Source organism: Sphingobacterium sp. UT-1RO-CII-1, assembly GCF_026711005.1.
Lineage (GTDB): Bacteria > Bacteroidota > Bacteroidia > Sphingobacteriales > Sphingobacteriaceae > Sphingobacterium.
The window spans coordinates 1-57,671 of record NZ_JAPPVJ010000007.1 but is presented as its reverse complement, the minus strand read 5'-3'; the positions used below and the strand labels follow the sequence as shown (position 1 = coordinate 57,671).

Below are 57,671 nucleotides of genomic sequence, written 5' to 3'. Positions count from 1 at the left end.
AAATGATGATGATGAAGGAGGAAAGAATTTATATGAAAACACTTTTTTAACAGATCAAATCTCGCGGTTATGCCGGAGACCTATTAAACACTCCTATAACAAAATACTTACGCTAGAGCAAGGAAAAGACATTGTAGACTCATTAAACAATCTCATGCAAAATGATCTAAATGTATTAGTATACAACTTTGTCGACATGCTATCACATGCTAGAACAGAAATGCAAATGTTAAGAGAGCTAGCAAATGACGAGCGTGCATATCGCTCGTTAACCTTATCATGGTTTGAACACTCTCCTTTACTTGACGCACTTAAATGGCTTGCTCAAAAAAAGGCTCGAATTATTATTACCACAGACCATGGAACTATCCGTGTAAAGAAACCAAGTAAAATAATAGGCGATAGACATACAAACACTAATCTTCGTTATAAACAAGGTAAAAACTTAAACTATAACACAAAAGAGGTTTTCGTAATCAAAAATCCACATGACGCACAATTACCAAGACTACATGTAAGTTCAGTATTTGCATTTTCTAAAGATGATTATTACTTTGTTTACCCAAATAACTATAATCAGTTCGTCAATTATTACCACGGCACATTTCAACATGGAGGAATCTCACTAGAAGAAATGATTATCCCATACGCTGTTTATACGCCAAAGGGCTAAAGAGTCAGGAGTAGCAAGTATATTTAAATATAATAATTTGCATTAAAAATCAAACTTATCTAAGTTTGAAGATGGAATTTGATTTAAAAAATATTGATCAATTACAGGCTTTTGCTAAAGAGATCATAGATAACTTTCCTTCTGATCGTATTTTTTTATTTTACGGCAGTATGGGAGCAGGAAAAACAACAATAATAAATGCATTGTGCAAGTATCTGCAAGTAAAAGATAACACATCAAGCCCTACCTTTTCTATAGTAAATGAATATAAGTCACCAATTGGACCCATTTATCATTTTGATTTCTATAGATTAAAAAGCGAAGAAGAAGCTCTGGATTTAGGCTACGAGGATTATTTTTATTCCAATAACTACTGTTTTATTGAATGGCCTGAAAACATCCCCAATTTACTTCCCTTGGAAGCTAAAGAAATACATATTAGAGTCATATCACCAGAGCATAGAAAAATTTTTGTCAAATAAATTTATCGCACGACGCAACCTTTTCTTTCTTTTTCACATCTTATATACTAAAGACTGATCAAAATTGGAAAAAGATAGCTTAGATAAAATATGGGGTGCTTGCTTACGAAGAAGCAGAAAAGCTCAATTCGAACTTTATCAATTGTTTTCAAAAAAAATGTTCGCCATATGTATCAGATATACAGAAAGTGAGCAAGAAGCAGAAGATGTTTTACAAATCGGTTTTTTAAAAGTGTTCACCAATTGTCATGATTATAAAGGCAATGGATCATTAGAAGGTTGGATAAGACGTATTATTATTAATACGGCATTAGAATTTCATAGAAAAAACAAATACACTTTTACAAACAATGCTGATGAACATCTTCAAAGCATCATTTCTTCACAAGAAACACATCACCCCATCTACTATAAAGACCTCTTATCATTAGTCAAAACGCTGCCACTCGGCTATCGAACAGTATTCAATCTCGCTATTATAGAGGGATATTCACATAAAGAAATAGCTATTATGCTTTCTATAAGTGAAGGAAATTCTAAATCTCAATTATCAAGAGCAAGACTCTGGCTAAAAGAGAAATTGATTAGTATAGAAAATATAAACTCATGAAAAACGAAGAACTTGACCAGCTATTTAAAGAACAACTGGCAGACAAAGAGATATCCCCACCAAGCTTTATTTGGGATAAAATAGAAAAAGAGCTTGCACCAAAACATAAAATAAACTGGATAAGATATGCAGCTATCTTAGCTATTATTTTCAGTTCGGCTCTAACTATATTCTTCGTAAAGAATACCAAGACATTATCTAGCCCAGAAAAAAACATGGATGATAAGATATCTAACTTAGCTATGCTAGATAATAAAATAACTAAGGAAACAACAAGCGCCGAAGCACCCCTAAAAAAAACAGAACATCTTCCAGAAAACATCATAAAAAACAGTGATGTTTCCCAAGACAAAACTCAAAATAAGGTGTCATCTTCCGCTTACAAGGTAAAAGCACGTGAAACCTTTTCAACGAGACAAACTATACACATAGAGGAGCCACTTGTTGAGAACAACCTAAAAGAGCTAACAAAAAACACTGGTCACCAACCACTTATCACATATCACATGGTAGAAGCAGGACCAATACAGTCACTGATTAGTTTTCCCGAACAAGAAGACAATATGCTAGCAAGTCTCGCAACAAGTGAAGACGAAGCCTTGCCTCCTCTGATTAATAAAATTATTGATAAAATACGTCCAACAGATCGTGAAACACCAATAAAAGTCAGCAAAGACAATGAAGGTTCTATACAAATTGATTTCAAAAATATTTTTGCAAAAAACAAAAACAAAAACAAAAGAAATAAATAAATAAAGAAAAAACACAAATCATTAAACATTTTTAAACCATAGATACAAATGAAAAAAACATTACTTCAACAGCTCATACCAACAATAGCACTCTTATTAGTTACTTCACTTCAACTATTCAGTCAAGAAGAAATTGAAGCTGACAGTTCAAGAAACAAAAGAAATGAATTAACTGATTTGGTCCATAAAAAAGACTATGATGACCGCGGAAAAAAAATCACCTTTCCTCGTACTTTTGGCGGCTTAACGTTCACACGAATTGATTGGGGGTTTTCTAGGCCCATTGATGATGGTAGCTTTACCTTTTCTGAAGACAACAGTTTCTTAAGTTATAGTAAAGCATCAAATTTCGGCTTTGATATTGCACAATTTGGTGTACGATTCAATGATGTCGTAAAAGTATATTTATCATCAGGCTTTGAGTGGAATTACCTACGTCTGAAAAAAGATATCTTTCTCAATACAGACGCTACCCCACTAGACTACACTGTATCAAATGTAGAATTTAAAAAAAACATCCTCACCTCAACTTATTTGAGACTTCCGTTATCAGTGGAATTTAGAGGCAAACCAAACCGTAATGGCGACCGTCTTAAACTTGCCGTTGGCGCTATGACAGGAATACTTTTAAAAGGATCACAGCGCATAAAAGATAATAAGGGAAAACATCGCTACAAGGATAATTTCAATCTAGCCAGCTTTCAATATGGTGCTTTTGCCCGCATTGGTTTCGGTAGTATGGCAATTTTCACGAAATATTACATGAATGATATGTTCGAAAACAGCCCTGCACAAAAAGGTCTTCATAACTTTACTTTCGGAGCTACACTTGGATTTTAAAATTTTAACGGAAACCAAACATTGGGAATTAAAAAGTAGCTTATTATTATGTATTTTTGTGCCGAACTTCAAATTCGGCACAATTTCATGGTAAACAACTTGTCTTCCTGCTCATATTCTCATTCATCAACTCAGACCCAACAAGGACTTGCTATGATAGATGGTAAACAAGTTTCACTATTTTTTCAAGCTAAAGATCAAATTATTGCTGTTGATAATGTGAGCTTTGAAATTCAGCAAGGTAAAACAACCGCTATTATAGGGGAGTCCGGTAGTGGCAAAAGCACATTATTAAAGCTTATTTACGGACTCCTTGAGCCAAATAAAGGAGAAATTCGCTATAAAGGGAGTATAGTACCGACCCGGAAAGACAAGCTAATCCCAGGTCATGATGCAATGAAATTAGTATCGCAGGGATTCGATGACCTCAATCTATACGCAAATGTATGGGACAACGTTTCTTCACAACTCCCAAACACAAACATCAATTTAAAACATACTAAAACACAGGAAACTTTAGAGCGTTTGAAAATCGCTCATCTCGCTAAACAACGCATTGCAGACCTCAGTGGAGGAGAAAAACAACGGGTTGCAATCGCAAGAGCATTGATTAATAAGCCAGAGGTCCTATTAATGGACGAACCCTTTAATCAGGTTGACGCTGCATTTAGAGACGCTCTTCAACAGGATATTAGTCAAATTGTTGAAGAAACCGGACTAACAATTATTTTAGTATCACATGATCCCACAGAAGTATTAGCGATGTCAGATGAACTGATCGTCATGAAAGATGCAAAAATAATTGAACAAGGCAAACCTAATACTTTATATCACCAGCCTAAAAATGCCTACACAGCACTTCTTTTAGCTAAAAGCAACATTATCAATGCAAAGCAAGCAAAATCAATATCAATTACGACACAGCAAAGAATAGCTATACACCAAGAAAACATACAATTTCAAATTGATCCACAGGGTGAATTCACCCTAAAAAACATACGTTTTAGAGGCTTTTATAATGAGCTTATTATCAGCAACAACATAATAGATTTACACCTTATACAGTTTCCTCCCTTTTCTACAACCCTAGGCATAAAAGGACATATTCAGATAAGCAAATACATCGAAGTCCAAGTGTAATAGTCCTTTATTCATCCAATAACTTTCCAATAAGAGCTATAAGTTCTGTAAATTCATCATCCGTATAACCTAAAGACAAATAAGCAATCTGCCCATCCTTTCCCACCAAAACATTCCTCGGGATACCTGAATCAGCAAATAAACTGAATACACTTCTGTTTAAATCAGAATAAAACGGAAATGTATACTTAAATTTTTCAGCAAAGGGATCAAGCTTTTCCCAGCCTTCCTCACGGGCCAGAACTAAAACATCAAAATCAACTCTTTTTCCCCACTTATCCCAAATCTCTTTTTGTAGCCTGGGTAACTCTTGCCTACAGGGAGGGCACCAGGTAGCAAAAAAATTCAACAAGACAACCTTCCCTTGAAAATTATCAGAATTCACCTTTTCTCCTTCTTTACTCTCCACAATAAACTGGGGCACTGTATCACCTAATTCTACTTTCCAATCTTGTGCATTTATATTGACAAATATCAATATAAATGAAATTAACAATAAATTCCTCTTTATATTCACTCTATACTTTAATTTTAATTTTCCACTACATTAATCGTCTAGCGTCTTTAACCACTTGAAAAGAGCATCTGCCCAACTGCGCGGATCACTTTTATTGATGAGGCCAAAGCCATGCCCCCCCTTTTCATATTGAAAAAACTCATAATTTATTCCAGCTTCCTTTAAAGCATCAATATACACTGTCGTGTTACTAATTAAAACAGCCTTATCATCAACTGCATGTACTAAAAAGGTCGGAGGCGTACGCCTGTCTACTTGCTGTTCTAACGAAAAATAAACAACATCAACAAGATCTGCTTCACGCCCTATAAGATTATCCTTAGAGCCCAAATGTGTAATTTCCCCATCCATTGAGATAACAGGGTATATTAAAGCTGAAAAATCAGGTCTTAGCGATACCTCTGAAAGGTTTTCAATTTTTAAATCATCGAAGTGATTTGACAAAGTTGCGGCCAAATGTCCTCCAGCAGAAAACCCAATAACCCCAATCTTTGAGAAATCATGGTTTTCACGAATATACTGCATACTTCGTTGCGCATCTTGGAGAGGGCCAATCTTACGATCTATCATCGTTGCTTCTTTAGGTAAACGATAATACAGTACAAAAGCACTATAACCTTCTTTATTAAAAGCTTTTGCTATATCATGACCTTCATGATTAATTGCGACCATACCGTAGCCACCTCCAGGTATTATTAACACAGCTTTTTTCGCTCCTTTTAACTCATACTTATATAAAAGAGGCGTATCTTCCTTTCCTATAACCTCCATCTTTGCGTTAGGAATATCATTATTATACAGGATAATTTCTTCTTGCGCTTGAGCACTATACATGAATATCATTAAAATTACTGTTAACATCTTATGCTGCACTAGCAGCAAATTAGTGTGTCTAGAAAGACTATTTATTAACCAACTCATATTATTTTTATTGATTAGCAACTATAATAAGGTTCAAATCTTTGACAGGTAGGCCAAAAAACTCTCCCATATCTTTATTCGTTAACATTCCTTGATACAAGTAAATAGCATTTCGAATTCCTTTATCAGACCATATCATACTATTTATTCCTCCATGCTCACCAATTTGTAAGAGCAAAGGTGTTAAAATATTCGTCAATGCATAAGTCGCGGTTCGAGCGACCCTTGATGCCACATTCGGAACACAATAGTGAATCACGTCATATTTTCTAAAAATAGGTTTATCATGTGTTGTTACTTCCGAAGTTTCAAAACACCCCCCCTGATCAATACTGATATCAATTAATACAGAGTTTGGCTTCATATTGGAAACGGTGTTTTCTGAAATAAGACAGGGAGACCTGCCATTCGTAGCCCTTATGGCACCAATAACCACATCGCACGATTTTACAGCTTTATTTAACACCATAGGCTGAATTACAGAAGTAAACACTCTACTCCCAACATTATTCTGCAAACGACGAAGTCTATATATAGAACTATCAAAAACTTTAACCTGAGCACCTAAGGCAATAGCCGCTCGAGCAGCATATTCACCTACTGTCCCTGCGCCTAGTATAACCATTTCTGTTGGCGGCACACCTGTGACGCCCCCCAGCATTAACCCCTTACCTTCAAATACATTACTTAAGTATTCTGCAGCAATTAATACAGAAGTAGCACCAACAATCTCACTCATTGCTCTAACAATAGTAAGATGTCCACCTTCATCTTCCAGATATTCAAATGAAAGCGCAGTTATCTGCTTCCTGATGAGCTCATTTAACACTTTAATATCCATCAACGAAGGTTGTTGGGATGACAATAGACAAAGCTTGTTTTTCATCAGTCCTACTTCTTCTAAAGTTGGTCCTCCTATTTTCACAACAATATCACACTGAAAAACATCAGCTTTGCTGTAGCATATTCTAGCACCTTGTTCACTATAATGTTGATCTAAAAAATTCGAAGCAGTTCCCGCACCTGTCTCTATAAGAACGTCATAACCATACTCTAATAATAAAGCCACTGAAAAAGGAGTTAAAGGCACACGGCGTTCTTGAAAAGCAACTTCCTTTGGCACACCAATACTCAAATTACTTTTACTAGAATCAACTGATTTTAATGATTCCTTAGGTTGAAAAAAGGCTTTTTGTGCAATTTTAGCTATATCATTCATGTATCATAAACTCATATTTTTCAAACACGTGAATTTAACTATTATTATCGAATTATTAACGTTTAAACTACAATTACATTAATTTTGTATAATTTTACAGCGGTGTAATTATTTAGACTCTAATGCGTAACCTTTCGATATTCAATCAAATGGGCATAGTTCCAAGATGGACAATATTTCTCTTCGATCTAGCCATAGCTTTTATAGCCTATATATTTGCCTATGCAGTCTTTTATTCTTTTGACCTAACTGCTTATGCAAGACCAAATTTTGCGATTGAGATTATATATTCCTTAAGCATAACCGCTTTTTCCTTTCTTGTCTTTCGTCTTTATTCAGGCATTGTCAGATATACAAGCGCGGTAGACTCTATACGAATACTTTCAACTCTACTTTTCAATATCATTATCTTATTCACAGTTAAGCTTATTCTTATTGCTATCGGCAAGCCTACATTAGTACCCACCAATATTATTATTATTTATAGCTTATTTGCTTTTGCAGGACTAATCACATACCGGACACTAATAAAAATTTTCTTTCAATATACAAAAACTAAAAGCTCCAACACAAAAAACATTATTGTATACGGTGCTGGGGACCTTGGTATTGCAGTAAAACGCACATACGATCATGATCTCAAATCAAATAAATTTATAGTAGCCTACTTAGACGATAGCGATAGTAAAATTGACAAATATATTGATGGTATAAGAATATATAGTTCTTCTGATTTACAAAAGCTAATTTCTAAATTTGAGATCGAAGAATTAATTTTCGCGTCTAACAATATTGATCCCGAAAACAAAGATCTAGTCACTGACATTTGTTTAGAACATAATATTAATGTCTTAACACTTCCGCCAGTTCATGAAATTATAAATGGCAGTCTTTCTCCTAATCAAATTAAAAAAATTAAAATTGAAGACCTTCTAGAACGACCACAAATAAAACTCTCTAATCATAATATACTAAGTCAATTGGAAGGGAAAAGAATCCTAGTTACCGGCGCGGCAGGATCTATCGGTAGTGAAATCGCAAAACAATTAAGCCGTTTCAACCCACAACTCATTGTTCTTTGTGACCAAGCAGAATCTCCTTTACATAATCTACACCTAGATTTACAAGAAAGGTTTAAAAAACAGATTTATCAATCTTTTATTGCCGATGTTAAAGACGAAACGCGTATGCGTACCCTATTCGAAACTTTCAAACCTCACCATGTCTATCATGCTGCTGCATATAAACACGTGCCTATGATGGAAAACCATCCACTAGAAGGTGTTCAAACCAATATTTTCGGCACATATAATGTAGCCAACCTAGCCGTTGAGTTCGGGGTTTCAAAATTCGTTTTTGTATCGACAGATAAAGCTGTTAATCCAACAAATATAATGGGAGCAACAAAACGAATTGCCGAACTATATATACAATCTTTGGACAGCAATTTATTAGCAAACAGAAAGGATACAAGTTGTACACGCTTTATTACAACCCGATTCGGAAACGTATTAGGTTCCAACGGGTCGGTTATACCTCGTTTCCGAGATCAAATTGAAAAAGGCGGTCCTGTCACTGTCACACACCCTGATATAACACGTTACTTTATGACTATCCCCGAAGCGTGTCAACTCGTCATCGAAGCAGGGTCTATGGGAAATGGAGGCGAAATTTTCGTCTTTGATATGGGTAAATCAGTCAAGATTGTTAATCTTGCTGAAAAAATGATTCGATTATCTGGTCTAACGCCCTACAAAGACATCGAAATCAAATTTACAGGATTACGTCCTGGAGAAAAATTATATGAAGAACTTTTAAATGATCTTGAAAACACTCTTCCAACACATCATCAAAAAATAATGATTGCTAAAGTACGTCATAATCAATTCGACTATATTAATACACAGATTAACGAATTGCGCAAAGCAGCAAACAGCAACAACAATATGACATTAGTCCGCCAAATGAAAGTCATTGTCCCCGAATTTTTAAGCCAAAATTCAATATATGAACAACTAGACAGAGAAATTAGCAACCCTAATTAAAACAAATACATAAGAGAATTTCTATTAATACTTGCAATAAAATTTTAAAAGTGTAATTTTGCGTTCCATATTTATTTTACCTTAGTAAAAATGTCAGACAAAAATGTAAATCCCAATGAACCTAAAAAAGCATCAGGTTCATTTTTTCAGGACAATCAAAAAAGTTTAACCTTCATCATTGGAGGTATAATTGTTTTGGTTTTATTATATTTAGGCTATCAAAACCTTTATTTATCCCCGCGCGCTGAAAAAGCTGCAAATCAGATCTATAAAGCCGAAGAGTATGCACTTATTGATTCTCTACAAGCCAAAGCAATCGAGGGTGACGGTTCTTTTCTCGGCTTTAAAGAGATTGCAGAAGAATATTCCAATACTAAATCTTCAAATATTGCAAACGCTTATTTGGGCGGCCTATATTTACGTCAAGGAAACTTCCAAGACGCAATAAAATATCTTCAAAAATATTCGCCAACAGGCAGTGAAATTTTAGACCCGCTGGTTATAGGTTTGATTGGAGATGCTTATTCAGAGTCTAAAGACTATAAAAAGGCTGCTGACCACTATAAAAAAGCTACGGAAAAAAATAAAAACTCCTATACTACCCCTTTATTCTTAAAAAAATTAGGGCTGGTCTACGAAGCATTAGAAGATTTTAAAAGCGCTGAAAAAATTTATCAATCAATAAAAACAGATTATCCTGAAAGTACGGAAGCCAACATGATAGATGGACCTCTTGCACGTGCTCAGGCGAAACAATAATTATAGATTCATTGCAATATCTAAAAAAGCTGCTTATTTCCTATAAGCAGCTTTTTTATTTATCTTTGTATAATATGTCGAGTAGTTTAAAAAATTTATCCGACTTTTCTCATATAGAGGTTGGTCGTGCAGAAGATTTAAAATTTGCGATTGTTGTCGCACAATGGAACGCTAACGTAACAGGGGCATTACTTGGTGGTGCAATTAATGCCTTATTAAAACACGGAGCGGCAGAGAGTAATATCGAGGTCATCGAAGTCCCAGGAAGCTACGAGTTAATAGCTGGTGCAGATATTGTTTTAAGAAAAAAAGAACTGGATGCAATAATATGCTTAGGATCTGTAATACAGGGAGAGACTCGCCATTTCGACTTTATATGTGACGCAGTAGCCAATGGAATAGCAAATACGGCTCTTAAATATAATAAACCTGTTATATTTGGTGTATTAACGACAGAAAATCTTGAACAAGCATTAGATCGAGCTGGCGGTAAACACGGAAATAAAGGCGAAGAAGCAGCTATTACTGCTATTCAAATGGCACATATTCAAAGAAAGTACTAATTCTCCTTTTTTAATGAATTCATTTCAAGTAAAACGTTATTTTATCCTACTCATCGGATTCTTAATCATCGGGACAGCTTTCATATCATCTTGCTCATCACAAAAAAGCTGCGCTGCATATAGCACGTACCCAAAGAAAAAAATGAGAAGCAAATAAAGCTCTTAATAATTCGCACGAATAAAAGAATAGTGTTAGAGTTTTTCTGAGCACGTATATATGGAACATACTCAAGATTAATCATGAAAAAACTCGTTAGATTATTCGTTTTTCTACTCTTTGTTCTCCCTTTCTTATCTGCTCAAGGGCAAATAAACAAAGAAGCAAGTCAAATGCTATGGAAGGGTATAGGAGGCAAAGAAAAATGGGAGAAAACCAATTATATACTCTTCGTGGCAAATGGAGGCGAATTAGATTATACACAATCGGCTAGAACTTTTTTAGTTAACAGAAAATCAGGACAAGTTCGATTCGAAGGCAAATCACTTAACGGCGACAATCTTGCTGTATTTTTCAACTTTAACTCTGGTAAAGTGACCAAATTTTATATCAATGGCACTCAGCTTAAAGAACTAAACGATACAACCATTAAAAAGTGTGACAAAATAAAAAATCAATTTCAACAAGATATTTCTTTCTTATTTCTATCGGCATTAGTCAATACACCTGAAACAAAGACTGGAACTTTATCTTCAAAAATTATAAATGCTGAAAAGTTACAATCTATAAATATAGAATTGAAAAATGGTGCATTAAGCGGTGAAGTACTATTTAACGCAGAAACTGGATATATTAAACAATTAATAACGAAAGATAAAGGGACTTATTATGTCAACGGCTACAAAGACATAGGGGATGGACTATTTCTCCCTACTTCTTTCAAAAACATTAATAACTCAACAAAAAGTGTTTATTTTTCAACAGTCGCAGCTTTTAGTGATATGGAAGAATCAAAATTTATTCAACTCTAAAAAATGAATTGGCAGCACCTCGTATCAATAAGTCAACTAGAAGAACTTATCTATAAAGAAGAAATTTTTATTATTTTCAAACATAGCACAAGATGTCCAGTAAGTAGTATGGCAAAACGTAATGTAGAATATGATTTCTCTATATTACCGAAGGAGTTTCCAATATACATATTAGATTTAATTGCCTTACGCGACATCTCAGACTTCATCGCTAGCCATTGGGGAGTAAAACATGAATCTCCACAGTTATTAGTTGTAAAGGGAAAATCTTGCTTGTATCACGCATCACATCAAAATATAGAAATAAAAGAAATACTCTCATTTATTTCATAACATAAAGCTTTACTACAAATTGTACTTAAAGCACACGATTTCATCATCGTGTATCTTCAATTAAAAAAATGGACTAAAAGAATTACTTCCAAAAAAAAATAAATAATTTTGGATTATTAAATATACTTTCTATATTTGCACACCGAAAGGCGTTAAGGCCCGTTCGTCTAGGGGTTAGGACGCAAGATTTTCATTCTTGAAACAGGGGTTCGATTCCCCTACGGGCTACAAAAGCAACTCAAAAGAGTTGCTTTTTCGTTTTATCAGGAGAAAAACACATAACTAATACACAGTTTACTTTTGCAAAGGCGTTACTGACCTTCATCAGGAACACTACCACCTCTTAACAGAGAAATTACTATATACTTTTATATTACCCCTCCCTTCCAGACTGTTACCTTATCATAAGATAGACCTACTAGAACTATATTCTCTACTATCTTTGGTATAACAATTTCATTTAACTAAACCTATCATGATTTTTAAAAGTATTTTTAACGTTCTATTTTTTATCTACAAACTATATTTCGGGAAAGAGAAACCCAATATTTTCAATTAAAAGTATGGTACTACCAGACTGCCCCACAAGAAAAACGAGATTCATTTATACCACTTGATATCGAGCTCACAGTAATCGCTAGAGAAACTATACCCTAATTTAAAGAGCCATTATCCTAATTAAGATAATGGCTCCTTTTATTCTATAAATAACATTTATGGATTGGTAGACCACAAACCGACCTCTTTTACAAAGGCTCTTCGTGGCAACTTCAAATGCTGTACAATTAAAAAGGCTAAATCTTCGGGCTGTAAAACTCTTTCAACATCACCATCTGTAAACTCAGCATTTATAGTCATATCTGTAGCGATAGTACTTGGGTTTACCGTAGTAACACGCACATTGGATTTACGCGCCTCTTGCATTAAGCTTTCACTCATATTTATCAAAGCAGCCTTAGATGCTCCATATGCACTCAACTTAGCAGCCCCCTTTAAACCAGCAGTAGAAGCAATATTAATAATATCACCCCTTTGTTTTGTTAGCATATGCGGTAAAATTTCATGCATCATGTAATAACTACCAAATACATTTACTTTAAAAACATCCTCCCATTCTTTAACAGAGAGCTCTAAAAAACCACCAACCTTCAAAATACCTGCATTATTAATTAATATATCTATATTAACACCATTTTCAATTAACTCTTTAACTGCTACAGTTACTGAACTAAAGTCACTTACATCTACTTTCTTATAGTCGACTTTAAGTTCATTATTGATTCTCTTCACTTCATTTGCTAGCGCATTTAAATCTGTTTCAGTTCTTGAAAACAAAATCAGATTTACCCCCTCATTAGCTAATGCCAATGCCATAGCCTTACCTAAACCTTTACCAGCCCCTGTTATCAGGGCAGTTTTACCTTTTAATGATTGCATAAAATATATTATAAATATCGCTTATAAAAATAAAAGTAGTTAAACAATCGTTAAATACTTTTTACGGATAAAAGTTAACAAATATTATATCATTTTTATATTATAAATATTAAAACTATGTTAATTTTCCAGGATTATATATCATTGTTAACAACTCAAATAATTCGGGATGATCCTTTTCTAAAAGCTGAGGCCGTTGAAAAAAATATTCAGACGCCACTGCAAAAAACTCAGCTTCACTTACTCCAGCATAATCCCTAATATTCGATTCATTATTTCTAATCTTGATTATATTGGCATGCATTTCATTAATCCAAGGACGTACTAACTCTTTGGGTATTAAATATTCAGGCACACCATCCACTGCACCATCAGCTTTATCTATCAAATGTACAAATTCATGTATAGCCGTGTGAGAAACTGTCGAATTAAAAAAACCGTTCCGTAGCGCTTCTAAAGAAAGAATCATCTTACGATTCATCACACCTTCTCCAACCATTCCCAAAATAACAGAGCCTTCATTTTTAAGACCATACTGTTCATCAAAGCCCTCAGGATATACGATCACCTCATCTAAGTTCTCATAAGACCAATACTTAAAATGAAACAAAGGAATTGTAGCACTTGTAGCTATCAATATACGGTCTTCATCATTTACCGAGGCTCCCTTCTCTGCCGTTATTTTTGTGGTTGATAAAAAGTAATGCACGCGTTCCGCAAAGGTAAATCTAGCATTTTTATCTAATTCTTTAAAAAAAGACACATTCTTACCTAAAACCTCAATAACTCTAGCCAAATCAGGTATATCTTCAAGAAGAACTTTCTTATTCCCCGTATACTTTATCACATACCAAATTAACAGCCCCCCTATAGTAAATATAAAAACTAGCGTAAGTTGTGTATCAGTTCCCATTATTTTACATCAAATTATAAAAATATTTAAATTCAATATACTACAATACTATCCAAAAAAATATCATTACATCAATTCCGCCAGTTCCTTTAATTTCACTACGCTTGAAACAAATGCCAGTCAATCCCCTGATTCACCTCACCTGCTTACAAGATAACAGATCAAACCCACTTGTATAACTTTACTTAATAGATTTATACGACTATATTGTACTAATCCTTCTGAACATTATTACTATAATATACTAGGCTAACATGGCAAAAAAAATCAGCCAAGCCAATTCACAAGGATTTAATCATAAAAAAAGGCCTCTAAAAATTAGAGACCTCTTTGTACTTATTTATACGTGATGATATCTTACATCATTCCACCCATACCACCACCCATTGGTGGACCAGCTGGGGCTGGATTTTCTTCAGGTTCATCAGCTAATACTGCTTCTGTTGTCAACAACATTGATGCTACTGAAGCAGCATTTTCCAGAGCTACACGTGAAACCTTAGTTGGATCAATAACACCCGCTCCTATCAAGTTCTCAAACACATCTGTACGAGCATTGTAACCAAAATCATCTATACCTTCCTTCACTTTCTGAACAATAACAGCTCCCTCGATGCCTGCGTTATTACAGATCTGACGTAAAGGTTCCTCGATAGCACGTTTAATAATATCAATACCTATATTTTCATCTTCATTAGCACCTTTAAGGTCAGCTAAAGCAGCCGTAGCGCGAATAAATGCAACACCACCTCCAGCAACAATACCTTCTTCAACAGCTGCACGAGTCGCGTGTAAAGCATCGTCAACACGATCCTTTTTCTCTTTCATCTCTACCTCTGTAGTAGCACCTACATAAAGTACAGCAACACCACCTGCTAACTTAGCCAAACGCTCTTGTAGTTTTTCACGATCATACTCAGAAGTAGTTGTTTCGATTTGCGCACGAATTTGACCAACACGTGCCTTAATATCATCAGCAACCCCTGAACCATTGATAATAGTTGTATTATCCTTGTCGATCAATACTTTTTCTGCCTGACCCAAGTACTCTAACTCTGCATTCTCCAACTTATAACCTCTTTCTTCCGAAATAACAGTCCCACCTGTTAAGATTGCAATATCTTCTAACATTGCTTTACGACGGTCGCCAAAGCCTGGAGCCTTAACCGCAGCAACTTTAAGAGAACCACGGATTTTGTTAACTACTAATGTAGCTAATGCTTCACCGTCTAAATCTTCAGCAATTATTAATAATGGTTTACCTGTTTGTACTTGTTTCTCTAAGATAGGTAACAATTCTTTCATGTTACTGATCTTCTTGTCGTAAATTAAAATGTAAGGGTTCTCTAATTCAGCCTCCATCTTATCAGAATTCGTAACAAAATACGGAGATAAGTAACCACGATCAAACTGCATACCTTCAACAGTTTTAACTTCTGTCTCGGTTCCCTTAGCTTCTTCCACAGTAATAACACCATCATTACCTACTTTCTCCATTGCCTGAGCAATTAAAGAACCGATAACATCGTCATTATTAGCTGAAATAGTAGCTACTTGTTTGATTTTATTATTATCAGCACCAACAACCTGTGATTGTGATCTTAAATTAGTCACCACAGTCGCAACAGCTTTATCGATACCACGCTTAATATCCATAGGATTAGCACCCGCAGCAACAGACTTCAAACCCGGAGCAATAATAGCCTGCGCCAGTACTGTAGCGGTTGTAGTACCGTCACCTGCTTGATCTGCAGTTTTAGAAGCCACTTCCTTCACCATCTGTGCTCCCATATTCTCTAAAGCATCTTTCAACTCGATTTCTTTAGCTACAGAAACACCATCTTTTGTAATTAATGGAGATCCAAATTTTTTCTCTATAATTACGTTACGACCTTTAGGACCTAATGTAACTTTAACAACATTAGCTAATGTATCTACACCTTTTTTTAGTGCATCACGAGCCTCAACGTTATATCTTACTTGTTTTGCCATGTTTTCTTTTTAATTTTTTGTTTTTCAGAAATTGATTCTAATAATTGACTAATTAAAGGACTGCGTATATATCAGCTTCACGCATAATTAAATATTCTTTGCCTTCATACGTTATTTCAGTACCTGCATACTTACCGTATAACACTTTGTCACCAACTTTAACAGTTAATGGCTCATCTGGCTTACCTGTCCCTACTGCAACAATAACACCTTGTGATGGTTTTTCTTTCGCAGTATCCGGAATATAAATCCCTGAAGCTGTTCTTTCCTCTGCAGGAGCTGCCTCTACGACAACTCTGTCACCGATAGGTTTAATACTTAATGACATAATTATTTAGTTTTATTTTTATTTACATTGTTTCAGATTAACTCTCATCACCAATTATGCCAAACGTATAAATCGTCTAATTCTTGACATTTTTGCACCATTCCCCCTATCAATTGACAGTTTCTAAAAAATCAATGCCATACTGTCACACAACTATCTCTACTTATCGTTACATAAAAATGAGGATACGAATTGCCATGAAAAAACCCCACATAATTATTATGTGGGGCTTAACGATTTAACTTAAATTTATATCTTTCTATTTTGTCGAATCCGACGGCACAACTACCGGAGTTGTTCCTTGAGCTGGGTTTAGATTCAATGGCGATGCTTGCGCAGGCGCTTCAATTTGATCGCTTAAACCACCTTTACTAGCTGTTCCTGCCGAAGGCCCAATAATATTAATGGCTAAACAAAAAATCATCAATGCAATAGCTAGTCCCCATGTACCTTTCTCTAAAAAATCTCCTGTTCGCTGAACCCCCATCAAGTTTGAACTTCCAGCAAAGCCTGAAGACAAACCGCCACCTTTTGGGTTTTGAATAAGTACCATAAAAGCCAATAATATGCTTACTAAAATGACTAGGACAATTAAAAATGTTTGCATCTCTTTTAATATAATTAATATAGTTTTTCTTCTAATTTCTTAATTCGGCTCGCAAAGTACGATTTTTTTTCGGGAAACTTCAAAATTAATTTTTTATACACTTCAATTGCTTTAACATACATGGTCTGATTAGCATAAATATTAGCTAAAGTTTCCGTCACTAGATTAAATTGTTCTTCTGAACTCTTTCTCGCTTTATTCTCAGTATTTAACTGATCTGCCTGAGGTGGTTGTATCTGTGGTTCCTCTAGAATAAACTTCTCAATAACTTTTGCCGTCTTATCAATACGGGTATACAAAACATCTTTCTGCTTCACTGCGTCACTCAACTTATCCTCTGGCGGTTGTAAATGAATAATATTTTCCCTAATCTGCTGGTCTAGAATTCCTTCGTCCAACCTTTTCCCTTTCGAATCTACACGCTGTCTAATTGGCAAAGTAAAATCTACAAAAGGCTGATACGTATCGGCATAAGCCATACGTGTTTTCTGAAGCCACCACCTAAAACTATAAGGCATCAGCTCATCATTATACAAACTAATATCTTCATCACAAGCCTCTACTTCTGCGACTTCCTCTCCTAATTTCTCCTTATCATGAATCGCAAAAAAATCACCTCCACCAATCCCTACCTGAACAAGATTCTCTAAAGTTTTAGCTTCATCCTTGAGGTCCAACTCTTCTAAAGTAATAGACAAATTAGATACCGGCTCTTCGTAAGTAGTTTCGATAGCAACAATATCTTTCTGAATCAATTCTTCTTTTTCAGTAAAAGAAAAACCTCCTTCCAAAACATCATCCGTACTCTTCTGCACATAATCATAAAGCCAGCTAGAACTTGGGGCTAACAAAACAGCACAATAATCTAAACTATTTAGATTATTGTTCAAGAATTTACGCCGTTCTTTTGCAAAATAAAGGGGTTGAGAATATGGATATTTAGCAAGCAACATATCAAAATCTACATCACTAAGTAGCCTGGGATCTACTAACGCCGCTCTAAACAATGTTGCTATTTTTTTATCTTGATTTTCCATATTCATTTACCAGTTTGCAAATGCTCGGTTATATACGTCTTCTGTCAATAACTTTATAATTTCCACGTTCAATGACTCTTCTTGAGCCTGAACCTGCCCTGCAAATTCTCTATATTGTGTAAAGGTTTCTTCAAAACTACTCTCACCAGTCTCATCCAAATTGTTTGTATATTTAACTTTTACAGTAATTGTCAGACGATTTAAAGCCGCACGATCTGTATTTGCTTCAACAGCAGCAGGGGTAATATCATAACCTGTGATAACTCCTTCAAACATAGCGTCAGCATTTCCACTCACCTGACTTAGACGCGATTGATTTCGAATACGTTCCTTCAAACCTTCCGTGAAATTTTGACCTAAAGTTGCATAAACCATGGGAGCAATATTTTCGAAAAATTGCACATTAACAGTTTTCATATTTTCTGGTATTGATCCTCCAGTAAAACCATATTTCACCCCGCAACTCTGAGCAAAAAACAAAATCAATACAAAAAACAAAGCAGACAAACTATTACGCATATCAATCTAAATTTAAATCCTTTATTTTCCTATACAAAGTACGTTCGGATATACCTAATTCTTGCGCTGCAGCTTTTCGTTTTCCTTTATGCTTCTTTAGCGCTTTTTTAATCAAATCAGATTCTTTCTCAACCAAAGACAATGACTCTTCAACCTCTTCAGCTTCTTGAGTTTCATACGACATATAATCTGCCCCTGGCTTCACGTTCTGCGTTGGATTATGAATGGTAATAGTAGGTTGTCGATGCTCCTCCCCCAACAAATTAGCAGCACCAGGCGTCACTTCATTATATAACTGGCTAATATAAGGTGAATTTTGTTCAAATGTACCGGGATTAACGCCATTCTGAATTAACTCTACAACAAGCTTCTTCAGATCAACCATATCCTTTTTCATATCGAACAAAACCTTGTATAACAGATCTCTTTCAGAAAAATCATCTTTCGTATTTCCTTTCACAAAAACAGGTAAACTAGAAACCGTTTCCGTTGGTAAATATTTGGCTAGGTTATCCACATCAACTATACGCTCCTTTTCTAATACAGCAATCTGCTCAGCTATATTTTTCAATTGCCTAACATTTCCGGGCCAAGTATAATTCATCAACAACTCCTGAGCTTCAGGCGTAAGTTGAACACTAGGACTACGGTATTTATCAGAAAAATCAACTATAAATTTACGAAAAAGCAAGTTAACATCCTCCTTACGTTCCCTCAAAGAAGGCACACGTAAGGGAACCGTATTCAAACGATAATAAAGATCCTCACGAAATTTACCTCGTTTAACAGCCTCATAAACATCAACATTCGTAGCAGCAACTACACGAACATTTGTCTTCTGAACTTTCGACGACCCCACTCGGATATATTCACCTGTTTCCAAAACACGCAACAACCGTGCTTGGGTACCTAGTGGAAGCTCCCCAACCTCATCTAAAAAAATAGTTCCCCCATCAACTACCTCAAAATATCCCTTTCTAGCCTCATGAGCTCCAGTAAATGAACCTTTCTCATGCCCGAACAACTCAGAATCAATAGTCCCCTCCGGTATAGCCCCACAGTTTACAGCTATAAATGGTCCATGTTTTCTAGCACTTAACTGATGTATAATATGCGAAAAAACCTCTTTCCCCGCTCCACTTTCTCCCTGTATTAAAACAGAAATATCTGTCGGAGCCACTTGTCTGGCTACATCTATAGCACGATTCAATAAAGGCGAGTTACCTATAATACCAAATCTATTCTTTATATCTTGATTATCCACTCTTTCCTCTTTTACAATACAACTTTAGTGTACAATGCGACCGATAAGTGTTGCCGAAGTGCAGCGTTCAACTAAAACATTAGTATATTCTCCTGGCTTAAAACGTTCGTCCACCGGAAAAACAACCATAGAATTCTGATCATTCCTTCCACAATAATCAGCATCAGAACGTTTGGAATAACCTTCTATTAGCACTTTATGTATTTTACCGACATAATCCTGCAGACGGTACAAACTATGCTCCTGCTGTTTATTAACAACTTCTGTCAACCTCCTTTTCTTCACATCCTCTGGCACATCATCTTCATAACGTTTAGCAGCCAGAGTTCCAGGACGCTCAGAATAAGCAAACATATATGCAAAATCATATTTCACATAATCCATAATGGATAAAGTTTCTGCATGCTCTTCCTCTGTTTCAGAGCAGAACCCCGTTATAATATCAGTAGATATAGCGCAGTCTGGAATAATACGACGTATAGCGTCTATTCTTTCCATATACCACTCTCTATCATATGTTCTGTTCATCAATTCCAATACACGTGAATTACCAGACTGCACAGGTAAATGAATATATTTACATATGTTTTCATAATTCGCTATCATATGTAACACTTCATCAGTAATGTCTTTCGGATGCGAAGTCGAAAATCTAACACGCATCTCTGGGCTAACCTCAGCAACCAAAGCTAGAAGCTGCGCAAAATTTACGACAGGCAAAGACTCTTCTCCTTCTTTCACAATAGGGCTATACTTATAAGAGTCAACATTCTGGCCTAATAGCGTAACCTCTCTATAACCAGCATCAAAAAGCTCCTGAGCTTCCTTTACAATAGAGTGAGGATCCCTACTCCGCTCACGCCCACGGGTAAAAGGAACAACACAAAACGAACACATATTGTCACAGCCGCGCATGATAGAAATAAAGGCAGAAATACCATTAGAATTTAACCTTACAGGGTTAATGTCTGCATAAGTTTCTTCTCTTGACAGAAGAACATTCACAGCTTTAGCACCATCATCAACCTGATCTATCAAATTCGGAAGATCTCGATAAGCATCCGGCCCTACCACTACATCTACCAACTTCTCTTCTTCTAGGAATTTAGCCTTCAAACGCTCAGCCATACAACCTAAAACGCCTACAATCATGCCTGGATTTTTAGCCTTCGCAGATTCAAATTCTTTCAAACGATTACGCACCCGCTGCTCAGCATTTTCCCGAATCGAACATGTATTAATAAAAACCACATCCGCTTCCTTATAGTCTTTTGTAGTTTCAAACCCATTATCCACCAATATCGACGCGACTATTTCACTGTCAGAAAAATTCATCTGACAACCGTAACTTTCAATATATAGCTTTCTCCCGGTAGACTTTCCGGTAGGTAACAATTCTAATGCTTCCCCTTGACGAGACTCATCATGTGTTTTTGTAGTATGCCCTAATTCAATCATGACTCAATTTAAAAGAGAACAAAGTTAAGAATAAAAACTTAAAATTATGCCACAATGGCAGACTTTAAGGTTTTTTTAACAAAAAACAAAAAATATCTGATAAAAAAATAAGGGAGCTATATTCACAGCCCCCTTACTCCAAAAATATCCTCAAAGAAACTAATAACCCGCCTCTTCTTTAGCCGAATTAATCATTTTATCACCAGCGACTACAACGATCTCGACACGACGATTTTCTGCACGTCCAGACTCTGTATCATTAGATGCCAATGGTTCAGAATAATTCTTCCCCTCCGTTTTAATGCGAGATGAAGCCATGCCTTGAGATATCGCAAATGTACGCACTGCAGCAGCTCTGGATTCTGAGACTTTTTGATTCGCTTCATAGCTCCCCACATTATCAGTATGACCTATAACTAAAATTTCTGTATCTGGTTCTTTATTTAAAGTTGCAATCAAGTTACCAATATTCGTTTTTGCTTCTGCTTTAAGCGTTGAACTGTTAAAATCAAATAAAATACCTTGATCGAATTTAACAATAATACCCTCTTCAGCTTTAATAACTTCAGCTCCAGCTACTGTATTTTCAATTTCCTGTGCTTGCCTATCCATTTTCTTTCCAATCAAGCCACCAGCTACCCCTCCTATTGCTGCTCCAGCAATAGCACCGATAGCTGTATTCCCCGCCTTCCCACCAATCAATGCACCTAAACCGGCACCGGCAGCCGTGCCAATACCCGCACCTTTAGTCGTGTTGCTTGCATTTTGAATAGTACTACAACTCGTCAACAACATAACTGATGTTGCCACAGACAAACCGTAAACGGCTATTTTTTTATTTAATTTCATATTCAATACAAGTTTAATAAAGAAAAACAATCTCAATAATAGAGAACAAAGCAAGTGCCAAAAAACAAACTTAGCTAATTTTTCAATTACCGCTCTTGTGGCGGAATCTCTAATTTTGGTAAACGAACAGACTTTGGTCTTCCGTTTTTATCCCAAGTCTCCAAAGAAGTTTTAACATAATTCATAAAGTCATACTGTCCCCAGTATTGAACCCGGCTATAACTAGGTCGATATAAATCCATAAAGGACTGTAATTCGTCACCTTCTAACCCCGTTAATTCTGAAACAGATGTTTTATTAAAAACACGGTCTACACCACTTTCTTCAATCTCTCTATCCATTAATTTAGAAAAGCGCTTCGCATTCTTTGCATCTCGGCCAAACAGATTATATAGCGCTGTAGCCGGGCTTCCTAAATACGTCCCTAAAGTATTTTTCCCTCCATTGTAAACCCCTTTTTTCGAGTAATCATCAAGCATATCCCTCATTTCTGCTTCCTTACTTAACCTACTAACTACAATCGTTTCGATTGTAAGCCCCTCTTGCATCTCGATCAAAATGTCATCCTGCGTAAAAACAGCAGTCTTAATAGGACCATATCCTGTTTTCGTAAAAGATAAGCTATCCCCAACAGACGCTTCGATAATAAACACTCCAAATGTATTTGTTGTGACACGCTTATTTGTACGTGTATTTACCACATTTACATCCGATAAACGAACACTACTACCCTTCTTCAGAACAATCCCCGATATACCACCACCTTGAGCAGACACTACAAAAGGAATGAAAGACACTACTACTGCTACGAAAGACAGTAAAAAGACATGTTTTATCTGTAAATACATTTATTTAAAAGTAACAAATGTTTAATTGAGAATATGTTAAAAAGTGATAAATCCACAGCGATTTAATGATAAGGATAAAAAACAAAATTAGCCCCTTCGGGAACAACAACAAAAAGACACATAAAATCACCTGCCGCTTTATAACTCTTTATAAAATAGTCTTTCCTATCTTCTTGAACCAAACCTTTATCCAAAAACTCCTCTAGTGAACTTACATGTATACTCCACTGTGTCCCTAGCTCCTCCCTCAAAAGTATAGGCTCACCCACATTGACCTCATGCTGATGAGCAATAAATATTGGATATAACGTATAGCCCTCAGCAATTACTTCTCTAGAAACCTCTTTAATCGATTCGCTATAAAAATCAAGATCACGTTTTAAACTCTTCAGTGGACTTGGTTTCTGTGAATCGTCACCATACGAACGATTTCCTGCCATTAGATCTTCAATATCCATGTTGTTTTTTCTGATTTTTAAATAATTTTATCTTTTCAGATGTAAAAGGACTACGTTTTCAACATGCTGCGTATGAGGGAACATATCCACCGGTTTAATACGAACAACCTCATATTTCTCTTGTAAGACAGCTAAATCTCTTGCTTGCGTAGCCACATTACAGCTTACATAAACCACCTTAGGAGCTTCAATCTCCAAAATACGACTCACCACTTGAGCATGCATCCCTGCTCGCGGTGGGTCTGTGATAATAACCGTTGGTTTTCCATTCTGTAATACAAAATCACTTGTAAGCACATCCTTCATATCTCCCGCATAAAATTTTGTATTTTCAACACCATTTAGCGAAGAGTTAATTTTAGCATCTTCTATTGCCGATGCTACATATTCGACACCCACTACCTCTTTTACTGATCTCGCCACAAAATTTGCTATTGTACCAGCTCCTGTATACAAATCATAGACTAACTCATCCCCTTTAAAATCAGCAAAATCAAGTATTATTTTATACAACTCATGAGCTTGCGCTGAATTCGTTTGGTAAAAAGACTTTGCTCCGACCTTGAACTTCAGGCCATCCATTTCCTCGTATATAAAATTTCTACCAGAATAAATCTCTACTTCCTGATCAAAAATAGTATCATTACGTTTTTGATTTACAATATACAACAAGGAGGCTAATGTAGGGAATTCATTCTTTATAAAGTCCATTAATAATTCGACCTGCCCCTCCTCAGGATATGCAAAAACAACAATTAGCATAACCTCTCCCGTTGATGAAGTCCTTATTATTAAATTACGTAATGCCCCCTCATGTTCTCGAAGGTCATAAAAAGATATCTCATGCGCAATTGCAAAATCACGCACTGCATTGCGGAGCATATTAGAAGGATCTTGCTGTAAATAACAATGGTTGATATCTAATATCTTATCAAAGCGTCCTGGGATATGAAAACCCAAAGCATCTCTTTCATTCGTATCCACCTCTTCATCAATAGAGGTAAGCCAACGTTTGTTAGAAAACGTATACTCTAATTTATTTCTATAATATTCAGTCTCCGCAGATCCTAAAATAGGCTCCATACAAGCAGTATCTACTTTGCCTAGGCGACGCAAAGCATTATCAACGTGCTGTTGCTTGAACAGAAGTTGTGCATCATAATGCATATGTTGCCACTTACAGCCTCCACAGGTTCCAAAATATTCACAAAAAGGTGTTACTCGATGTTTCGACGACTCTTTAATGTGCGTAACCCGGCCTTCCAAAAAGTTTTTTTTCTTACGTAGTAACTCCACATCAACCAAATCACCGGGCACAGCTCGTTCAATAAACATAACTAGCTCATCTTGCTTAGCCACCCCTTTACCCTCTTCTGCGATATCGACTATACGGACATCGGATACAAACTTTTTATCCTGCGGAATTCTTCTTCTCATAATAGCGCAAAAATACATTTTTTGACGAACAATCAGACACAGTAATAGAAACGAAATATGAAAGGCTACTACCCTAATTACATTTTATCTCCAGCTTAAATCAGAAACGACCATCCTCACTAAAGTAAAGAGTAAGCAGGAAAGTTAACTTAGAGAATTATAAGAAAAAAATTATATTAGAGCTGCTTGAACTAAATAAGGTAAAATTTCCTTTTGGAAGGAGATAAAGTTTTTTCGCACATCTGCGTCTGTCACTGCTGTAAAAGCGAAAGAAAAAACAATGTTTTTACTGGACTTAATCAAAAATGTCAACCGATCTTCCGGAACTGTCCCCGCAATGGTTTCATTTTGGATAAATGAGCTTAACAACAAAAACTCTAAGTCATCAGACAAGGTCTTTAAATACTCTTGCGCATTAGCAGATTCACGAATAAATCCCCAACCAACAAACTCGTTACAAACAGTATAAGTAACTCGGCTAACACGCAAAATTGTATTAGCTAAAAATGTAGAAAGATCTCTTTCCCTGACGTTTTTGTCTAAAATATCTTGAACTCCCTCCCGAATATAATCCATCAAGACTTCATGAAGAATCAATTCTTTACTGGCAAAATATTTATAAAAAGTGGCTTTGCTAATATGAGCTTGCTTCGCCAAATGACTAACGCTCGTTTTATTATAGCCATATCGTCGAAACAGCTCACGAGCTGTTTTTTTTATAGACAATACAACTTCTTCACTTTCCATAACTTAATTCTGAATATAATAACGTAGCTCTCCACTTCCACTAACATAATATGGTTTTAAGGGACATTCTGCCACATCAGCTGGCGAGCCATCTTGCAAAAGCCACTTTGCCCCCGACACCTCATCAACAATAAGCGCGCCCTTCACAACAACTCTATTACGTTTTTCAGGATTCACTGTACTACAACGATCGTAGGCTATAAATTTAGGCTGATTCAATGTCCCCATATTATATACAATTAATCCTGCAACCCCTCCTTCAACATAAGCGTAACCTCCAACTCCAAAAGCATCGTTGTGAGTTGCTTTACTAAAACTGGAATTTACTATAACATTAGGCACCACATTACAAGAGCTACCACCACAACTATAAAAAAAAAGTAACACAAAGAGAATCGAGTAACAAATACCTCTGCTTAACATAACTAGACCAGCTCTGTCTCAAACTGAGAAAGGAAACGTACGTCATTTTCTGAAAAAAGACGTAAATCTTTGATTTCATACTTCAGATTTGTTATACGCTCAATACCCATTCCAAATGCAAAACCCGAATATTTTTCACTATCAATACCACAATTTTCCAAAACATTGGGATCAACCATACCACAACCTAATATTTCTACCCAACCAGATTGCTTACAAAGATTACATCCTTTTCCTTTACAGATACTACACGATATATCCATTTCAGCAGATGGCTCTGTAAACGGAAAATATGATGGACGAAAACGCACTTTTGTACCTTCTCCGTAAAGCTCCTGAACAAAATAAAATAAAGTTTGTTTTAAATCCGCAAATGAAACATTTTCATCGACATACAACCCTTCTATCTGATGAAAGAAGCAATGTGCTCGCGCTGAAATAGCCTCATTACGATAGACCCTCCCTGGCATAACAGCTCTAAAAGGAGGCTTCCCCATTTCCATCATACGCACCTGCACAGAAGAAGTATGCGTTCGCAATGCCATATCATTACCTTCTCTCTTTTCAACAAAAAAAGTATCTTGCATATCACGAGCAGGATGCTCAGGGGGAAAATTTAGCGCTGAAAAATTATGCCAGTCATCTTCAATTTCCGGCCCCTCAGAAACTACAAAGCCAAGTTTTCTAAAGATAGCCACGACCTCTTTGCGGACTAAAGATATAGGATGTCTAGAACCAAGTTCTACCCCCTCACCTGGTAAGGTTAAATCTCCCTCCTCACGTTGCAAGCCTACCCCCGAGTTATCAGAAAAAACAGTTTGCCACTCTGCATATTTACTTTCTGCTAACTGTTTAAATTCGTTTAAGACTTTACCTAACGTCTTTTTTTCCTCGCTAGAAACAGTCTTAAACTCCTCAAACAAAGATTTAACAAGTCCCTTAGCCACTAAGTATTTTAAGCGAAACTCCTCAACCTCAACTGAAGACGAAGGAGCTAACCGATTTATTTCTTCGGTATATTGTTGTATCTTATTTTGCAACATAAAAGCAAAGATACAGCAAATATTATAATCTCCGATTACGCTAGCTGTATTTTAACTTGAAAAAACTTCACTTCTAAAAAGGCAAGCCACTTGTGTCATCATTATTTTCTGTAAAATCAACCTCTATATCTTTTTCTTCTTCGAAAGAAGATTCTCGAGCAACTTCGGACTTACCTGTAGGCTCAAAATCTGATGCACGACCTAGCAATTTAAAACTATCACCAACGATTTCTGTTACATATCTACGCGTCCCTTCCCTATCTTCAAAATTACGCGTACGTAAACGACCTTCAATATATACTAACTTCCCCTTTTTCAGAAATTTAGCAGCTAAATCCGCCAAGTTCCGCCACATCACGATATTATGCCATTCAGTATGCTGCATCCTTACACCATCTTTATTATACGTTTCTGAAGTAGCTAAAGGAAAACTGCAAACAGTCACGTTGCCGTCTAAATAACGCACTTCTGGATCCTTGCCCAAATGCCCTACTAAAATCACTTTATTTACACTTGCCATAATTTAAAATTTAGAGTTAATCAGTTGTTTATTCTCCTCAAGAAAAGAAAATATAAGTTTGTGTTTTGCTAAGCTATCTAATTTTTCTAACAAAACGTAATCCCAATTGTTTTTAAGATCTTTCAAAGAACTCTCATTATCAACAAGGTAAAAGCGAGCATAAATATTTTGATGACTTAACACATGTTTTATAGGCTTACCAATAAGCTGTAGTTTAACATCTCTTTTAAAGAGAGAATCAAATAATTGCGCACCTTGAAGCTCATTAGCCGAATAATCTTGATTGGTCTCAATCATAGGGAATTCATACAAATTAGTCCACACATCTCCCTCACCACGTCTCGACATTAACAATTTATTATCGGAAAAAATCAAAAAATAATGAAAATACCTATTTCGACTAGGTTTTCCCTTTAACTTTACAGGAAGTCGAGAAATACTTTCATCACGTAGTGCCACACATGTCAACCGAAAAACACATGTGTTACATAAAGGATTCTTAGGTTTACATTGTAATGCCCCAAAATCCATAATTGCCTGATTATACAAGTCCGCATTATCTTTATCTAATAACTCGTATGCAACCTTAGCAAAAATCTTCTTCCCTTTCGTAGAATTTATAGGCTCCTCTATGCCTAGATAACGCGAAAGAACCCGATAAACATTACCATCCACAACAGCTTTAGCTTCATTGATAGAAAAAGAAGAAACCGCTGCTGCAGTATATTCACCTATACCTGGCAGTTTAATAAGATCCATATATGCGGACGGAAAAACAGACCCTAACTCTTCTACTACAACTTTTGCAGCCTTATGCATATTTCGCGCTCTAGAATAATAGCCTAATCCTTGCCACATTCTTAAAATATCTTCTTCGGGTGCTTCCGCAAACTTTGTTACATTTGGATAAGCTTCAATAAAACTATAAAAATAAGGTAGCCCTTGTTCGACACGGGTTTGCTGAAGAATAATTTCAGAAAGCCATATTACATAAGGGTCTTTACTAGCTCTCCAAGGCAGATCTCGAGCGTTCTCTGCATACCAACTAATTAAATTTTCGGCGAACAACATACGCAAAGGTGGAGATTTTTTCTCTATCAAAGCAAATGTTAAAATTGTTAAAAAAGGTGAAAATTAAAAAATAAGCGACTTGAAAATATACATTTGTAGCCGTATCATTTAAAAACTGTTTTTATTATTGACGATGTTAAAGAAAAAAACTGCTATTCTTTTTATTGAACAAGACGGCACTTCTGCCAAAGAAATACAAGTCCCTACTTTTATATTAAAGCATTGGCAAAAAATAAGTATCACCTTATTAATGTGTATTATAGCAGGAGGAGTATCACTCGCATATTTCGTAAAGCTTAATACAACAGCAGAGTACACTGCAGTTTATGACAAAAAAATACGGGAGCTGACACAGGAAAACCACCAACTTGGTTTGGAGGAGATGAATAATCAAATGACCACCGAGCAAATGAAGAAATCATTTTATGCAATAGACAGTACACTTGAGCGCATAAATGAGAAAATGAAGAAAAGAGGATTGAAAGAAATTAAAATGAAAAATGTGGGAGGCCCCATAGAAAAAGAAGATGACCTTGTAGAACTGTCTAATTTTTATGACAAACAACTCAAAGAGCTAGAGTCTAAACTTGAGGGCATTCCATTTGGCATTCCACATCATGGTAGAATAACCTCCCGTTTTGGTTATAGACGAAACCCATTTACAAATAGAGGTCGTGAAATGCATTCTGGTGTAGACTTAAAGGGAAGAACAGGTGATCCAGTTAAGGCAACTGCTAATGGTACAGTAACCTTCGCCGGCTATAAAGGTGACTATGGATATGTCGTAATGGTACAACATAAAAATGGTTATGAAACAAGGTATGCACATTTAAACAGAACAAAGGTAAGACGAGGCCAGCGAGTCGACGTAGGAGAAACTATTGGACTATTAGGTAGTACTGGAAGAAGTACTGGGCCACATCTGCATTATGAAGTATTACAACATGACCGAAAGTTAAATCCGGAAAGATATTTTCAGTTTTAATCCTTAATGAAATAATCAAAAATAACTAATAAAATCAAAAGAGGTTGTAGTTGAAGTCACTGCAACCTCTTTTATTTTCCTCACCAATCGTCTTCTCGATTTCAAAACTTAACAAGAATCTACACTTAAATAAAATTTTCCATTTGCGTTTAATATTTTTTTACCACTTTTGCCGACTAAAACTTTTCAAATGCGCAAGTTTCTTTTTTCTTTGCTATGTGTTTTCACAATTAGCAACAACTTATTTGCTCAAAGCAAAACTTACAAAATAAGCTATCAGCTTGACTTATCACAACTCATAAGTCAAGTAAAAGATGAGAATAGTTTATCAACAGAAATATTACAAGGCCTATCAGATTCGTTTACAGCAGAAGATTTGTCCCCAGTACAAGCTTGGGTAAATCAAGAGCATATACGAGTAGTAACAAATATACTTAGCGAACATATCCAAATTACAGATAAAGTAAATAAACAATCTTACATACTTTATCCAGAGATAGAAAGTTATAGCCAAACAGAAATAGCTATATCTCCCTTCATAGAGGAACAAGGTTTAGACAGCAACACTGATAATTTTCAAGTTCAATTTTTAAAAGACAGCACAAAAAACATAGCTGGTTATACTTGTAAACTTGCTATGATTAAAATAAATCTAGACGACTACGAAGGTAACATTGACGAAACATCAGAAATAAAAATCTGGTATACGGAAGAAATCCCTACTTTTTATTGGAATGAATACGCCTATTTAAATCAGGTTCCAGGGGCAGCTTTATCCATTAATTCATTTGGTGTTGAATTAAATGCAAGTATTGTGGAGGAAGTAGAATTTAACCAAGCCCTTTTTGAAATACCCGAAAACTATTCATTAACAGAGGATACAGACCACGAGGAAACAGATCTTGGTCATGGCTTATTCACATACACGGATAGCATTAGCTACAATGTGGGTATACGTGATGCTGATTATAACATTATTACAGAAGCTATATATTCGTACATTTCCCCATTCGAAGGAAATTATGCTATTGCAGTTAACCAGGATGCCAAATATGGTGTTATAGATGTTAATACAACAGAAATCATTCCTTTTCAATGGGACTACCTAAGTTTTGATCCAGAAACAAACTACATAATGTTTAGTGAATCAGAACTTATGGGATTAATGACTTTAGAACAAAAAATTATAGTACCTGCCAAATATGAGTTTATAAACTTCTTCATAAACGGTTTCTCTATATTTACAGAAGCAGGAAAACAAGGTGTCTTTGACATGAATGGAAAGGTTATCGTCCCTGCCAAGTTTGAAAGTATATTGGATTACACAAAAGAATCACTAATTTTTTATGAAGGAGATAAATATCAGTTTTTAAATTTAAAGTCCAACAAAATATCGACAGGCAACTATGAATTTATTTGTGATGCTAATGAAAACGGTTTATTATTAGCCATCCAAGATGGAAAATATGGATATATCAATAGTAATGAAAAAGTTATTATTCCATTTAAGTTTATGTATGCGACACCTTTTACCGAAGGAATAGCTACAGTCTATGAAAATGAAGACGAGAACATATTATACATCAATACCAAAGGAGAATATATTAATCCTTCTTCGAATTAAACATTAATAATTAGGATATTTCACAGAAAGAGTGGCTATTTGGCCACTCTTTCTTATTTTTGGCCAAATGACAAGCCAAACATTCCATATTGCAACATTACATCGAGGTCGATATATGATTTTTCTATTGGTAGGCGTATCGCTTGTGACAACTATCATTGCACGTCTACCTATCATTGAAATAGCAAAAATACTAAGCGTTTTATTAACACTGCCTATACTCATATATTTAAGTACACGACTTAGTAGAAACCATTCCGAATGGACCTTAACAGGCAAAAATCTACACATTCGTTTCCCCCAAAAAAAACAAGAAGAAATTATCAAGCTAGCAGACATCAAATACCTTAGGAACGTGCCTCGATCAGGCGGAAACTTAATTATGTTTTTTTTAAGAGAAAAGAAATCTCCACAAAGATATTGGCGCAATAAACTGTTTGAAAGAATGGACGATCTAGACAGTCTTATTCATCAGTTACGACAACATGGCGTGGAATACTATTATATGTAAAATTAAAGTATGACCAATATGAGAAAATTATTGATTTTGTGTCTTTTAACAGCAGGCAACTTCTTATTCGCACAGCGAGCCGGCTATTGGCAACAAACCGTAGACTATAAAATGGATATCAATGTCGACGACAACAATTACCGTTACGACGGAAAAATGTCCTTAGCTTATAGCAACAACTCCAACCAGAATCTATCAAAAGTATACTTCCATCTCTACTTCAATGCTTTTCAACCAGGTAGCATGATGGATTACAGATTATCCAATATCACCGACCCAGATCGTCGCATGATAAAAAATATCGGAACGTCCGATAAACCAAAAACTCAAAGTAAAATAGCTACATTAACACCTGATCAAATAGGATATCAAAACATCCAAAATTTAACGGTAAACGGCGTAGCAGCTAATTTTACAATAGATGGTACAATACTAGAAGTTACTCCTTCAAAACCAATTTTAGCGGGAGAAACAGTAACTTTCAATATGGAGTGGGATGCACAGGTGCCAGAACAGATCCGCCGTAGTGGCCGAAATTCTGCCGAGAACGTCGCATTATCCATGGCTCAGTGGTATCCTAAAATGGCACATTTTGATGAGTTCGGCTGGCACCTGGACGAATACGTCGCCCGTGAGTTTGTGGCTCCTTTCGGAAATTTTGATGTAACAATACATATTAACCCTACTTACGTTATTGGCGCATCTGGCAAACTCCAAAACCCGAATGAAGTTAAAGGCTATCAAAATAATGCTACCATAAAATCAAAAAATGGCAAAGCTAGCTGGAACTTCAAAGCTGAAAACATACACGATTTCGCATGGGCAGCAGATCCAAAACTTGTTATTGACTCCGCAAAAAGCAATGGGGGCGTCACAGTATATACAGCTTATATTCCAACCAACAACGAAGTTAAAGAAAACTGGAATATAGCCCTAAAATTAGCAACCGAGTTTTTTGACTTTTGCGAGGCTCGTTACGGAGCTTATCCTTGGCCAACATACAGCATCGTACAAGGTGGAGATGGTGGCATGGAATATGGAACAGCAACACTAGTTACAGGCGGAAGAAATATTAAAAGTCTTGTCGACGTAATTTTTCATGAAGCTGCACACTCCTGGTATCAACATCTTTTTGGGATTAACGAAACTGTCGATGAATGGTTTGATGAGGGGTTCACAAGTTATATCCAAGACATAGCTTTTCAGCATTTGTTCGAAAGAAAAGGAAGTCTGGATACAAACCCCGTAATTAACGCCTATCGTGCATATTACAAGCTAGCTTTATCAGGAAAAGAAGAACCTATGAGTCTACTAGCAGATTATTACAAAACCAACTATGCCTATAGTAATCAAGCCTATAACAAAGGAGCAGTAATGGCCGAGCAACTAGGCTATATTATTGGAAAAGAAAATTTAGACAAAACTTTCTTAAAATTCTATGAAATCTGGAAATTTAAACACCCAACGCCTAATGATTTTAAACGAGTGGCAGAAGATATCTCTGGTATTAACCTAAAATGGTACTTCAACCTTTTTATCAATACTACACGAACAATAGATTACAGTATAAACAAAATTACTGATAGAGAGATTGAAATAGAAAATAAGTCTGATATTGCAATGCCAATTGACCTATTAGTCGAGTATCAAGACGGTTCTAAAGAACTTTTCTATATCCCACTACGAGAAATGAGAGGCGAAAAACAAAAAGAAACTTACGCGCTATACAATGACGTAAAATGGACAGTACTTACAGATTGGTTTTGGACAAAACCGACATATACAATACATTTAAACAAAAAAGTAAAAAAGGCAGAAATTGATCCCACCAAACGACTAGCAGATATTGACCACACCAACAATATAAAAGAAGTATCAAAGTAAGATCAGTGACCATTATAAAATGATCATCACTTTGAAAATATTCATATCCTACAACGCATGATATGAATATTTTCAAAATCACTAGAAGATAAAGCAAACACAAAAGTATATATATGCGCATTGGTTATAGATGTGCATATATATATTGCTCATTCGTATCTTTGCACTATGATTTACTTTCACATTCCTTTCTGTAAACAAGCTTGTCATTACTGTGATTTTCATTTTACCACCTCTCTAAAGTACAAATCTGAAATCCTACAGGCTTTAAAAGATGAAATCACTCTGCGCAACCATTATTTACAAGATCAGAATATTCATTCGATCTACTTCGGAGGAGGCACCCCCTCACTATTAAGTGCGGATGAAATTAAAGCATTAATAGATTACGTAGCAAAATATTTCGTACTTGCTCATGACGCTGAAATAACATTGGAAGCTAACCCTGATGACCTCAATCTACAAAAGGTACAAAGTCTAAAAAACACACCTATAAATAGATTCAGTATTGGTATTCAGTCATTTTTTGAGGAAGATTTACGCTGGATGAACCGTGCACATAACTCAACTGAAGCCGAAACGGCAATAAAGACTGTCCAGGATGCCGGTTTTCAGAACGTCACAGCAGATCTAATTTATGGTTACCCCTTACTAACCAATGAAAAGTGGCAAAGCAATATAGCCAAATTAGTAGACTTCTCAATACCGCATATCTCGTCTTATGCTATGACTATTGAAGCTAAAACAGCTTTAGCTCATTTTATCAAGCAAGGAAAAACAGCCCCAATCCAAGATTCGCAAAGTGCTGTACAAATGACAATGCTTATTGAAGCACTCTCTTCACAAGGATATGATCATTACGAGATTTCCAACTTTGCAAAAAATCAAAAATATGCAAAACACAACACTAACTATTGGTTAGGAAAACACTATCTTGGTATAGGGCCCTCCTCCCATTCTTTCAATGGATTATCAAGACATTGGAATATCTCAAATAATGCAAAATATATAGAAGGCATAAAAAATGAAAAGCCATTTGCAGAAAGCGAAAACCTATCATTCTACGATCGCATAAACGAGTATCTTATGACTTCATTGCGGACCATGTGGGGGATAAGTTTAAATACAATACAAAACAATTTTGGTCAAGACGTCCTGCAACATATAGCTAAACAGATAACCCCTTTTATAGCGACAAAAGACGTCCAAATGATAGAAAATCACTATACACTTACCAACAAAGGGAAACTTCTAGCAGACCATATAGCATCTGAACTATTTTTAATAGAGGATGATTAAGTTTCTACATAAACTATTATTTAAAACCAGCTTAACCTAATAAATGGATTTTAGTAAAAAACAGTTTACTGAAAACTTAACAAAAACAACTAAAATTTAAAATTACAAAAAAATACCGCTATTTTTTATTAAAAACACATATTTAATATGTAAACAAACCTAAAAATTACTAATTATTCAAAATAAATGGTTTTACATCACTGTAATACCTAAGTTTGTGGCACAATCTTTTATAACTATTAAGATGATACAAACCACACCTTTTGAACAAGAAATAAGCAATTACAAAACCAAACAGAATGCAACAGTTAAACTCATCAAAATCCTTAGCGATCTCTGGTTTAATGATGCTATCGAACTCGTACTATTTCGCAATCAGCTAGTCGATCGTAGAGTCAGCGCCATTCTTAATCTACATCAAAACTCCAAGTCATTAACACAAAGAGCAGTTACTGTATTCGAAACTTTAGAAATTGCTCAAGTCATACAACAACTAGAGCTTTTGCCTTCTAGAATAGATATTGGAACACTAGCGCTAGAAGTCAGACAGGAACAAATAAACAGCGAGGCTCTTTACAGCTTTCTAGCAGAAAAACTCAGCCTAGCAAATCAACATCAGTCTTTCGAGCCTCGCGATGTAGTTCTTTATGGATTTGGTCGTATAGGCAGATTATTAGCAAGGGAGTTAGTAAATAAAGTCGGTGCTGGTATGCAACTCCGCTTACGTGCAATAGTTACAAGAGATGACATAAACCAAAAAACCTTAGCGAAAAGAGCCAGCTTACTACGCAACGATTCTATACACGGAGATTTTGAGGGGCTAGTAGATATTGACCTTGAAAAAGCTGCGCTTGTTTTAAACGGAATAACAATACCTATCATTTCTGCTAAAAATCCAGAAGATATAGACTACACACAGTACGGAATAAAAAATGCTTTGATAATCGATAATACTGGAGCTTTTCGTGATCAAGAAGAACTCTCAAGACATTTAAAAGCTAAAGGAGCAACGCAAGTATTATTAACCGCCCCTGGCAAAGGAGTTCCGAATATTGTATATGGAGTTAATCAAAATGAAATCGACAATAACAAAAGCACATCAATATACTCTGCGGCTTCTTGTACCACAAATGCAATCTCTCCAGTATTAGCTATAATCCAAGACAACTTAAAAATTAAAAAAGGACATATAGAAACTATACACGCTTATACCAACGACCAAAACTTGGTCGATAATATGCATAAAAAATCAAGAAGAGGCCGGGCAGCCGGGTTAAACATGGTTATCACCGAAACTGGTGCAGGTACAGCCGTAGCAAAAGTACTTCCCCTTTTAGAGGGAAAATTAACTTCTAATGCGATCCGTGTTCCTGTTCCAAATGGTTCGTTAGCAATCTTACAGTTAGAAGTCGAAAAGGAAACAAATACTGAACACCTTAATGACATATTGAAAAAGGCAACACTAAATGGTGCTCTTGTCGAACAAATTAAGTTTTCAACAGACATTGAACTCGTCTCATCAGATATTATCAGTAGTTCGGCTGCAGCCATTGTTGATGCTCCCGCAACTATTGTCGCATCCGATGGTACAAGTATCATACTTTATGTGTGGTATGATAATGAATACGGCTATACACATCAAGTTATGCGCCTAGCACGTCATATAGCTGGAGTACGTAGGTTTACCTACTATTAAACGGTATCCAATTTTCATTTTATAGGTCTACTTAAGATCAAAAAACTGCCCTTCTAAATGGAGGGCAGCCTTTTTAATCAACTTACTAGCACATCTTATATCTCAAGTAGCCTTTGAGTGACAATATACTTCATAATAACTTTTGTAGCACCAGCGTTCTGCACTACATACTTACGAGCAATTTCCCCCATCTCTTCTACTTTATTTATATCATCAAAAACTGCCATAATTCTATTAAAATCTCGTTGACTATCAATACTTAGAGCCGCCCCATATTCAATAAGCTCAACTGCCTCTCGAAACTTCGTATATCTCGGTCCAAATAATACTGGTAAGCCATAAGTAGCTGCCTCTAAAGTATTATGAATACCAACACCAAAGCCACCACCTACATAAGTCACATGACCGTAACCATAAAGCGAAGATAATAACCCAAAATTATCTATAACGAGTACTGATGCCTCTTCCAACTCATCACTTGTATAAGTTAATGCTTTTGAATAAAACAAAACACCTCCAAATAACTTCTTAATCTCTAACAGATGAGACTCATGGATTTCATGTGGTGCCAAAATTAATTTCCATTTCCTAGAATTATCGACAAAACTTGCCAATATCTTCTCATCAGGCAACCAAGTGCTCCCAGCTACTAATGTATTCACAGAGTTTTTAAGAAAACACTCTATTATGGGCAGAGACTGACGTTCATTTGGCAGATCAATAACCCGATCAAAACGAGTATCACCCGCCAATCCAGCCCTAGTGATATTTATCGCTTTCAACCAAAGTACAGACTCAGAGTTTTGTGTAAAAAAGAAACTCACCTTCTTTAATACCCCTCTAAAAAAACCTCCGTACCATTTGAAAAAAATTTGGTCCTCCCTAAAAATTGCAGATATAAGAAGCAAAACAGTGCCATTTTTATGCAGTACATTAAAATAATGATACCAATACTCATATTTTGTAAAAACAACAAACTTAGGCTCGACTATAGCTAAAAACCTTTCCGCATTTCTACGAGTATCAATCGGCAAGTAAAATACATAATCGGCTAAATTCGTATTCTTTCGCACTTCATAACCTGAGGGAGAAAAAAAAGTTATTAATATTTTTTGCGCAGGAAACTCTCGCTTTATCGCTTCCATCACTGACCTTCCTTGCTCAAACTCTCCTAATGAAGCGAAATGAAACCAAACAGGTTTACACCCCTTCTCAATCGTTTGCTCTATTTCATCAAACAATCCTCTTCTCCCCTTCACCCAAAGCCTAGCCTTAGTATGAAAAGGAGAAATCAATCGTAAAATCAATGTATATAGACCAATACCTATATCGTATAGCACCCGCATGTTAACAAAATATCCTTATCTTCGTCAAAGATATTAAACTTTATTCATACTAAAAGGTCGTGGACGCACTACATCAAAAACGAGTTCTCATTACTGGAGCAGCCGGTTTTTTAGGCTCACATCTATGTGATCCTATTGTTGCAGCAGGTTTTCAGGTTATAGAAATATATAAATTACTCTTTTCAGACTATCAACTACCGGTAAACATCGGCACCCCTGACGAAATAACTGTTCCCCAACCGGCCAAAGAGATTTTAACGCAAACAAAATCAAAAGCTGAAATAGGCCATTCTAAGCTTCCTATGGATGACCTAGGACAAAGACGTCCGGATATTAGCACAGCAAAAATGATATTAAATTGGTTTCCAGTAATCGACAGAAAGATAGGCCTGCAAAGAACTATTGAATATTACAGAAATTTAAAATAAAATTATTTTATACATCACAATAATAAGCAATGAGCAAAATATTAGTTACCGGCGGCACGGGATACATTGGTTCACACACCGTTGTCGAATTATACAATGCAGGCTATACTCCTGTTATAGTTGACAACTTATCAAACTCAAATATTAAGATATTAGATCAAATTGAAAAAATAATAGGTATTAAGCCCGAATTTCATCAATTTGACCTATGTGACGAAACAAAAGTAATGTCTTTTGTAAAAACAAATCCTAACATCACAGGAGTTATTCACTTTGCAGCATCGAAAGCAGTTGGTGAATCCGTAGAAAAACCACTAAAGTATTACCGCAACAACTTCTTCTCTTTACTAAACCTATTAAATGCTTATAATGAAAAGAAGATAAACTTCGTATTTTCTTCTAGTTGTACAGTGTATGGAGAGCCTGATGTACTTCCAGTAACTGAATCAGCCCCTGTAAAAAAAGCAACTTCACCCTATGGTAACACAAAACAGATAGCAGAGGAAATTTTGCAAGAAACAGCCCAAGCTAATAACAACTACAAAATTATAGCATTACGTTATTTTAATCCTGTCGGCGCACATGAAACGGCTTTGATAGGAGAGTTGCCTATTGGAGTCCCTCAAAATTTACTCCCATTTATTACACAAACTGCTATAGGTAAACGTCAACAACTAACAGTTTTTGGAGGAGATTACGACACCCCTGATGGATCATGTATACGCGACTACATACATGTCGTAGACCTAGCGAAAGCACATGTTGCTGCAATAAAACTACTAGAAAAAGGCAATCCAAACGGCAACTACGATGTCTTCAATATCGGAACTGGTAACGGATACTCTGTCTTAGAAGCTATAACAGCTTTTGAAAAAGCTTCTGGCCAGAAATTAAACTATACAGTAGGTCCACGTCGTGAAGGAGACATTATTAAAGTATGGGGTGATGTAACCAAATCCAGTCAACAATTGGGATGGAATGCCCACTTAGGAATTGATGAAATGATGGCATCCGCATGGGCTTGGGAGAAATACTTAGCAGAAAACCCTATAAGCTAACGATAGCTTTCAGGGTAGGTTATAAATAATCTACCCTGAAAGTTTACACAAAAAAACAAAAATCAAATTACTAATTAGACCGACTTCTGTTCTGCATAAAGATCTGGTCTATACTTAAAAGATGGTGTCATCCAATAAAGCAAAACAACCCTAGAATACCTATAGTTAAACGGCGACATAATAAAAGCCGCAGCTAAAGCTGTTGTCAAATAAACCCACGGAGACTCCAATTGCCCCGTAATAACATAAGTAGCCACGCAAGCCGCAATCAACTCTGCCACAACAAAAGCATAACTAACGTACATTGCCACATAAAAATATCCAGGTTCTTTCTCAAACTTTAAATTACAATGTGGACAGTGCGTCCGCATCTTTCTAGATTTAAACGTAAACAGCGGCCCCTCAAACATGTCGCCAATACGACATCGCGGACACTTACCGTCTACTGCGCTCTTAAACTCTTTTGGTATAATATATTCTGTCTCCATATTGCTTTTTAATCTATTCCTTTTATAACAGTTACACAGGCTAAATACAGCTTTTAAACTTTATCTGCACAATTCTTTACACATGTATTTTACGAAACTCCTCCGGAGTACATCCTTCCATTTTTTTGAAAAACTTTGTAAAATATGAATTATCATTAAAATTAAGCCCATAAGCTATCTCTGATATCGAATAATCTTTAATAACTAACAATCGCTTTGCTTCTAACAATACCCTTCCTCTAATAATATCACCCGCAGACATACCCAAAAACTCTTTACTCAAAGCATTCAAATGATTAGGTGTAATATACAAAAGTCCTGCATAATATTTAGGAAGACGCTCCTCCTTATAATTTAACTCGATCAAATTTAAAAAATTCCTCAACAAAGTATGATTATAAACATCGCCCTCAGGAACATTCGATGGATCTCGCTGCTTCTCCAATTCCTGAAATAAATATAAAAGTGAAATCTGCACATAATCTTTAGAAACCGCTTTCTCTCCTGCTTCAGACAAACTAAAGTGCAAACGGTTCAACACGTCATAAACAATCTCCCTAGCACCCTCCTTAACAACAAAAACTTCATCACGTACCAAGCCTGAAAAAAAAGAAAACTGTGTTAAGTAATCCGGACGCAATAAAAAAGTCGTAAAAAAATCTTTATCAAAATTCACCACATACCCGTCAACACCATCTTCAAAATCCCAGGTATGTATCTGGCCAGGTGACATAAAATATATCTGCCACGGTTCAATAGTAAAACTCTCAAAATCTATAGTATGCCTACCACGTCCTTTTGTAAAAAGAATGAAATGGTAAAAATTATGGCGATGCGGAAAAATTAAGCTTTTATTCCGCTGTAAGTATCCCGACAAATCCTCCAGCATAACCTCACCCTTAAGATTATTGGATACAGCACATTGCTCTATAACAGGGACTTTCAAAACCATAAACAAAGATAAATCGAATAATGTCAATAAGCATGGTGTATTTAAAGTTTTTAATGGTACTTTTTACTGACAATTGATTAATACCACTAATTAACTCCATTATTGGAAGCTAACAGATTAGTTTGTTCCCTATAAAGTAAGTTTGTATTTTTATCTCATGTCACTACATAAAGACCCCAGTTTAAAAAACGCAGTACTCTCTTTACCTCAAAAAGAAAAAGATAAACTCCTCGTACGCCTAATCAATAAAGATAAAATGTTGATAAAACAGCTACACTTTCAGTTACTGGAAGATGAGCATGACCTCGAAAATCGTATCCATAAATTGAAAAACACTTTATACGAGCTATTTGAGGATACAATGTATATATATAAAATTAAAAACCAATCCAGTTTCCAACATTACAAAAGTCTAAACAGTTTAATGCGTGATGCAAGTGGAATCATAAATGAACATGAAAAAGTAACTAAAGATAAATTCAGCGAAGTAGAATGTCGTATTTTTATACTCAAAGAAGCATTTAGACGTTACCCCACCTTATTTAATGAATCCCTATCTACGACAGCATTCAAACTTCACAAGTATACCAATCTGCGTATTAAAGCAACCATGGCAAAATATGAGAAACTACACGAAGACTTACGGTTCGATTTAAAAGAAGACATGGAAGCGGTTCGCTCTTTTGCATCAACTCATCGTCTAAACCCGTAAAGTATCATAAAGAAAAGAACAGCAAACCTCCTTTTCCCCCTCTATTTAATAATTTTCTTAAATTCGCAATAAATTGTTAATAATAGAGATAACGTGGGTATTCAAGAAATTATAGAGCTTTACAAGAAAAGTGAAAATATTAAATCACTTATAGCAGCAATACAAGATAAACAGCCTAAAATACAACTCAAAGGTCTAATAGGCTCTGTAGACACTATATTAGCTGCCGCAACATATCTAACCGATGAAAGAACATTTATCTTCATTCTGCCCACACATGAAGATGCCTCCTATTTTCTAAGCGATCTAGAAAACATCCTGGATAAACAAATTCTGTTTTTTCCTGCTTCATTTCGTAAAGCTTATGAATTTACACAAATAGACTCATCACATGTTCTGCAACGAGCAGAAACATTAAATACATTAAATCAAAAAAGCGAACTCCCCAAAATTGTGGTCTCCTACCCTGAAGCTATTGCCGAAAAAGTTATCAATAGGGCTGACCTCGAAAAAAACACATTAAATATTATAGTAAACACGAAGTTAAGTATTGATTTCATTAATGAGTTTCTATACGAGTATGACTTTGAACGTGTTGATTTCGTATATGAACCAGGACAGTTTGCCATACGAGGAGGAATCGTCGACATCTTTTCTTTCTCAAACGATCTCCCTTATCGTGTTGAGTTTTTTGGAGATGAGATTGAAAACATACGAACTTTTGATATAGAAACACAATTATCTGTCAGTAATTTTCATACAGTAACCATTGTACCTAACGTACAAGCCAAATTCCTCAGCAACAACCATATTTCCTTACTGGAGTATGTAGAAGAAAATGCTGTCGTTTGGATAAAAGACACACAGTTCACATTGGACATTATGAAAGACGGCTATAAAAAGGCCAGTGAGTTTTGGAAAGCATTGCCAGAAAAAGATATTATTGCCAACCAAGAATGGGTTGATCCTAGAGTAACATTCACAACCGACCGAGGTTTTAGTGAGTTACTTTATGAATTTCCAACCATAGAATTTGGCAAACAGTTTTTCTACAAGCCCGATCAAACCATCACTTTTCACATAAAACCTCAGCCATCATTCAATAAAGATTTCAATTTACTCATATACAACCTCAAAGAAAACGAAAAAAACAATATCAACAACCTTATCTTCTCTGACTCTACTAAACAAATAGAACGTATTTATGCAATATTAGAGGACATTGATAAATCGACAAACTTCACGCCTGTACATCGTGCACTAAGAGAAGGCTTTAAAGATGATGAGCTAAAAATAGCATGCTATACAGATCATCAAATATTTGACCGCTATTATAAATATAAACGTAAAAAAGGATACGAACGCTCGCAGGCAATAACATTGAAAGAGTTACGCGAACTTAAACCGGGTGATTACATTACACATATTGATCATGGCATAGGTAAATACGCAGGACTCGAAAAGGTTGAAGTAAATGAAAAAACACAGGAAATGATCCGCCTGGTATATGCGGACAATGATTTATTATATGTAAATATAAACTCATTAAACCGCATATCGAAATATTCGGGTAAAGAAGGAACAATTCCTAAGATGAACAAATTAGGCACCGATGCCTGGGACAAACTAAAGAAAACTACCAAGAGAAAAGTAAAGGATATTGCGCGAGATCTCATCAAACTTTATGCAAAACGTAAAGCTGAAACAGGCAACGCATTTAGCCCTGACACTTACCTGCAAAATGAATTAGAAGCATCTTTTCTTTATGAAGACACACCAGATCAGGAAAAAGCCACAAACGACGTAAAAAAAGATATGGAATCCCCTCACCCCATGGATCGATTAGTTTGTGGCGATGTTGGGTTTGGAAAAACAGAAGTTGCTATTCGTGCAGCATTTAAGGCTGTGGCCGATAGTAAACAAGTAGCCGTGCTCGTGCCAACAACTATTTTAGCTTCCCAACACTACCGAACATTTAGTGAACGTCTAAAAGGTTTTCCCGCAAACATTGACTATATAAATCGCTTTAAATCAGCAAAGCAGGTTAAAGATACCCTGAAAAAATTGGAAGAAGGCGATATAGACATAATCATAGGTACGCACCGATTAGTTAGTAAAGATGTAAAGTTTAAAGAACTAGGGCTAATGATTATCGATGAGGAACAAAAATTTGGTGTATCCGTCAAAGAAAAACTTAAGGTAATGCGCGCCAATGTTGATTCACTAACACTGACAGCAACCCCTATTCCACGAACCCTTCATTTTTCATTAATGGGAGCCCGTGATCTAAGTATCATATCCACACCACCACCAAACAGACAACCTGTACAAACTGAATTACATGTTTTTAACGAGACACTAATACAGGAAGCCGTCAGTTTTGAAATAGAAAGAGGCGGGCAGATCTTTTTCATTCATAACCGAGTGGCAGATCTCAAACAGCTAGGTAGTATGGTGCAAAAACTAGTACCTGGTGCTCGAGTCGGAGTAGCTCACGGTCAACTTGATGGTGACCAACTCGAGGATGTAATGTTAAAATTCATAAACCACGATTTTGATGTACTTTTAGCAACTACAATAATAGAATCAGGCTTAGATATACCAAATGCAAATACGATTATTATCAACCATGCACATATGTTTGGCTTAAGTGACTTACATCAGATGCGAGGGCGCGTTGGGCGATCTAATAAAAAAGCCTTTTGCTACCTTTTAAGCCCTCCCCTATCTACCCTTACAACTGAAGCATATAAACGCTTATCGGCTTTAGAAGAGTTTTCAGATTTGGGGTCTGGTTTCAATATTGCAATGCGCGATTTAGATATTCGGGGCTCAGGAAATCTATTGGGAGCCGAACAATCAGGCTTTATTGCAGAAATAGGTTTTGAAATGTACAACAAAATATTAGATGAAGCCGTCCAGGAATTAAAAGAAGACGAGTTTGAAGAATTATTCCCAGAAGATAAAAACAGAAACTATGTTAACTTTACCCAGGTAGATACCGACCTCGAGGTTATGATTCCTGACGAGTATGTAACCAACATAGGAGAGCGATACAATTTGTACCAAGAAATTGCAAAAATAAATAACGAAGAAGAATTAGCAGACTTCACGAAAAAATTAGAAGATCGATTTGGCCCTGTACCAAAGCCTATATTTGAGCTTTTTAATACATTACGTCTACAATGGTTTGGAAAAGAAATTGGATTTGAAAAAATAACTTTTAAAAAGAATACTTTAAAAGGCTATTTTGTTAATAACAAGCAGTCCAGTTATTTTGAATCAGAAGCTTTTGGAAATGTGCTTAACTTTGTCCAAAAACACACTGCAATTTCTAACCTGAAAGAAGTAAAAGGACAATTGAGAATAGCACTTAGCAACGTTAACAATATTACTTACGCCCTACATTTACTAAAAGAAATGCTTGGTTAATCAAGACTTAACTCATTACACAGTTACTTGGGTTCAAAAAGTAACTGTGTAATAAAAAATCAAAGTAAAACCTCTGTTCCATTAGAAGGCACCACCTTAATGGCTGTCAAACTCAATCCAAACCTTTCTTTATAAACAGGGACTAATCGCTCAATCAATAGGTCTTCAAAAGATTTATGCACAAGATTAATTGTACACCCCCCGAAGCCCCCTCCCATCATCCTTGCTCCCAACACTTCAGGAAACTGCTTAACATATTCTACTAAAAAATCAAGTTCTACACAACTCACCTCATATTCATTACTTAACCCAGTATGAGCTTCATAAAGCAAACTACCCAACATGTCTAAATTTCCGTTTTCCAAAAACTCACAGGCTTTTTCTACCCGCTGATTCTCCTCTAAAACAAATTTACTTTTAATGTAAGCCTCATTGTCTATCCTCTCGACACATTCTTCCAACATAGTTAACGTTACATCACGTAAACTTATCACATCTTGAAACTTACCTTGTACTAAACCTACTGAACGCTCACAAGATTTTCTCCGCTCATTATAGGCCGACGAGGCCAACGAGTGATTTACATTCGTATTCAATAACAAGATAGTATAATCACCAAGCTCTAATGGTTTATAAGAAAAAGATAAATCTCTACAGTCTAACTTAATAACCTGGCCTGCCCTACTCATCGCCGACGCAAATTGATCCATAATACCACATTGTACCCCTGCATATTTATGCTCAGCTTGCTGCCCTATTAAAGCAATAGCAATGCGGTCAATTGCTAAATCGAATAAAACATTAAGAGCAAATCCAGTTGCACATTCAACAGCAGCCGAGGAAGACAATCCGGCACCAACGGGTATATCACCATCTAAATATAAATTAAAGCCTCCCAATTCATATCCTCTTTCACGCAACTCCCCGACCACACCAAGTACATAGTTTTGCCAGCCTTCAGGTAAGGCTTCAACATCGCTTAACTTAACTTCAAACAGTTCTTCAAAACTCTCCGCATACAAGCGCACCAAATCATCATCTCTTTTAGCTACTGCTACATAAACACCTTTATCAATAGCTGTGGGCAAAACAAACCCTTCATTATAATCCGTATGCTCTCCTATGATATTGATACGACCAGGCGACCTCACTATATATGTTGCCTTTTCACCAAAAACTTTTTGGTACCTAAACCCTATCTGATCTTTTGTCATCATTGTTATAAATTCTTTTTATAATGAGTAGTCGATTGTTCTTTCAATAGATCTGCTGCTTGTTCCGCAGTGATATCACGCTGTGGTGTAGCTAACATTTCATAACCAACCATAAATTTTTTCACGGTAGCAGATCGTAAAAGAGGTGGATAAAAATGCATATGCCAATGCCAGCCATCTAACTTTTCCCCATTTACAGGAGCCTGGTGCATACCCGCCGAATAGGGAAAAGAAGTTTTAAAAATATTATCATAACGGATAGTCAACTCCTGAAGCGTTTTCGCTAAATCCATCTTCTCATTTTCCGTAAAATCCAATACCGTTGTTACATGCCTCTTGCTAATAATGAGCGTTTCATATGGCCAAACTGCCCAAAACGGAACTAGTACGACGAAATAATCATTATCAATAATTATACGCTCATTTTTTTTCAACTCCAATGCCAAGTAATCCCCTAACAAACTTCGCTGATGTTTATTGAAATATTTAGACTGCTGTTCTCCCTCTTTTACTACTTCCACAGGCACCAAACCCTGAGCCCAAATCTGTCCATGCGGATGCGGATTACTACACCCCATAACACTTCCTTTATTTTCAAAAATCTGAATATACCTAATCCATTCATGTTTAGCTAAAATTTCAAACTCTCTCTGCCAAATATCAACTACTGACTTTATTTCTCCAACTTCCATTTCTGGTAATGTCAAATCATGTCTAGACGAAAATGCTATAACCTTGCAAATACCACGTTCAGATTCAGCATGTAACAAACCTTCCTCATCATAAACCTCATTAGGTGTATCTGCTAACAATGCGGAAAAGTCGTTAACAAAAACAAAACTATCTGTATATTCGGGATTCTGCGTACCATCAGCGCGCTTATTTCCTGGGCATAAATAACAATCAGGATCATAAAAAGGTCTCTCAGTAGATATAACATCCTCAACCTGTCCTTGCCAAGGTCGTTTACTGCGGTGTGGCGATACCAGAACATACTCGCCGGTTAACAAATTCTTACGTCTATGTGGATGTTCAGAAAAATTCAACATGGTTTTAGTCTTTTATAAATATTAGATTTTTAAAGATAAAAAACAAGCATAAAAAAAGTCTTTAAATGAAATTTTTTTCAAAAAATCGCATTTAAAGACTTTTAAAATAATTGTTCAAATCTATCAAAAAAAGAAATACAGCATACCACTTTAATAACCAGCCTTACACAATAGGTTTATCCCCTTTCACCAATTCAAATAAAGTAATCTCAGGCAAAATTCCAACACGTCCAGGATACCCTAAAAAACCATAACCAACATTCACATAAAGCTGTTGACTATTCTCTTCATACAGACCTGCCCACTCCTTATAAATAAATTTAGCCGGACTCCATTGAAAATGCTCTCCACGAACTCCAAATTGCATACCATGTGTATGTCCAGCAAACATAACATCAATATCCGTATCCAGCACCTGCGCACGCCAGTGCGATGGGTCATGAGACAACAGTAACTTAACAGGCTCATCCTCCGTCCCTTGCAATGCTTTTTCTATATCACCTTTTTTCGGAAAACGACCTGTCCCCCAATTCTGTACACCTACTATTGAAAGACTTTCATTATTAACTTTAATAGAACGATTTTCATCCATTAGTAAATCCCAGCCCATTATCCTTTGCGTTTCTATAAGATCTGCTAAGTTTTTACGCTTAGCAACCGAATCTTCTCTACCAAAATGATAATCACCATAGTCGTGATTACCCAAAACAGAAAAAACTCCCAAATCAGCTTTAAGCTTTGCAAAAATATCTTGATATTGACGCATCTCTGAAGCTACATTATTTACTAAATCTCCCGTAAAAAAAATCATATCAGGACGTTCGTTCAATAACATCTCAACACCTCCCAGTACAGCTTTTTCATTATAAAACGAACCTGAATGCACATCAGAAATCTGCGCAATACGCATTCCATGAAAAGACGCTGGGAGATTCGGCAAATAAAGCTTTTGTCTTCTTATTCTATAATCATATCCACCCGAAATCATACCCCAAGACAATGGAAATATAGGCAAAGACGCTACAACTAGCCCTGATTTAGTTAGAAATTCTGAACGGGTTATCCCATGCACAGGTTCCTCTGGCAATTCCTCAGAAAGAGTTTCTACCCTTTCCTCTAGATTCTTACTTCTTTGCGGAGAAAAAAGTCTACTAATCCAAACACCACCACGTCGTACATCATCAACTAATAGTATTAAAATAAATATAAATTTACTTACAGCTGTCATAAAAAAAGCTACAAGAATAATAGAACGATACGCAAGCGGTATGTTATACTTAGCTGAAATGTATAAACCTACTAATAAACCTATCGTATAACCCCACCATAAAAATGAAAACCATTTAGTTTTCGCTACTTTAATCTTTGTCGCCCGCAGTGCGAAAAAAATATAAAAATCAAATATGATAAGGAGTATTGCGTTAAATATCAACATAATAATTTAATTATTTCTACCCTATCGCAAGACGCTTCAATACATTGATCCACTTAGGATCATCATTTAAGCTTTCTACCATAGCCACTTCCTCCCCCCCTAATGCCTTAAACTCATCTGCATATTCAACTAATATTTCATCAAGCGTCTCTATACAATCTGCAACAAAAGCTGGACTAAAAACAAGCAATTTCTTCACTCCCTTTTCTGCCAAGACGCGCAAAGTATCTGAAGTATATGGTTGAATCCAAGGTGTTTTCCCTAAACGTGATTGAAAACAAAGAGTATACCTTTCTTTTGATAAGTTTAATTTTTTTACAATAGCCCGAGTTGTTGCATAACACTGAGAAAGATAGCAATGTGGTTTTTTCTCTACCTGACAACTCTCACAGCCAAAATCGGGACACTTCAAGTTCCCAGAAGGGTCAACCTTACCCAACTGACGAACTGGCAGACCATGATAGCTGAACAAGATATGATCGTAACTATCAATGTCATGTTTACGACCATGCTCAGCATAGACCCCCACCATCTCATCATCATCACAATAACTACTGACAAAACTTACTTCGGGAAAATATTGCCAAGAACGCATAAGTTCCATCACACGATCAATAACCGATCCTGTAGTAGCTGATGCATATTGGGGAAATAGTGCAATTACACGTATAGACTCAAAAAACATACCCTCCATTTTTTTTAGAGCCGATTCAATAGAGGGGTTTTGATAGCGCATAGCAAGCTCCACATGATAATCTTCTCCAAGCTCCGCTTGCAATAAATCGCGTTGCAACTCACTATAATACATCAGTGGAGATCCTGTTTCCTCATCCCAAATTGTACGATAAGTTGCTGCTGACTGAGGAGCTCTTTTAGGTACAATAACACCCTTTACCAGAAGTGTTCTCCCCAATTTCGAAATGTCCATCACACGTGGATCCATTAAAAACTCAGTCAAATATCTGCGCACGTCACTGGTGGTTGGTGCATCTGGAGTGCCTAGTTGCACTAACAGAACACCTTTGGTTGCTCTCTTACTCATTAAGCCAAAAATAATGTTTTTTTACAGGTTCATCGAATACACTACCATAATATGAAGTTTGCATGACCCTTAGCTAAAGTTCCTCAAGATGCAACTTCACTTCTTTCATTAACCACATAGGTGTAGAAGTAGCACCACATATCCCAATCGTCTCTCCCGTTTCAAAGACTAAATCATTTAGCTCTGATGAGTCAGATACAAAGTAACTATTGGGATTAGCAGATTTACATACTTCATATAAAACACGACCATTTGACGATTTTTTGCCCGAAACAAAAACAATCCGGTCATAACTACGTGCAAACTCTCCAAGCTCCTCATAACGATTAGAAACCTGCCTACAAATAGTATCATTTGCCTTTACATCATAACCACGGTTAATTAATTCATCTCGAATAGCGTAAAATTGATCAACACTTTTCGTCGTTTGACTGTATAAAGTAAAGGAATCTGGTAACAATACATTGTCCAGCTCATCTAAGCTTTGAAACACTAAAGCTTCATTATCAGTTTGACCTTGCAAGCCCACAACTTCCGCATGACCATGTTTACCGAAAATCAGGATTCTCTCTTCTGCATCATAAGATGTTTTTATTCGATTCTGTAATTTTAGTACTACAGGACATGAAGCATCAATCAAAGTAATATTATTTGCTAAGGCAATTTTATATGTATCTGGCGCTTCCCCATGGGCGCGGATTAATACCTTAACATCTCTCAATCCGACTAAATCAGCATGTTCAATAATCTTTAAACCCTTCGACTTCAATCGAGAAACTTCTTCATCATTATGAACAATATCACCCAAACAATATAAAGTACCTTCGTTATCAAGAATTTCTTCAGCCATATCAATAGCATATACAACACCGAAACAAAAACCGGAATCCTTATCAATTGTTACTTGCAGATTTTTTGCCATACACAAAGTTACAAATTAGAACTTAAATTATTTCGCACCTAAATAACTCCAAAGCATCTCCGCCTTTAAACAAACAAGATGGCTCAAAATCTTCTTTTTAAAGCGACTCCCTATAAAACCATAGTAATTTCGTAACTTTACAGAAATTTATTAGTAAATAATGGCAACTAACAAAACTTTTACAATGATTAAGCCAGATGCTGTCGCAAATGGCCATATCGGAGCAATTTTGAATGATATAATTGCAGGTGGTTTCAAAATTGTAGCAATGAAATACATTCATTTAACACAAGAAACTGCAGGAAATTTTTACGCTGTACACAAAGAAAGACCTTTTTACGGAGAATTAGTTCAATTTATGACTTCAGGCCCAATCGTAGCAGCAATTTTAGAAAAAGAAAATGCTGTAGAAGATTTCCGTAAGCTAATCGGTGCTACTGACCCAACGAAAGCGGATGAAGGTACTATACGTCAAAAATACGCCAAGTCGATCGATGCAAATGCAATACACGGATCAGACTCTGATGACAATGCTGACATAGAAGGTAGCTTCTTTTTCTCACAATTTGAAAGATTCTAGTTATAAAAAGAGGCGGTCAGTGACCGCCTCTTTTTATAACTAGAATGACCGTTTTGCCAAATATTCATTTTCTTTAGCGGTCATCTGCTCTTTCTCTTCTCCCTCTTTATCATGATAACCACATAAGTGTAACACACCATGAATAATCACACGATGTAATTCATCTTTTTCTGAAACGTTATATTGCATCGCATTCTCCACTATACGTTCTACCGAAATAAAAACATCTCCTGCTATAATTTCATTATCTTCCGAAGAGTCAAATGTAACAATATCTGTATACGTATCATGATCCAAATATTGTTTATTAATTTCTAACAAGTAGGCATCAGAACAAAAAATAAAATTTAATTCACCGACCCGCTTATATCCTTCTTCCTTTATTGTATCTCTTATCCACAACCGTAATTTTTGCTTGTCTTTAACAAGATACTCGATATCTTCATTGAAGAAAAGAATGTTTCTTAATGCCATATTAAAAAGATTTAGAATTCATATATGTTTGAAGAATAATAGTAGCTGCAACAGTATCAACCAGAGCTTTATCTTGCCGATCCTTTTTTTTCTTACCGCTCTGTGCAATCACTTGAGAAGCTAATTTTGACGTAAACCGTTCATCAACTTCTGCAACATCAATATCGGGATATGTTTTCTTTAATTTCCGTACAAAACCAACAACATGCTGTGCAGATTCAGATGCTTCACCACTCATTTGCAAAGGCATTCCTACCACAAAAACCGATATGCGTTCGCTTTGCATATATGCAGACAAAAAATTCCAGATATCTGCTGGATGTACCGTTGTCAAAGCAGTTGCTATAATCTGCAAGGGATCAGTGACAGCAATACCGATACGTTTTGTCCCATAATCAAAAGCCATTATTCTCATAAGCACTATTTTACTACAAAAATACAATTATCATTACATCGAGTAGCAAAATTATCTATATTTGAATTTAAAAAAACATAAAGACAACAGTACTATTCCCCAATTAATAAAACTGTATATAACATGGATAGTGTTATAGAACGGGGATAAGCAAATTGAGCTTCCTAGCTCACAAAGCAACTACAAAGTAGTTATAAGTTTCATTAAAATAGATTATACACACATGAAAACTATCACACAATTATTTTTCTATATACTATTATCATTCTATGCTACTGCGCAAGAATATTCGGAAAGCATCTTACAACACAGACAAATACAAGCTGCGAGCTTGAAACAAAGTAAAAAAGGCCCCATTCAAGATCAGTATATCGGAGAACTAAACTATTATCCTCCAAACGAAAAATTCCGAGTAAAAGCAGATGTAGAATTCTTAATGAATGAACCAACCTTTAGAATGCCTACCTCAGATGGAACAAGCAAAGAATTTAGGAAATATGCAAAACTCACTTTTCACATCGATGAACATACATACGATTTAACAGTATATGAAAATGCAGATAAATTTCAAACAAAGCTCCAATCTTCCTACCTATTCCTCCCGTTTCTTGACCAAACAACAGGAGAATACACATATGAAAGTGGACGCTATCTAGATCTTAAAAAGCAAGATATAGTTGCAGGCCAAGTCAATATCGATTTTAATAAAGCCTATAACCCTTACTGCGCCTATAGTGATGGATATCGTTGCCCTCAGCCACCTGCAGAGAATTTTTTAGATGTGGCTATTCAGGCTGGCGAAAAAAAATATACAGGACCAAAAAATCATAAAAAACAAGATATCGTAATGGCTAAAAACTTCACACAAAAAGAAATAGATATTATTCAATCGGGCGACTTAGGAGACAAAATGTACGTACTCCAAACAACTGTTAATAGTGATTCGATCATTCTACGTACGATTTCGGAAGATATTAAACCAGACGATCCGTTACTAGAAAAGTTGCTGAACCGTATGCTTGTAACAGTAAAAAATCCAGAACAAAAAGGAGTCGGTATTGCGGCCCCACAGGTTGGTATCAACAAAAATATTATTTGGGTTCAAAGGTTTGATAAAGAAGGACAACCTTTCGAATCTTATATCAATCCAAAAATCACGTGGCGCTCCCAGTTACTACGACAAGGATCAGAAGGTTGTTTATCAATTCCAGAGCAAAAAGAAAACGTTTTAAGGAGTTATACTATAAAATTAAATCACATTGATAAAAAGGGTAATCATATTTCTGAAATTATTGAAGGATTTACAGCCGTTATTTTTCAACATGAAGTGGATCACCTATATGGCATACTGTTTACTGATAGATATACGGAGCATAATCAAAAAATATATAACCCCATTAATGATATTCTTAATTTTTACATTCCCGAAAAAAATACTTTAATACCATAAGAACAGAGTAAAAACAGGGGCATCTATAAAAAAAAGGAGATCAATTTTACTAGAAAACTGATCTCCTTTTTTTATAGATGTAGAACTATCTTTTTTTAATATTCATATAGAATACTCATGAGTATTTACAATTGTTAAACATGGATATTTCATACAATTATATCACAAATAAAAAACTAGCGTTCCACTACTTCAATCTCATACAAAGTATCCCACTGTTTACCTGTCACATAAAGTGTGTTTTTATCTTTATTATAAGCAATACCATTAAGTTCTTTATCATTTTGAGAGGCGTGAGTATGCATTCCCATAAGATTTATTTGCCCTTCAACTACCCCTGTCTCGGGATTAATAATAACAATATAATCTTTACTGTATACATTCGCATATACACGTCCATTAATATACTCTAGTTCATTAAGTTCTGCTACAGGTCCATTATTGTCGTAAACGGCTACAAAACCCTTTTCTTCATATGTCTCAGGATCTAAAAAGTACAACTTATTACTACTATCTGTTTTTAGCAAACGATTACCGTCATAGGTAATACCCCATCCCTGTTTACTATTTTGATAACTAAACTTGCCTATCTGTTCAAAACTATTCTTGTCAAAAACAAAGCCTTCTTCATTTAACCAGAATAACATCACAATCTTATTATTAACAATAGTAAGTCCTTCACCAAAATAATCGTGCTCATTTGGACTTTTGCCGACAATCTCTTTTTTCGTCAAAACTTTCCCCGTCTCTAACTCAACTTTACGCAAGGAGGAAACTAAATCAGTTTGCATCGGTGCTCCAGTAGACTCATAAAGCACACCATTTTCATATTGCAGACCTTGTGTAAAAGCTTTAACATCGTGCGGATAACTCGCTATAGTTTTAAAAGTATATTGCTTTGGAGAATCTGGCAAAATAGTAACGCTACTATATGCAACATGTTCTTCTCCATTTTTATATGCTTTAGCCATTAGGTTTTTTGCGCCAAACCCTAGAGATTCTGTATTCAAATAAACAGTAGCAGTATCATTCTTTCTTTCAATAACCTCCCCATCTATTGAATAAATGATAGAATCCAAGGTAGTATCCGGAAATTGCATACGAAGAGGTACTTTTTGCCCCGACACTAGTGAAGCTCCAGAGTTAGGTGTCAGGAATTCAAATTTTGTTTTTTGTGACTTGCAGCCAGTAACAAATAACATGACCACCACCACAAAGCTAATTACAATATAAAATCTCATACAATAAATTATTTAATAACCTATACATAATCACGTAGACCAGTTTCTTAAAAATACTAAAAAAACAGAATTTATTATCATGTCCAAAACGCATCTTTAATCAATTCGATATGTACTCCCTTATCTAGAGTGACAGCTACAATATCAAATCTAATTTCGCCCTTATACCCTCTATAATGCAAATAAGCTTCTGCAGCTATAATTAATCGCTTTTGCTTCTTCCAGTCTACAAAAAAATCAGCATCTGCCAATGCAAAGGAATGTCTAGTTTTCACCTCTACAAAAGCTAAAACATCCTTATCCTCGGCTATAATATCAATTTCTAAGTTTTTAAACCGCCAATTCTTAGCCACAATACAATAACCAATCTTCTCTAAATAGGTAGCTGCCTCATTTTCCCCTAAACGTCCTATTTCTAAATGACCACTCATCTCCTACTACTTCACCACGGTATTACCAAGATAAACTCCTAATAGTTTTTCTGCCTCTTTCAATTTCTGGTATTTGGCAAGAAGAATTTCTAAATTACTAGCCTCTTGTTCAACTTTAAGTTCTTCTCTAATCTTAAGTATCTCCCGCTCAATTTTTCTCTTTTTAATCCTATAAATAGCTTGGATAGTTAATTCCTTTAAGTGCTCTTTCTCTTCACTGACATAAATCTTTCGCTTATCATCATTCCAATTAGGACTTAACTCATACGGGGAAGAAACACTTGTTATAGCTAGATCCTGTATCTCTTTATCTTCATGCGAGAAGAAAAATTTGGCTTCGGGTATTTCATAATTCTCAGCCTTCTTTTTAAAAACATCGACAATGAGTGCACTAGGACGATCTTCAAAGTCTATATCATCTAAAGCACTCAACATCAAAGGAGCTACAGGAATATCTCCATCACCTTCCCAAGTAGCAAGCTCAGCACCATAATTTAAAAGAATACGAACAACTTCTCTTTCCTGTAAAATTTCTGCTGTGATCACAACGGGCACTTCCGCACTTGTTGATCCTCCCGCATCAATTCGCTCTTCATCAGTCAAAAAGAAATCAGGTGGAGGCATACCATCTGGCATTCCAGGAGGCGTTTGTATGGTGCTTCTCGATGAAAAACTATCTTTACGATCTTGTTCTTTTGCTTTATGAAGTCGCATTTTATTCAACTCCGTCAACAAAACACGTTCTTCAATATCCAACAAGTGTGAACATTGTTGAATAAATACAGATACCTTTATCTCATCTGGGATTAAAGAAATACTCTGTACCACTTCTCGGATAACCTCTGCCCTTTTAACTGGATCTCCCCCCGTATCCTTTAGAAGGATATTTGTTTTATAAAAAATAAAATCTTCCTGATGTTCAGTTATGTACTTCTTAAATTCATGACCTCCATACTTCTGCACATACGAATCCGGATCATTACCATCGGGAAAAAGAAGAACTTTAACATTCAGCCCTTCTTCTAACAACATATCCGTACCCCGTAGCGAAGCTTTAATACCTGCAGCATCACCATCAAATAAGATAATCACATTCTTTGTAAAGCGTGAAATAAGCTTAATCTGACCTACTGTTAAAGATGTCCCGGAAGAAGAAACGACATTCTCTACACCAGCTTGGTGCATGGATAAAACATCGGCGTAGCCCTCAACAAGATAACAGCTATCCTCATCCATTATCGCTTTCTTAGCGAAATTTAGACCATAAAGTACATTCGATTTATGGTAAATATCACTTTCTGGAGAGTTCACATACTTTGGTACTGATTTTTCAGTCCGCAAAGTACGTCCTCCAAATCCAATAATTCTACCTGTTAAATTATGAATAGGAAATAAAACACGTCCTCTAAATCGATCATAGACACTACCATCGTCACGCTGTATCGAAAGACCTATATTCGTTAAATAGTCTTTATGAAAACCTGCCTCTATAGCCGCATCAGACATACTCGTCCATTCATCTGGCGAATAACCTAGATCAAACTTCTTAATTATATCATCTCTGTACCCTCTTTCTTTAAAATAAGATAAGCCAATAGATTGTCCTAACGCTGTAGTCCATAATTGTTCTTTAAAATATTTTCCAGCCCAGCTACTTAAAACATAAAGGCTTTCCCGCTTATCTTGAGCTGCAATCTGTGCAGGCGAACGTTCAACCTCTTCTACAGGAATATTATATCTATCTGCTAAATATCGAATAGCTTCAGGATAAGAGTACTTCTCAAGTTCCATAACGAACTTAAGCGAATCCCCTCCCACCCCACAACCGAAACATTTATAAATTCCTTTTGCGACAGACACATGAAAAGAAGGCGTCTTTTCATTATGAAATGGACAATTTCCTATTAAAGAAGTCCCCCTCTTTTTTAGATCTACAAAGTCACCCACAACCTCTTCAATCCTCGCTGCATCAATTACTTTTTCAATGGTTTCCTTTGTAATCATTATTTCTTAAACAACACTAATAGCAGTACTACAATAATAACAGGTGCAATTTACACAGAGCCTTTCTAAATTACAACTCAATTTTTTAAGGGTTCCTAGGTTTAATAAAAATGCTATAACACAAAAAAGCCCTTGCTGATCTAGCAAAGGCTTTCTGTATAAAATTAGGCACCGACCTACTCTCCCACCTGTTACGGCAATACCATCGGCTCTGGCGGGCTTGAC

57 protein-coding genes and 1 tRNA gene (1 of these 58 running past the window's edge) are annotated in these 57,671 nt (G+C 35.9%); 24 read left to right on the top strand and 34 right to left on the bottom strand.

Annotated features, from left to right (window positions below):
- The 6 genes from porX to ORI89_RS15160 form a co-directional block, all read left to right on the top strand.
- Positions 1-673, top strand: partial view of a PglZ domain-containing protein gene (gene porX, locus ORI89_RS15185; RefSeq protein WP_442800889.1) — the final stretch only. The gene continues 887 nt to the left of window position 1, outside the view; only the last 673 of its 1,560 coding nucleotides appear in the window; its start codon lies beyond the left edge, outside the window; it ends in the stop codon at positions 671-673.
- A gap of 71 nt (positions 674-744) precedes the next feature.
- Positions 745-1,155: a tRNA (adenosine(37)-N6)-threonylcarbamoyltransferase complex ATPase subunit type 1 TsaE gene (gene tsaE, locus ORI89_RS15180; protein WP_268231357.1), complete on the top strand. Its 411-nt coding sequence runs from the start codon at positions 745-747 to the stop codon at positions 1,153-1,155.
- Between the two features lie 64 nt (positions 1,156-1,219).
- Positions 1,220-1,765 carry an RNA polymerase sigma factor gene (locus tag ORI89_RS15175; protein ID WP_268231356.1) on the top strand — a complete coding sequence of 182 codons (546 nt, stop codon included), beginning with the start codon at positions 1,220-1,222 and terminating at the stop codon, positions 1,763-1,765.
- On the top strand, positions 1,762-2,517 hold the full coding sequence (locus tag ORI89_RS15170) for a hypothetical protein (RefSeq protein ID WP_268231355.1): 756 nt from the start codon (positions 1,762-1,764) through the stop codon (positions 2,515-2,517). The genes ORI89_RS15175 and ORI89_RS15170 overlap by 4 nt, the downstream gene beginning before the upstream one ends.
- Positions 2,518-2,565: 48 nt before the next feature.
- Positions 2,566-3,357, top strand: a complete 792-nt coding sequence (locus ORI89_RS15165) for an outer membrane beta-barrel protein (protein ID WP_268231354.1) — start codon at positions 2,566-2,568, stop codon at positions 3,355-3,357.
- A gap of 87 nt (positions 3,358-3,444) precedes the next feature.
- A complete protein-coding gene (locus ORI89_RS15160; RefSeq protein ID WP_268231353.1) occupies positions 3,445-4,497 on the top strand; it encodes an ABC transporter ATP-binding protein in 1,053 nt (350 codons plus the stop codon).
- A 7-nt stretch (positions 4,498-4,504) separates the two neighbouring features.
- On the opposite strand, the gene ORI89_RS15155 is transcribed toward ORI89_RS15160, so the two are convergent.
- The 3 genes from ORI89_RS15155 to ORI89_RS15145 are packed head-to-tail and all read right to left on the bottom strand — an operon-like array spanning position 4,505 to position 7,154.
- Positions 4,505-4,993 carry a TlpA family protein disulfide reductase gene (locus ORI89_RS15155; protein WP_268231352.1) on the bottom strand — a complete coding sequence of 163 codons (489 nt, stop codon included), beginning with the start codon at positions 4,991-4,993 and terminating at the stop codon, positions 4,505-4,507.
- Between the two features lie 51 nt (positions 4,994-5,044).
- Positions 5,045-5,935 (bottom strand): alpha/beta hydrolase, encoded by an 891-nt coding sequence (locus ORI89_RS15150; RefSeq protein WP_268231351.1) that lies wholly within the window; start codon positions 5,933-5,935, stop codon positions 5,045-5,047.
- 7 nt (positions 5,936-5,942) lie between these two features.
- Positions 5,943-7,154, bottom strand: a complete 1,212-nt coding sequence (locus ORI89_RS15145; protein WP_268231350.1) for an alanine dehydrogenase — start codon at positions 7,152-7,154, stop codon at positions 5,943-5,945.
- Between the two features lie 122 nt (positions 7,155-7,276).
- Here ORI89_RS15145 and ORI89_RS15140 point away from each other — a divergent pair, with 122 nt between their 5' ends.
- The 6 genes from ORI89_RS15140 (at position 7,277) to ORI89_RS15115 (ending at position 12,051) form a co-directional block, all read left to right on the top strand.
- Entirely contained in the window at positions 7,277-9,199 is a 1,923-nt protein-coding gene (locus tag ORI89_RS15140) for a polysaccharide biosynthesis protein (RefSeq protein WP_268231349.1), read from the top strand.
- Positions 9,200-9,289: 90 nt separating this feature from the next.
- Complete coding sequence (locus ORI89_RS15135; RefSeq protein WP_268231348.1) at positions 9,290-9,958, top strand: tetratricopeptide repeat protein; 669 nt, start codon at positions 9,290-9,292, stop codon at positions 9,956-9,958.
- Between the two features lie 74 nt (positions 9,959-10,032).
- The gene (gene ribH, locus ORI89_RS15130; RefSeq protein ID WP_268231347.1) at positions 10,033-10,521 is read left to right on the top strand and encodes a 6,7-dimethyl-8-ribityllumazine synthase; all 489 of its coding nucleotides are present in this window, start codon (positions 10,033-10,035) and stop codon (positions 10,519-10,521) included.
- Between the two features lie 240 nt (positions 10,522-10,761).
- On the top strand, positions 10,762-11,490 hold the full coding sequence (locus ORI89_RS15125) for a hypothetical protein (RefSeq protein ID WP_268231346.1): 729 nt from the start codon (positions 10,762-10,764) through the stop codon (positions 11,488-11,490).
- Positions 11,491-11,493: 3 nt separating this feature from the next.
- Complete coding sequence (gene ytxJ / locus ORI89_RS15120; RefSeq protein WP_268231345.1) at positions 11,494-11,823, top strand: bacillithiol system redox-active protein YtxJ; 330 nt, start codon at positions 11,494-11,496, stop codon at positions 11,821-11,823.
- 156 nt (positions 11,824-11,979) lie between these two features.
- Positions 11,980-12,051, top strand: a tRNA-Glu gene (locus tag ORI89_RS15115).
- A gap of 486 nt (positions 12,052-12,537) precedes the next feature.
- Here ORI89_RS15115 and ORI89_RS15110 read toward each other — a convergent pair.
- The 18 genes from ORI89_RS15110 to mutY all read right to left on the bottom strand — a co-directional run bounded on the left by ORI89_RS15110 (position 12,538) and on the right by mutY (position 28,804).
- Positions 12,538-13,260, bottom strand: a complete 723-nt coding sequence (locus ORI89_RS15110) for a 3-ketoacyl-ACP reductase (RefSeq protein WP_268231344.1) — start codon at positions 13,258-13,260, stop codon at positions 12,538-12,540.
- A 115-nt stretch (positions 13,261-13,375) separates the two neighbouring features.
- Positions 13,376-14,173, bottom strand: a complete 798-nt coding sequence (locus tag ORI89_RS15105; protein ID WP_268231343.1) for a zinc-dependent peptidase — start codon at positions 14,171-14,173, stop codon at positions 13,376-13,378.
- Between the two features lie 357 nt (positions 14,174-14,530).
- On the bottom strand, positions 14,531-16,165 hold the full coding sequence (gene groL, locus ORI89_RS15100) for a chaperonin GroEL (RefSeq protein WP_268231342.1): 1,635 nt from the start codon (positions 16,163-16,165) through the stop codon (positions 14,531-14,533).
- Positions 16,166-16,217: 52 nt separating this feature from the next.
- A complete protein-coding gene (locus tag ORI89_RS15095) occupies positions 16,218-16,493 on the bottom strand; it encodes a co-chaperone GroES (RefSeq protein WP_268231341.1) in 276 nt (91 codons plus the stop codon).
- A 259-nt stretch (positions 16,494-16,752) separates the two neighbouring features.
- The gene (gene secG, locus ORI89_RS15090) at positions 16,753-17,100 is read right to left on the bottom strand and encodes a preprotein translocase subunit SecG (RefSeq protein ID WP_268231340.1); all 348 of its coding nucleotides are present in this window, start codon (positions 17,098-17,100) and stop codon (positions 16,753-16,755) included.
- A 14-nt stretch (positions 17,101-17,114) separates the two neighbouring features.
- Complete coding sequence (locus tag ORI89_RS15085) at positions 17,115-18,137, bottom strand: hypothetical protein (protein WP_268231339.1); 1,023 nt, start codon at positions 18,135-18,137, stop codon at positions 17,115-17,117.
- Positions 18,138-18,143: 6 nt separating this feature from the next.
- Positions 18,144-18,656: an LptE family protein gene (locus ORI89_RS15080; RefSeq protein ID WP_268231338.1), complete on the bottom strand. Its 513-nt coding sequence runs from the start codon at positions 18,654-18,656 to the stop codon at positions 18,144-18,146.
- A 1-nt stretch (position 18,657) separates the two neighbouring features.
- Entirely contained in the window at positions 18,658-19,920 is a 1,263-nt protein-coding gene (locus tag ORI89_RS15075) for a sigma 54-interacting transcriptional regulator (RefSeq protein ID WP_268231337.1), read from the bottom strand.
- 24 nt (positions 19,921-19,944) lie between these two features.
- Complete coding sequence (miaB, locus tag ORI89_RS15070; protein ID WP_268231336.1) at positions 19,945-21,378, bottom strand: tRNA (N6-isopentenyl adenosine(37)-C2)-methylthiotransferase MiaB; 1,434 nt, start codon at positions 21,376-21,378, stop codon at positions 19,945-19,947.
- A 159-nt stretch (positions 21,379-21,537) separates the two neighbouring features.
- Entirely contained in the window at positions 21,538-22,227 is a 690-nt protein-coding gene (locus ORI89_RS15065; protein WP_326494319.1) for an OmpA family protein, read from the bottom strand.
- An 86-nt stretch (positions 22,228-22,313) separates the two neighbouring features.
- Entirely contained in the window at positions 22,314-23,075 is a 762-nt protein-coding gene (locus ORI89_RS15060) for a hypothetical protein (RefSeq protein ID WP_268231334.1), read from the bottom strand.
- A gap of 62 nt (positions 23,076-23,137) precedes the next feature.
- Complete coding sequence (locus tag ORI89_RS15055) at positions 23,138-23,533, bottom strand: hypothetical protein (RefSeq protein ID WP_268231333.1); 396 nt, start codon at positions 23,531-23,533, stop codon at positions 23,138-23,140.
- Positions 23,534-23,560: 27 nt separating this feature from the next.
- Positions 23,561-24,970 (bottom strand): 23S rRNA (uracil(1939)-C(5))-methyltransferase RlmD, encoded by a 1,410-nt coding sequence (gene rlmD / locus ORI89_RS15050; protein ID WP_268231332.1) that lies wholly within the window; start codon positions 24,968-24,970, stop codon positions 23,561-23,563.
- Between the two features lie 171 nt (positions 24,971-25,141).
- Positions 25,142-25,717 (bottom strand): TetR/AcrR family transcriptional regulator, encoded by a 576-nt coding sequence (locus ORI89_RS15045; protein ID WP_268231331.1) that lies wholly within the window; start codon positions 25,715-25,717, stop codon positions 25,142-25,144.
- Between the two features lie 3 nt (positions 25,718-25,720).
- Positions 25,721-26,104, bottom strand: coding sequence for a hypothetical protein (locus tag ORI89_RS15040; protein ID WP_268231330.1), 384 nt, complete (start codon positions 26,102-26,104; stop codon positions 25,721-25,723).
- Positions 26,105-26,142: 38 nt separating this feature from the next.
- Complete coding sequence (gene pheS, locus ORI89_RS15035; protein ID WP_268231329.1) at positions 26,143-27,183, bottom strand: phenylalanine--tRNA ligase subunit alpha; 1,041 nt, start codon at positions 27,181-27,183, stop codon at positions 26,143-26,145.
- A 73-nt stretch (positions 27,184-27,256) separates the two neighbouring features.
- The gene (locus ORI89_RS15030; protein WP_268231328.1) at positions 27,257-27,703 is read right to left on the bottom strand and encodes a single-stranded DNA-binding protein; all 447 of its coding nucleotides are present in this window, start codon (positions 27,701-27,703) and stop codon (positions 27,257-27,259) included.
- Between the two features lie 3 nt (positions 27,704-27,706).
- Positions 27,707-28,804: an A/G-specific adenine glycosylase gene (gene mutY, locus ORI89_RS15025; RefSeq protein WP_326494318.1), complete on the bottom strand. Its 1,098-nt coding sequence runs from the start codon at positions 28,802-28,804 to the stop codon at positions 27,707-27,709.
- 103 nt (positions 28,805-28,907) lie between these two features.
- Between mutY and ORI89_RS15020 the strand changes: the two genes are divergently transcribed.
- From ORI89_RS15020 to ORI89_RS14995, 6 genes are all read left to right on the top strand, one after another.
- The gene (locus ORI89_RS15020) at positions 28,908-29,759 is read left to right on the top strand and encodes a M23 family metallopeptidase (RefSeq protein ID WP_268231327.1); all 852 of its coding nucleotides are present in this window, start codon (positions 28,908-28,910) and stop codon (positions 29,757-29,759) included.
- Positions 29,760-29,949: 190 nt separating this feature from the next.
- Positions 29,950-31,383, top strand: coding sequence for a WG repeat-containing protein (locus ORI89_RS15015; protein WP_268231326.1), 1,434 nt, complete (start codon positions 29,950-29,952; stop codon positions 31,381-31,383).
- Between the two features lie 115 nt (positions 31,384-31,498).
- The gene (locus tag ORI89_RS15010) at positions 31,499-31,894 is read left to right on the top strand and encodes a hypothetical protein (RefSeq protein ID WP_268231325.1); all 396 of its coding nucleotides are present in this window, start codon (positions 31,499-31,501) and stop codon (positions 31,892-31,894) included.
- An 18-nt stretch (positions 31,895-31,912) separates the two neighbouring features.
- A complete protein-coding gene (locus ORI89_RS15005) occupies positions 31,913-33,778 on the top strand; it encodes a M1 family metallopeptidase (RefSeq protein ID WP_268231324.1) in 1,866 nt (621 codons plus the stop codon).
- A gap of 168 nt (positions 33,779-33,946) precedes the next feature.
- The gene (gene hemW / locus ORI89_RS15000; RefSeq protein WP_268231323.1) at positions 33,947-35,077 is read left to right on the top strand and encodes a radical SAM family heme chaperone HemW; all 1,131 of its coding nucleotides are present in this window, start codon (positions 33,947-33,949) and stop codon (positions 35,075-35,077) included.
- A gap of 244 nt (positions 35,078-35,321) precedes the next feature.
- The gene (locus ORI89_RS14995) at positions 35,322-36,773 is read left to right on the top strand and encodes a glyceraldehyde-3-phosphate dehydrogenase (RefSeq protein ID WP_268231322.1); all 1,452 of its coding nucleotides are present in this window, start codon (positions 35,322-35,324) and stop codon (positions 36,771-36,773) included.
- A 95-nt stretch (positions 36,774-36,868) separates the two neighbouring features.
- On the opposite strand, the gene ORI89_RS14990 is transcribed toward ORI89_RS14995, so the two are convergent.
- Positions 36,869-38,119, bottom strand: coding sequence for a 3-deoxy-D-manno-octulosonic acid transferase (locus tag ORI89_RS14990; protein ID WP_268231321.1), 1,251 nt, complete (start codon positions 38,117-38,119; stop codon positions 36,869-36,871).
- A gap of 59 nt (positions 38,120-38,178) precedes the next feature.
- Between ORI89_RS14990 and ORI89_RS14985 the strand changes: the two genes are divergently transcribed.
- Together ORI89_RS14985 and galE are read left to right on the top strand one after the other, a co-directional pair.
- Positions 38,179-38,547 (top strand): NAD-dependent epimerase/dehydratase family protein, encoded by a 369-nt coding sequence (locus ORI89_RS14985; RefSeq protein ID WP_268231320.1) that lies wholly within the window; start codon positions 38,179-38,181, stop codon positions 38,545-38,547.
- A gap of 29 nt (positions 38,548-38,576) precedes the next feature.
- Entirely contained in the window at positions 38,577-39,605 is a 1,029-nt protein-coding gene (galE, locus tag ORI89_RS14980; RefSeq protein WP_268231319.1) for a UDP-glucose 4-epimerase GalE, read from the top strand.
- Between the two features lie 74 nt (positions 39,606-39,679).
- Here galE and ORI89_RS14975 read toward each other — a convergent pair whose 3' ends face one another.
- Complete coding sequence (locus ORI89_RS14975) at positions 39,680-40,093, bottom strand: DUF983 domain-containing protein (protein WP_268231318.1); 414 nt, start codon at positions 40,091-40,093, stop codon at positions 39,680-39,682.
- A gap of 76 nt (positions 40,094-40,169) precedes the next feature.
- The gene (locus ORI89_RS14970; RefSeq protein ID WP_268231317.1) at positions 40,170-41,045 is read right to left on the bottom strand and encodes an AraC family transcriptional regulator; all 876 of its coding nucleotides are present in this window, start codon (positions 41,043-41,045) and stop codon (positions 40,170-40,172) included.
- Between the two features lie 157 nt (positions 41,046-41,202).
- On the opposite strand from ORI89_RS14970, the gene ORI89_RS14965 reads away from it, so the two are divergent.
- Together ORI89_RS14965 and mfd are read left to right on the top strand one after the other, a co-directional pair.
- A complete protein-coding gene (locus tag ORI89_RS14965; RefSeq protein ID WP_268231316.1) occupies positions 41,203-41,757 on the top strand; it encodes a hypothetical protein in 555 nt (184 codons plus the stop codon).
- Positions 41,758-41,850: 93 nt separating this feature from the next.
- Positions 41,851-45,189, top strand: coding sequence for a transcription-repair coupling factor (mfd, locus tag ORI89_RS14960; protein WP_268231315.1), 3,339 nt, complete (start codon positions 41,851-41,853; stop codon positions 45,187-45,189).
- Between the two features lie 59 nt (positions 45,190-45,248).
- Here the strand turns inward: mfd and galK are convergent, their stop codons facing one another.
- The 5 genes from galK to ORI89_RS14935 form a co-directional block, all read right to left on the bottom strand.
- On the bottom strand, positions 45,249-46,406 hold the full coding sequence (galK, locus tag ORI89_RS14955; protein ID WP_268231314.1) for a galactokinase: 1,158 nt from the start codon (positions 46,404-46,406) through the stop codon (positions 45,249-45,251).
- Between the two features lie 2 nt (positions 46,407-46,408).
- On the bottom strand, positions 46,409-47,452 hold the full coding sequence (locus ORI89_RS14950) for a UDP-glucose--hexose-1-phosphate uridylyltransferase (protein ID WP_268231313.1): 1,044 nt from the start codon (positions 47,450-47,452) through the stop codon (positions 46,409-46,411).
- A 163-nt stretch (positions 47,453-47,615) separates the two neighbouring features.
- Positions 47,616-48,887 (bottom strand): metallophosphoesterase, encoded by a 1,272-nt coding sequence (locus ORI89_RS14945; RefSeq protein WP_268231312.1) that lies wholly within the window; start codon positions 48,885-48,887, stop codon positions 47,616-47,618.
- Positions 48,888-48,903: 16 nt separating this feature from the next.
- Complete coding sequence (hemH, locus tag ORI89_RS14940) at positions 48,904-49,929, bottom strand: ferrochelatase (protein ID WP_268231311.1); 1,026 nt, start codon at positions 49,927-49,929, stop codon at positions 48,904-48,906.
- A 73-nt stretch (positions 49,930-50,002) separates the two neighbouring features.
- Positions 50,003-50,851, bottom strand: a complete 849-nt coding sequence (locus tag ORI89_RS14935) for a 4-hydroxy-3-methylbut-2-enyl diphosphate reductase (protein ID WP_268231310.1) — start codon at positions 50,849-50,851, stop codon at positions 50,003-50,005.
- Positions 50,852-51,011: 160 nt separating this feature from the next.
- On the opposite strand from ORI89_RS14935, the gene ORI89_RS14930 reads away from it, so the two are divergent.
- Positions 51,012-51,431 carry a nucleoside-diphosphate kinase gene (locus ORI89_RS14930; RefSeq protein WP_268231309.1) on the top strand — a complete coding sequence of 140 codons (420 nt, stop codon included), beginning with the start codon at positions 51,012-51,014 and terminating at the stop codon, positions 51,429-51,431.
- A gap of 39 nt (positions 51,432-51,470) precedes the next feature.
- On the opposite strand, the gene ybeY is transcribed toward ORI89_RS14930, so the two are convergent.
- Positions 51,471-51,905, bottom strand: coding sequence for an rRNA maturation RNase YbeY (gene ybeY / locus ORI89_RS14925; protein WP_268231308.1), 435 nt, complete (start codon positions 51,903-51,905; stop codon positions 51,471-51,473).
- Between the two features lies 1 nt (position 51,906).
- A complete protein-coding gene (gene ruvX, locus ORI89_RS14920; RefSeq protein ID WP_268231307.1) occupies positions 51,907-52,320 on the bottom strand; it encodes a Holliday junction resolvase RuvX in 414 nt (137 codons plus the stop codon).
- 223 nt (positions 52,321-52,543) lie between these two features.
- On the opposite strand from ruvX, the gene def reads away from it, so the two are divergent.
- Positions 52,544-53,770 carry a peptide deformylase gene (gene def / locus ORI89_RS14915; protein WP_268231306.1) on the top strand — a complete coding sequence of 409 codons (1,227 nt, stop codon included), beginning with the start codon at positions 52,544-52,546 and terminating at the stop codon, positions 53,768-53,770.
- Positions 53,771-53,946: 176 nt separating this feature from the next.
- Here def and ORI89_RS14910 read toward each other — a convergent pair whose 3' ends face one another.
- The 3 genes from ORI89_RS14910 to dnaG form a co-directional block, all read right to left on the bottom strand.
- A complete protein-coding gene (locus tag ORI89_RS14910) occupies positions 53,947-55,011 on the bottom strand; it encodes a glutaminyl-peptide cyclotransferase (protein WP_268231305.1) in 1,065 nt (354 codons plus the stop codon).
- A 77-nt stretch (positions 55,012-55,088) separates the two neighbouring features.
- Entirely contained in the window at positions 55,089-55,442 is a 354-nt protein-coding gene (locus ORI89_RS14905) for a YraN family protein (protein ID WP_268231304.1), read from the bottom strand.
- Positions 55,443-55,448: 6 nt separating this feature from the next.
- Positions 55,449-57,446: a DNA primase gene (dnaG, locus tag ORI89_RS14900; RefSeq protein ID WP_268231303.1), complete on the bottom strand. Its 1,998-nt coding sequence runs from the start codon at positions 57,444-57,446 to the stop codon at positions 55,449-55,451.
- Positions 57,447-57,671: the final 225 nt, after the last annotated feature.

Excerpts from the sequence above, each read along its gene's own strand:
- ORI89_RS15160 (WP_268231353.1), top strand. The coding sequence starts at position 3,445 with ATGGTAAACAACTTGTCTTCCTGCTCATATTCTCATTCATCAACTCAG.
- rlmD (WP_268231332.1), bottom strand. The coding sequence starts at position 24,970 with ATGAGAAGAAGAATTCCGCAGGATAAAAAGTTTGTATCCGATGTCCGT.
- ORI89_RS15110 (WP_268231344.1), bottom strand. The coding sequence starts at position 13,260 with ATGCAATCATTAAAAGGTAAAACTGCCCTGATAACAGGGGCTGGTAAA.
- ORI89_RS15135 (WP_268231348.1), top strand. The coding sequence starts at position 9,290 with ATGTCAGACAAAAATGTAAATCCCAATGAACCTAAAAAAGCATCAGGT.
- ORI89_RS15095 (WP_268231341.1), bottom strand. The coding sequence starts at position 16,493 with ATGTCATTAAGTATTAAACCTATCGGTGACAGAGTTGTCGTAGAGGCA.
- ORI89_RS14970 (WP_268231317.1), bottom strand. The coding sequence starts at position 41,045 with ATGGTTTTGAAAGTCCCTGTTATAGAGCAATGTGCTGTATCCAATAAT.
- ORI89_RS14945 (WP_268231312.1), bottom strand. The coding sequence starts at position 48,887 with ATGTTGATATTTAACGCAATACTCCTTATCATATTTGATTTTTATATT.
- ORI89_RS15005 (WP_268231324.1), top strand. The coding sequence starts at position 31,913 with ATGAGAAAATTATTGATTTTGTGTCTTTTAACAGCAGGCAACTTCTTA.
- ruvX (WP_268231307.1), bottom strand. The coding sequence starts at position 52,320 with ATGAGAATAATGGCTTTTGATTATGGGACAAAACGTATCGGTATTGCT.
- ORI89_RS14990 (WP_268231321.1), bottom strand. The coding sequence starts at position 38,119 with ATGCGGGTGCTATACGATATAGGTATTGGTCTATATACATTGATTTTA.
- ORI89_RS15030 (WP_268231328.1), bottom strand. The coding sequence starts at position 27,703 with ATGGCAAGTGTAAATAAAGTGATTTTAGTAGGGCATTTGGGCAAGGAT.
- ORI89_RS15085 (WP_268231339.1), bottom strand. The coding sequence starts at position 18,137 with ATGGAAAATCAAGATAAAAAAATAGCAACATTGTTTAGAGCGGCGTTA.
- miaB (WP_268231336.1), bottom strand. The coding sequence starts at position 21,378 with ATGATTGAATTAGGGCATACTACAAAAACACATGATGAGTCTCGTCAA.
- ORI89_RS14995 (WP_268231322.1), top strand. The coding sequence starts at position 35,322 with ATGATACAAACCACACCTTTTGAACAAGAAATAAGCAATTACAAAACC.
- ORI89_RS15080 (WP_268231338.1), bottom strand. The coding sequence starts at position 18,656 with ATGCGTAATAGTTTGTCTGCTTTGTTTTTTGTATTGATTTTGTTTTTT.
- ORI89_RS14950 (WP_268231313.1), bottom strand. The coding sequence starts at position 47,452 with ATGTTGAATTTTTCTGAACATCCACATAGACGTAAGAATTTGTTAACC.
- galK (WP_268231314.1), bottom strand. The coding sequence starts at position 46,406 with ATGATGACAAAAGATCAGATAGGGTTTAGGTACCAAAAAGTTTTTGGT.
- ORI89_RS15150 (WP_268231351.1), bottom strand. The coding sequence starts at position 5,935 with ATGAGTTGGTTAATAAATAGTCTTTCTAGACACACTAATTTGCTGCTA.
- ribH (WP_268231347.1), top strand. The coding sequence starts at position 10,033 with ATGTCGAGTAGTTTAAAAAATTTATCCGACTTTTCTCATATAGAGGTT.
- ORI89_RS14905 (WP_268231304.1), bottom strand. The coding sequence starts at position 55,442 with ATGAGTGGTCATTTAGAAATAGGACGTTTAGGGGAAAATGAGGCAGCT.
- ORI89_RS15170 (WP_268231355.1), top strand. The coding sequence starts at position 1,762 with ATGAAAAACGAAGAACTTGACCAGCTATTTAAAGAACAACTGGCAGAC.
- ybeY (WP_268231308.1), bottom strand. The coding sequence starts at position 51,905 with ATGGCATTAAGAAACATTCTTTTCTTCAATGAAGATATCGAGTATCTT.
- ORI89_RS15065 (WP_326494319.1), bottom strand. The coding sequence starts at position 22,227 with ATGAAATTAAATAAAAAAATAGCCGTTTACGGTTTGTCTGTGGCAACA.
- galE (WP_268231319.1), top strand. The coding sequence starts at position 38,577 with ATGAGCAAAATATTAGTTACCGGCGGCACGGGATACATTGGTTCACAC.
- ORI89_RS15055 (WP_268231333.1), bottom strand. The coding sequence starts at position 23,533 with ATGGATATTGAAGATCTAATGGCAGGAAATCGTTCGTATGGTGACGAT.
- ORI89_RS15125 (WP_268231346.1), top strand. The coding sequence starts at position 10,762 with ATGAAAAAACTCGTTAGATTATTCGTTTTTCTACTCTTTGTTCTCCCT.
- hemH (WP_268231311.1), bottom strand. The coding sequence starts at position 49,929 with ATGAGTAAGAGAGCAACCAAAGGTGTTCTGTTAGTGCAACTAGGCACT.
- groL (WP_268231342.1), bottom strand. The coding sequence starts at position 16,165 with ATGGCAAAACAAGTAAGATATAACGTTGAGGCTCGTGATGCACTAAAA.
- secG (WP_268231340.1), bottom strand. The coding sequence starts at position 17,100 with ATGCAAACATTTTTAATTGTCCTAGTCATTTTAGTAAGCATATTATTG.
- tsaE (WP_268231357.1), top strand. The coding sequence starts at position 745 with ATGGAATTTGATTTAAAAAATATTGATCAATTACAGGCTTTTGCTAAA.
- ORI89_RS14910 (WP_268231305.1), bottom strand. The coding sequence starts at position 55,011 with ATGAGATTTTATATTGTAATTAGCTTTGTGGTGGTGGTCATGTTATTT.
- ORI89_RS15165 (WP_268231354.1), top strand. The coding sequence starts at position 2,566 with ATGAAAAAAACATTACTTCAACAGCTCATACCAACAATAGCACTCTTA.
- ytxJ (WP_268231345.1), top strand. The coding sequence starts at position 11,494 with ATGAATTGGCAGCACCTCGTATCAATAAGTCAACTAGAAGAACTTATC.
- hemW (WP_268231323.1), top strand. The coding sequence starts at position 33,947 with ATGATTTACTTTCACATTCCTTTCTGTAAACAAGCTTGTCATTACTGT.
- dnaG (WP_268231303.1), bottom strand. The coding sequence starts at position 57,446 with ATGATTACAAAGGAAACCATTGAAAAAGTAATTGATGCAGCGAGGATT.
- ORI89_RS15105 (WP_268231343.1), bottom strand. The coding sequence starts at position 14,173 with ATGGGAACTGATACACAACTTACGCTAGTTTTTATATTTACTATAGGG.
- ORI89_RS14930 (WP_268231309.1), top strand. The coding sequence starts at position 51,012 with ATGGCAACTAACAAAACTTTTACAATGATTAAGCCAGATGCTGTCGCA.
- def (WP_268231306.1), top strand. The coding sequence starts at position 52,544 with ATGAAAACTATCACACAATTATTTTTCTATATACTATTATCATTCTAT.
- ORI89_RS14975 (WP_268231318.1), bottom strand. The coding sequence starts at position 40,093 with ATGGAGACAGAATATATTATACCAAAAGAGTTTAAGAGCGCAGTAGAC.
- ORI89_RS14935 (WP_268231310.1), bottom strand. The coding sequence starts at position 50,851 with ATGGCAAAAAATCTGCAAGTAACAATTGATAAGGATTCCGGTTTTTGT.
- ORI89_RS15045 (WP_268231331.1), bottom strand. The coding sequence starts at position 25,717 with ATGGAAAGTGAAGAAGTTGTATTGTCTATAAAAAAAACAGCTCGTGAG.
- pheS (WP_268231329.1), bottom strand. The coding sequence starts at position 27,183 with ATGTTGCAAAATAAGATACAACAATATACCGAAGAAATAAATCGGTTA.
- ORI89_RS15015 (WP_268231326.1), top strand. The coding sequence starts at position 29,950 with ATGCGCAAGTTTCTTTTTTCTTTGCTATGTGTTTTCACAATTAGCAAC.
- ORI89_RS15060 (WP_268231334.1), bottom strand. The coding sequence starts at position 23,075 with ATGTATTTACAGATAAAACATGTCTTTTTACTGTCTTTCGTAGCAGTA.
- ORI89_RS15140 (WP_268231349.1), top strand. The coding sequence starts at position 7,277 with ATGCGTAACCTTTCGATATTCAATCAAATGGGCATAGTTCCAAGATGG.
- ORI89_RS15020 (WP_268231327.1), top strand. The coding sequence starts at position 28,908 with ATGTTAAAGAAAAAAACTGCTATTCTTTTTATTGAACAAGACGGCACT.
- ORI89_RS15145 (WP_268231350.1), bottom strand. The coding sequence starts at position 7,154 with ATGAATGATATAGCTAAAATTGCACAAAAAGCCTTTTTTCAACCTAAG.
- ORI89_RS14965 (WP_268231316.1), top strand. The coding sequence starts at position 41,203 with ATGTCACTACATAAAGACCCCAGTTTAAAAAACGCAGTACTCTCTTTA.
- ORI89_RS15010 (WP_268231325.1), top strand. The coding sequence starts at position 31,499 with ATGATTTTTCTATTGGTAGGCGTATCGCTTGTGACAACTATCATTGCA.